This is a genomic window from Fontimonas thermophila, assembly GCF_900113085.1.
In the GTDB taxonomy this organism is placed as follows: Bacteria; Pseudomonadota; Gammaproteobacteria; order Nevskiales; family Nevskiaceae; genus Solimonas; species Solimonas thermophila.
In genome coordinates this window covers 286,588-328,344 of the sequence record NZ_FOOC01000003.1, presented here as the reverse complement: position 1 = coordinate 328,344, position 41,757 = coordinate 286,588, and the positions used below count along the sequence as shown (strand labels likewise).

The 41,757-nt window shown below is 64.5% G+C and carries 35 protein-coding genes (1 of these 35 only partly in view); 15 read left to right on the top strand and 20 right to left on the bottom strand.

From position 1 onward, the window contains the following. Positions 1-151: 151 nt before the first annotated feature. The 3 genes from BMZ48_RS04785 to BMZ48_RS04775 are packed head-to-tail and all read right to left on the bottom strand — an operon-like array spanning position 152 to position 2,640. Positions 152-895 (bottom strand): amino acid ABC transporter ATP-binding protein, encoded by a 744-nt coding sequence (locus BMZ48_RS04785; protein ID WP_091532435.1) that lies wholly within the window; start codon positions 893-895, stop codon positions 152-154. Further along, positions 888-1,844 carry an amino acid ABC transporter permease gene (locus BMZ48_RS04780; RefSeq protein ID WP_091532433.1) on the bottom strand — a complete coding sequence of 319 codons (957 nt, stop codon included), beginning with the start codon at positions 1,842-1,844 and terminating at the stop codon, positions 888-890. Before BMZ48_RS04780 ends, BMZ48_RS04785 begins: the two co-directional genes overlap by 8 nt. After that, positions 1,831-2,640: a transporter substrate-binding domain-containing protein gene (locus tag BMZ48_RS04775; RefSeq protein WP_091532432.1), complete on the bottom strand. Its 810-nt coding sequence runs from the start codon at positions 2,638-2,640 to the stop codon at positions 1,831-1,833. Before BMZ48_RS04775 ends, BMZ48_RS04780 begins: the two co-directional genes overlap by 14 nt. A gap of 64 nt (positions 2,641-2,704) precedes the next feature. Between BMZ48_RS04775 and BMZ48_RS04770 the strand changes: the two genes are divergently transcribed. From BMZ48_RS04770 to BMZ48_RS04740, 7 genes are all read left to right on the top strand, one after another. Further along, the gene (locus BMZ48_RS04770; RefSeq protein WP_091532430.1) at positions 2,705-3,919 is read left to right on the top strand and encodes a hydrolase; all 1,215 of its coding nucleotides are present in this window, start codon (positions 2,705-2,707) and stop codon (positions 3,917-3,919) included. 1 nt (position 3,920) lies between these two features. After that, positions 3,921-4,937, top strand: coding sequence for an arginine N-succinyltransferase (astA, locus tag BMZ48_RS04765; protein ID WP_091532428.1), 1,017 nt, complete (start codon positions 3,921-3,923; stop codon positions 4,935-4,937). Positions 4,938-4,948: 11 nt separating this feature from the next. Then, positions 4,949-6,418 carry a succinylglutamate-semialdehyde dehydrogenase gene (gene astD / locus BMZ48_RS04760; RefSeq protein ID WP_091532426.1) on the top strand — a complete coding sequence of 490 codons (1,470 nt, stop codon included), beginning with the start codon at positions 4,949-4,951 and terminating at the stop codon, positions 6,416-6,418. Continuing rightward, positions 6,415-7,776 (top strand): N-succinylarginine dihydrolase, encoded by a 1,362-nt coding sequence (gene astB / locus BMZ48_RS04755; protein ID WP_234981519.1) that lies wholly within the window; start codon positions 6,415-6,417, stop codon positions 7,774-7,776. Before astD ends, astB begins: the two co-directional genes overlap by 4 nt. Then, positions 7,773-8,231 carry a GNAT family N-acetyltransferase gene (locus BMZ48_RS04750; RefSeq protein ID WP_091532424.1) on the top strand — a complete coding sequence of 153 codons (459 nt, stop codon included), beginning with the start codon at positions 7,773-7,775 and terminating at the stop codon, positions 8,229-8,231. Before astB ends, BMZ48_RS04750 begins: the two co-directional genes overlap by 4 nt. A gap of 104 nt (positions 8,232-8,335) precedes the next feature. Continuing rightward, entirely contained in the window at positions 8,336-9,925 is a 1,590-nt protein-coding gene (locus BMZ48_RS04745; protein WP_234981518.1) for an ExeA family protein, read from the top strand. Beyond that, entirely contained in the window at positions 9,922-10,689 is a 768-nt protein-coding gene (locus BMZ48_RS04740; RefSeq protein ID WP_091532419.1) for a general secretion pathway protein GspB, read from the top strand. The genes BMZ48_RS04745 and BMZ48_RS04740 overlap by 4 nt, the downstream gene beginning before the upstream one ends. Positions 10,690-10,705: 16 nt before the next feature. On the opposite strand, the gene BMZ48_RS04735 is transcribed toward BMZ48_RS04740, so the two are convergent. The 8 genes from BMZ48_RS04735 to BMZ48_RS04700 form a co-directional block, all read right to left on the bottom strand. Then, positions 10,706-11,932 carry an acetylornithine/succinyldiaminopimelate transaminase gene (locus tag BMZ48_RS04735; RefSeq protein ID WP_091532484.1) on the bottom strand — a complete coding sequence of 409 codons (1,227 nt, stop codon included), beginning with the start codon at positions 11,930-11,932 and terminating at the stop codon, positions 10,706-10,708. A 325-nt stretch (positions 11,933-12,257) separates the two neighbouring features. Then, a complete protein-coding gene (locus BMZ48_RS04730) occupies positions 12,258-13,058 on the bottom strand; it encodes an enoyl-CoA hydratase-related protein (protein ID WP_091532417.1) in 801 nt (266 codons plus the stop codon). A gap of 9 nt (positions 13,059-13,067) precedes the next feature. Next, positions 13,068-14,207 carry an acyl-CoA dehydrogenase family protein gene (locus tag BMZ48_RS04725; protein ID WP_091532415.1) on the bottom strand — a complete coding sequence of 380 codons (1,140 nt, stop codon included), beginning with the start codon at positions 14,205-14,207 and terminating at the stop codon, positions 13,068-13,070. 45 nt (positions 14,208-14,252) lie between these two features. After that, positions 14,253-15,755 carry a flavin-containing monooxygenase gene (locus tag BMZ48_RS04720; RefSeq protein WP_091532413.1) on the bottom strand — a complete coding sequence of 501 codons (1,503 nt, stop codon included), beginning with the start codon at positions 15,753-15,755 and terminating at the stop codon, positions 14,253-14,255. 268 nt (positions 15,756-16,023) lie between these two features. After that, positions 16,024-16,524, bottom strand: a complete 501-nt coding sequence (gene greB / locus BMZ48_RS04715) for a transcription elongation factor GreB (protein ID WP_091532411.1) — start codon at positions 16,522-16,524, stop codon at positions 16,024-16,026. A 62-nt stretch (positions 16,525-16,586) separates the two neighbouring features. Beyond that, entirely contained in the window at positions 16,587-17,435 is an 849-nt protein-coding gene (locus BMZ48_RS04710) for an SDR family oxidoreductase (protein ID WP_091532409.1), read from the bottom strand. A gap of 84 nt (positions 17,436-17,519) precedes the next feature. After that, positions 17,520-20,237 (bottom strand): MMPL family transporter, encoded by a 2,718-nt coding sequence (locus BMZ48_RS04705; protein WP_091532407.1) that lies wholly within the window; start codon positions 20,235-20,237, stop codon positions 17,520-17,522. 18 nt (positions 20,238-20,255) lie between these two features. After that, positions 20,256-21,035 carry an outer membrane lipoprotein-sorting protein gene (locus BMZ48_RS04700; protein ID WP_091532482.1) on the bottom strand — a complete coding sequence of 260 codons (780 nt, stop codon included), beginning with the start codon at positions 21,033-21,035 and terminating at the stop codon, positions 20,256-20,258. A 149-nt stretch (positions 21,036-21,184) separates the two neighbouring features. On the opposite strand from BMZ48_RS04700, the gene BMZ48_RS04695 reads away from it, so the two are divergent. Both BMZ48_RS04695 and BMZ48_RS04690 read left to right on the top strand, forming a co-directional pair. Then, positions 21,185-22,177 carry a ketopantoate reductase family protein gene (locus BMZ48_RS04695; RefSeq protein ID WP_159431086.1) on the top strand — a complete coding sequence of 331 codons (993 nt, stop codon included), beginning with the start codon at positions 21,185-21,187 and terminating at the stop codon, positions 22,175-22,177. A 163-nt stretch (positions 22,178-22,340) separates the two neighbouring features. Then, the gene (locus tag BMZ48_RS04690; RefSeq protein ID WP_143383629.1) at positions 22,341-23,231 is read left to right on the top strand and encodes a kinase; all 891 of its coding nucleotides are present in this window, start codon (positions 22,341-22,343) and stop codon (positions 23,229-23,231) included. A 94-nt stretch (positions 23,232-23,325) separates the two neighbouring features. On the opposite strand, the gene BMZ48_RS04685 is transcribed toward BMZ48_RS04690, so the two are convergent. From BMZ48_RS04685 to parE, 5 genes are all read right to left on the bottom strand, one after another. Further along, positions 23,326-24,483 carry a DUF1501 domain-containing protein gene (locus BMZ48_RS04685; protein WP_091532404.1) on the bottom strand — a complete coding sequence of 386 codons (1,158 nt, stop codon included), beginning with the start codon at positions 24,481-24,483 and terminating at the stop codon, positions 23,326-23,328. Positions 24,484-24,486: 3 nt separating this feature from the next. After that, positions 24,487-25,713 (bottom strand): DUF1800 domain-containing protein, encoded by a 1,227-nt coding sequence (locus BMZ48_RS04680; RefSeq protein ID WP_091532402.1) that lies wholly within the window; start codon positions 25,711-25,713, stop codon positions 24,487-24,489. 167 nt (positions 25,714-25,880) lie between these two features. After that, on the bottom strand, positions 25,881-26,747 hold the full coding sequence (gene htpX, locus BMZ48_RS04675; protein WP_091532400.1) for a protease HtpX: 867 nt from the start codon (positions 26,745-26,747) through the stop codon (positions 25,881-25,883). A gap of 93 nt (positions 26,748-26,840) precedes the next feature. After that, entirely contained in the window at positions 26,841-29,075 is a 2,235-nt protein-coding gene (gene parC, locus BMZ48_RS04670) for a DNA topoisomerase IV subunit A (RefSeq protein ID WP_091532398.1), read from the bottom strand. A gap of 115 nt (positions 29,076-29,190) precedes the next feature. Beyond that, positions 29,191-31,089, bottom strand: a complete 1,899-nt coding sequence (gene parE / locus BMZ48_RS04665; protein WP_091532396.1) for a DNA topoisomerase IV subunit B — start codon at positions 31,087-31,089, stop codon at positions 29,191-29,193. A 149-nt stretch (positions 31,090-31,238) separates the two neighbouring features. On the opposite strand from parE, the gene BMZ48_RS04660 reads away from it, so the two are divergent. The 3 genes from BMZ48_RS04660 (at position 31,239) to dxs (ending at position 34,366) form a co-directional block, all read left to right on the top strand. Next, complete coding sequence (locus tag BMZ48_RS04660) at positions 31,239-31,484, top strand: exodeoxyribonuclease VII small subunit (RefSeq protein ID WP_091532395.1); 246 nt, start codon at positions 31,239-31,241, stop codon at positions 31,482-31,484. Further along, on the top strand, positions 31,481-32,374 hold the full coding sequence (locus BMZ48_RS04655) for a polyprenyl synthetase family protein (RefSeq protein ID WP_091532393.1): 894 nt from the start codon (positions 31,481-31,483) through the stop codon (positions 32,372-32,374). Before BMZ48_RS04660 ends, BMZ48_RS04655 begins: the two co-directional genes overlap by 4 nt. Positions 32,375-32,491: 117 nt before the next feature. Beyond that, entirely contained in the window at positions 32,492-34,366 is a 1,875-nt protein-coding gene (gene dxs, locus BMZ48_RS04650; protein ID WP_091532391.1) for a 1-deoxy-D-xylulose-5-phosphate synthase, read from the top strand. Between the two features lie 6 nt (positions 34,367-34,372). On the opposite strand, the gene cysG is transcribed toward dxs, so the two are convergent. Beyond that, on the bottom strand, positions 34,373-35,800 hold the full coding sequence (cysG, locus tag BMZ48_RS04645; protein WP_200769520.1) for a siroheme synthase CysG: 1,428 nt from the start codon (positions 35,798-35,800) through the stop codon (positions 34,373-34,375). Positions 35,801-35,900: 100 nt separating this feature from the next. Here cysG and cysB point away from each other — a divergent pair, with 100 nt between their 5' ends. From cysB to BMZ48_RS04630, 3 genes are all read left to right on the top strand, one after another. Beyond that, positions 35,901-36,887 (top strand): HTH-type transcriptional regulator CysB, encoded by a 987-nt coding sequence (gene cysB / locus BMZ48_RS04640; RefSeq protein ID WP_091532388.1) that lies wholly within the window; start codon positions 35,901-35,903, stop codon positions 36,885-36,887. Between the two features lie 144 nt (positions 36,888-37,031). Then, the gene (locus tag BMZ48_RS04635) at positions 37,032-38,699 is read left to right on the top strand and encodes a nitrite/sulfite reductase (RefSeq protein ID WP_091532386.1); all 1,668 of its coding nucleotides are present in this window, start codon (positions 37,032-37,034) and stop codon (positions 38,697-38,699) included. Continuing rightward, a complete protein-coding gene (locus BMZ48_RS04630) occupies positions 38,696-39,199 on the top strand; it encodes a DUF934 domain-containing protein (protein ID WP_091532384.1) in 504 nt (167 codons plus the stop codon). The genes BMZ48_RS04635 and BMZ48_RS04630 overlap by 4 nt, the downstream gene beginning before the upstream one ends. A gap of 195 nt (positions 39,200-39,394) precedes the next feature. Here the strand turns inward: BMZ48_RS04630 and BMZ48_RS04625 are convergent, their stop codons facing one another. The 3 genes from BMZ48_RS04625 to serS all read right to left on the bottom strand — a co-directional run. Further along, a complete protein-coding gene (locus BMZ48_RS04625; RefSeq protein ID WP_091532382.1) occupies positions 39,395-39,712 on the bottom strand; it encodes a hypothetical protein in 318 nt (105 codons plus the stop codon). Between the two features lie 36 nt (positions 39,713-39,748). Next, a complete protein-coding gene (locus BMZ48_RS04620; protein ID WP_091532380.1) occupies positions 39,749-40,528 on the bottom strand; it encodes a hypothetical protein in 780 nt (259 codons plus the stop codon). 121 nt (positions 40,529-40,649) lie between these two features. Further along, positions 40,650-41,757, bottom strand: the 3' portion of a protein-coding gene (gene serS, locus BMZ48_RS04615; RefSeq protein WP_091532378.1) for a serine--tRNA ligase. 179 nt of this gene lie beyond the right edge of the window; only the last 1,108 of its 1,287 coding nucleotides appear in the window; the start codon falls outside the window, past its right edge; its stop codon occupies positions 40,650-40,652.

The following is a 41,757-nucleotide window of genomic DNA, read 5'->3' as shown; positions in this document are numbered from 1 at the left end:
CCCCGGCTCACCCACTGAGCTACAAGGGCGTATCTCGACAACCGCTACCACCCGAGCCATCCCTGGCGCTCAATGGCGCCGGCAGGCTGCCAGGTGTGCCGGCGGCTGCTACTGGTGTTCGCAGACGCACCGGAATGGTAGTCGATGACCATCATCCATGCAGAACCTGCCCGAGGAAGGCCTGCAGGCGCGCATGGCCGGAGCCGGTGAAGAACCGCTCGGGCGCATCGACGTGAGTGATCCGCCCCGACTCCATGAACACGACACGGTCGGCAACCGCGCGTGCGAATCCCATCTCATGGGTGACCACGCACATGGTCATCCCCTCGGCGGCCAGAGCCTTCATCACGTCGAGTACCTCGCCGACCTTTTCCGGATCGAGGGCGCTGGTGGGCTCGTCGAACAACATGACTTCCGGATTCATCGCGAGCGCGCGCGCGATCGCGACGCGCTGCTGCTGGCCGCCGGAGAGCTGTCCCGGGTAGTGGTTGTGCTTGTCGGCGAGCCCGACTTTGTCCAGCAGATGCAGCGCGCGCTCGCGTGCCTGGACATCGCCAATGCGCTGGACGATGCGCGGTGCCAGCGTCAGGTTCTCCAGCACCGTCCGGTGTGGGAACAGGTTGAACGATTGGAATACCATGCCGACACGCGTGCGCAGACGGTTGAGGTCGGTCCGCGGGTCGTGCACCCGCTCGCCGAGCACCCGGACGTCTCCGCTGCTGATCGGCTCCAGCGCATTGAGCGTGCGCAGCAGCGTCGATTTGCCCGAGCCGCTGGGCCCGACGATGCAGACGACCTCGCCTTTCTCGACGGTGAGCGATACATCGTCGAGCGCGACCACGCCGTTGGCGTAGGTCTTGCAGACGCCACGGACTTCGATCAAGACATCAGCCATGGGCGAGCCTGCGTTCGAGGCGCCGGACCCACAGCGACAACGTGCCGGTCAGCAGCAGGTACATCGCCGCGACGGTGAACCAGACTTCGAAAGGACTGAACGTCGAGCTCACCACTTCGCGGCCGGCCTTGGTGAGATCGGTCAGCGCCATCACCGACACCAGCGAGGAATCCTTGATCAGATTGATGAATTGTCCGGCCAGCGGCGGCAGGGATTTTTTCAGCGCCTGCGGCAGGATCACGTGGCGCATCGCCTGTGCATACGACAGTCCCAGGCTGCGCGCCGCCTCCATCTGCCCACGCGGCACGGCCTCGATGCCGGCACGCACGATCTCGGCGACGTAAGCGCCGGTAAACACGGCCAGAGCGGCGACGCCGGCGGTGAAGGCCGACAGATCCAGCACGGTGCCGACGAAGAAATAGAAGATGAAGATCTGCACGAGCAGTGGGGTACCGCGGATGATTTCGACGTAAGTCGCGGACAACGCACGCGCTGCCGGATTACTGGCCACACGTGCAAGCCCGGCGAGGACACCGATGATGAGTGCAAACACCAGCGAGATCGCCGACAGCTTGAGCGTCAGCCACAAGCCCCAGGCGAGTGGACCCGGCGTGATTCCGCTGCGGATCGCGATGACGTCGTTTTCGAGGACGAGATCGCCGTCGCCAACGGTGATACGGTCGAATCCGTGGATTTCGGCCGTTTCGGCCGTACGCAGGGCGCTGAGCCGGATCGTGCGGCCATCGTCGGCGAGTGCAACGAAACCGTCGAACGGCGCAAGGATTTCCTCGCCGTCGAAGCTGACGATGTACTGCGGCACCCGGCTCCAGTTCCAGTCGTAATCGACACGCTGGGCGGCGGCGTAGATACCCCAGGCCAGGGCCGCGAGCAGTGCCACATAAAGCGCATACCAGATCACGGCACGCAGCAGGCGGTCAGTTCGCGACATGCTGCAGCCACGCGGTGTTTTCGAACCATTTCTTGTACAGCGCGTCATAGACGCCGTCGTCCTTGATCTGGCGCAGGAAATGGTTCAGCCAGTTGAGGAAGTCCGGATCGCCCTTGCGCACGGCCCAGCCCAGGGCCTCGCGCGTGAACGGCTCTTTGAGATGGACCAGCGCATCCGGAAACTGCGCCGCATAGACGACGTTGTAGGGCATGTCGTAAACGAAAGCGTCGGCGCGCCCATTGCGGACTTCCATCGCCGCGTCGGCCTCGCTCTCGAAGCTCTTGATGCGGGCCTTGGGCATGTACCGCCGCGCCGCGATCTCGCCGGTGGTGCCGAGCTTGGTGGCGATCGTGTAGCGCGGATCGTCGAGCTGGCTGTAAACGGTGATCGTGTGCTCATGCTTGCGCGCGAGCAGCACGGTCTGGCCGATGTAAATGTACGGATCGGTGAAATTGACCTGCAGATTGCGCTCGGGCGTGATCGTCATCCCGCCCATCAGTACATCGAACTTGTCGGTCAACAGCGCCGGGATGATGCCATCCCACTGCGTGTTGACCAGCGTCAGTTTCACGCCCATGGCCTTGGCCATCAGCCGCGCGATGTCAACGTCGAAGCCGATGATGTTGCCCTTCTTGTCACGCATCTCGAAGGGCATATAGCCGGCTTCGAGGCCGACCCGCAGCTCGCCGCGCGCAAGGATCCGGTTGAGCGTGCTTTTCTCCCATAGCGCCTGGTCGGCGCTCCATGCAGGCAGTGCAACCCACAACCCCAGCAGGGCACCCAGGATTTTCCTCATGCGCAAGATTCGGGTCACAGGACAGGATTAGACTCGTTCCATTACAGCAGAACCGGTCCTGGGCATGCGAGAGGATTTTCGCCCGCACCTGACGTGGATCGACGCACAGCTCCCCATGCTGCGCGACGCGGTGCTGCGCCTTGCGAACCGCAATTCGGGCAGCCTGAACGCGGCAGGAGTCCGCGCGGTGGCTGAGGAGATGCTCGCATACTTCGCACCGCTGGGTTGCACGCATGAGTGGATCGACGTTGCGCCGCTGCGCACGACGGCGGACGACGGCAGGTTGTGCGAAACCCCGCTCGGCCCCGCGTTGCGGCTGCGCCAGCGTCCGGAGGCGCCGCTGCAGATCTTTCTGGGCGGGCATCTCGATACGGTGTTCGCACCCGAGCACCCGTTCCAGCACGCACGACAGGAGGACGAGGACACCCTGCATGGACCCGGAGTTGCAGACCTCAAGGGCGGGTTGATGGTCATGTGGGCGGCCCTGGCCGCGCTCGAACGCAGCCCGTGGCGCGCGCACATCGGCTGGGAGGTGCTGCTCAACCCGGACGAGGAAGTGGGCTCGCAGGGTTCGGATCCGCTGCTCAGGGAAGCCGCAGCCCGCCATCATTTCGGGCTGATCTTCGAACCCGCCCTGCCGGATGGCAGTCTCGCCTCGGCGCGCAAGGGCAGCGGCAATTTCGATGTGATCGTGCATGGCCGCGCCGCGCACGCCGGGCGCAATCCGGAAGCGGGGCGCAATGCGCTGTGCGCCGCCGCGGGCATCATCCAAGCGATCGACCGCCTCAACGGTCAGCGCGAGGGCGTCACCTTCAATCCCGGTTATGCCCACGGCGGCGGTGCACTCAACGTCGTCCCGGACTTGTGCGTATTCAAGTTCAACGTGCGTACGGCGCACCCCGATGACGCCGCCTGGGTCCAGACCCGGCTCGAGACCCTCCTCGCGCAAAGCCAGCGCGACGGCATCCGCATCACGCTGCGCGGCGGCTTCACACGCCCGCCCAAAATCGTCGATGCGCATCATCGCAGACTCATGGACCTGCTCGCGGACTGCGGCCAGCGCCTCGGCACCCCGCTGACCTTCAAACCGACCGGTGGTTGCTGCGACGGCAACAACCTCGCCGCCTACGGACTGCCCAACGTGGACAACCTCGGCGTCGTCGGGCGCGACATCCACTCCGACCAGGAACGCATGCGCATCTCCTCGCTGACCGAGCGCGCGAAGATCTGCGCGCTGCTGCTGTTGCGCCTGGCCAGCGGCGAACTGTGCTGGAACTGACATGCGCCTGATCCGACCGATCCGCCTCGACGATCTCGACGCACTGCTGGGCATGGCCCAAACCGCCGGCGCCGGGTTCACCTCGCTGCCGCCGCAGCGCGACACGCTGCGCGCCAAGATCGAGCGCTCGCTCGAATCGTTTGCCGATCCCGTCGAGCGCCCCGGCCACCAACGCTACATGTTCGTGCTCGAGGAAACCACGAGCGGGGAGATTGGCGGCTGCTGCGCGGTGGAAGCGGCCTGCGGACTCGACGAACCCTTTTACAACTACCACGTCGGCCTGACCGTGCACGCCAGCCGCACCCTCGGCGTCTATGCACGGGTGCCCACCCTGTATCTGTCGAACGATCTCACCGGCGCCAGCGTGCTGTGCTCGCTGTATCTGTCGCCACGCTTCCGCAGCGAAGGCATCGGCCACCTGCTGTCGAAGTCGCGTTTCCTGTTCATCGCCGGATTCCGCGAGCGCTTTGCCGACAAGATCATTGCCGAGATGCGTGGCGTGTCGGACGAATCCGGGCGCTCGCCGTTCTGGGAAGGGCTCGGCCGGCATTTCTTCAGCATCGAATATGGCGATGCCGAACACATCGTCGGCCAGGGCAACAAGGCCTGCATCGCCGAGCTGATGCCCAAGCATCCGATCTATACGGTGCTGCTGCCACAGGAGGCGCAGCAGGTCCTCGGCCAGGTCCACCCGCAGACGAAACCCGCGCTGCGGCTGCTCGAGCAAGAGGGATTCCGCTACCAGCACTACGTCGATATCTTCGACGGCGGACCCGTGGTCGAAGCCCCGACCGGTGCGGTGCGTTCGATCCGTCGCTCGCGCGTGGTACGCGTGCAGATCGGCACGCCGGACCGAGACGGCGGCAGCGCACATTTGATTTCAAACCTATCCCTGGGTGAATTCCGCTGCGCACTCGCCACGCTCGCGCCGCAGCGCGACCGTGTCACGCTCGATGCTGCGCTCGCCCAGGCGCTGCGGCTCGAAGCCGGCGATGGTGCGCGCATCGTCGCGCTGTGACGGAGATGCCCATGCGCACCGGACGGCTTTTCATCGATGGGATCTGGCGTGAGGGCCGAGGTTCGCCGCTCGCGAGTTTCGCGCCACACGATCTGCACGTGATCTGGCGGGGCCATGCCGCCGACGCCGGCGACGTCGATGCCGCTTTCCGCGCGGCGCGCGCCGCCTTTGCCCGCTGGGCCGATCTCGACGTCGCCGAGCGCGAGGCGATCATCAAGCGCTTCGCCGATGCGCTCAAGACCGAGCGCGAAACGCTCGCACGCTGCATCGCCGAGGAAGTCGGCAAACCGCTGTGGGAAGCGCGCACCGAAGTCGAGGCGATGATCGGCAAGATCGATTTGTCGATCCGCGCCTATCATGCCCGCACCGGAATGCATGAGCAGCCGACCGAGTTCGGCCGGCACGTCTTGCGCCACCGGCCGCACGGTGTCGTCGCCGTGTTCGGCCCCTACAACTTCCCCGGCCATCTGCCCAATGGCCATATCGTGCCGGCTCTGCTCGCCGGCAACACCGTGCTGTTCAAACCCAGCGAGCAGACACCGGCCACTGCCGAGTTGACCGTGCGCCTGTGGCAACGCGCGGGCATTCCGCCCGGCGTACTCAACCTGTTGCAGGGGGAACGCGAAACCGGCGCAGCCATTGCTGCGCATCCCCAGCTCGACGGCCTCTATTTCACTGGCAGCGAACGCACCGGCACCCTGCTGCATCGCCAGTTCGCCGGCCATACCGGGCGCATCCTCGCGCTGGAAATGGGCGGTAACAACCCGCTGATCGTGCGTGAGGTGTCCGACTGCGATGCCGCGGTGCTGACCGTCGTGCAATCCGCCTTCATCACCACGGGTCAGCGCTGCACCTGCGCGCGGCGCCTGTTCGTGCCGGGCGGAGCCTGGGGCGATGCCTTCCTGCGCCGTCTGTGTGGTGTCACCGAAACCCTCGCCATCGACCGCTGGGATGCCGAACCCCAGCCATACATGGGGCCCGTGATCAGCCCGCAGGCGGTGGATCAGCTATGCGCTGCGCAGGACCGTCTGCTGGCTCTCGGAGCCCGTGCATTGCTGCCGATGCGCGCACGCAGCGCCGGCAGCGCTTTCGTCTCACCAGCGGTGCTCGATGTCAGCGCCGTCAGCGATCCGCCCGATGAGGAATACTTCGGCCCGCTCTTGCAGGTGATCCGTTACACGGACCTCGACGAGGCGATCGACGGCGCCAACCGCACCCGCTTTGGCCTGGCTGCCGGGCTCATCAGCGACGATGAGCGCGAGTACGAACGCTTCTGGCGGCGGATCCGCGCCGGTATCGTCAACTGGAACCGGCCGACAACCGGCGCCTCCAGCGCCTATCCGTTCGGCGGCATCGGCGCCAGCGGTAACCATCGGCCCAGTGCCTATTACGCGGCCGACTATTGCGCCTATCCGATGGCGAGCAGCGAAGCTCCCCATGCCCGCATCACCGGCACCTTGCCACCGGGGGTGAAGCTGTGAGCGCGCAGGTGCATCGCACGGCGATCGAAGCCAATTTCGACGGCCTGGTCGGACCGACCCACAACTACGCGGGCCTGTCCTTCGGCAACGTCGCATCCGCACGCAATGCACAGAAAACCTCGAATCCGCGACAGGCCGCACGCCAGGGCCTGATGAAAATGCGCGCGCTGCTCGATCTCGGCCTGGCCCAGGGCGTGCTGCCTCCGCAGGAACGCCCCCATCTGCCCACCCTGCGCCGGCTCGGCTTTACCGGAACAGACGCCCAGATCCTGTCCAAGGCGCGCCGCGCCGCACCGGAGCTGCTCGCTGCCGCAGCTTCCGCCTCGGCGATGTGGGCGGCAAATGCCGCCACCGTCTCACCGAGCGCCGACACTGCCGACGGGCGTGTGCATTTCACGCCAGCGAACCTGTGCAGCCACCTGCACCGTGCCATCGAGACGGAAACGACCGCGCGCGTGCTCAAGGCGATCTTCCCGGACCCGAGTCTGTTCGCGCACCATGCCCCGTTGCCGGCCACGCCCGCCCTGGGCGACGAGGGCGCCGCCAACCACACCCGTTTGTGCAGCGAATACGGCGCGCCGGGACTCGAGCTGTTCGTCTATGGCCGTGGCGTCTTCCAGCAGCCGGTGCCGCAGCGCTTTCCGGCCCGGCAGACACGGCAGGCCTGTGAATCGATTGCGCGACTGCACGAGCTGTCGATGCCAAGCACTTACTTCGCGCAACAGCATCCGGACGCCATCGATCACGGTGTCTTCCACAACGACGTCATCGCCGTCGGCAACCGCGAGGTGCTGCTCTACCACGAACAAGCCTTCGTCGATGCGCAAAGCCTGCGCAGCTGGATCTGCACGCACTTGCAGGGCGAACGCCGACCGGTGTTCATCGAAGTGGCTGCCGATGAGGTGAGTCTCGACGAAGCGGTTGCGTCCTACCTGTTCAACTCGCAGCTCGTCTGCCCGCCGGCAGGCGGCATGCACCTGATCGTTGCACGTGAATGCGAAGAACATCCGCGCGTCTGGGCCGCGATCCAGCGCATCGTCGCCGACCCTGCCAATCCGATCGACCGTGTGCACGTCTTCGATCTGCGGCAATCGATGAACAACGGCGGCGGGCCCGCCTGCCTGCGGCTGCGCGTGGTGCTGACCGACGCCGAGCGCGCAGCGGTGAACCCCTGCGCCTGGCTGACGCCGGAACGCGCCGATGCGCTGCTGGCCTGGATCGACCGCCATTATCGCGACCGCCTCGACCCCGACGATCTCGCCGATCCCCAGCTCCTCGAGGAAAGCCGCACCGCGCTCGACGAGCTGACCCGTCTGCTCAAACTCGGCAGTCTCTACGACTTCCAACGCACCGGATGACCGACGTCGTCTTTCGCTGGTACGACTGGCATGCGCTCGATGCCGATACGCTGTATGGCCTACTCAGGCTGCGCGCGGATGTGTTCATCGTCGAGCAGCAGTGCGCCTACGCCGACATCGATGGACTGGATCCACGGTGCCTGCACCTGTGCGGTCACGATACGGACGGGAACCTGCTCGCCTATCTGCGCCTGCTGCCGCCGGGCGTGAAAGTGCCGCAAGTCGCCATCGGCCGCCTGGTCGTGCACCCATCGGCGCGCGGCGGCGGCTTGGGGCGCCGCGCGATGCGCGAAGCACTCATGCAGTGCGCCGAACGCTATCCGGGGCAGAGCGTGTTTCTCTCCGGCCAGGCGCACTTGCAACGGTTTTACGCCTCGCTTGGTTTTGCGCCGATCTCGGCTCCTTATCTGGAAGACGGCATTCCCCACATCGACATGCTGCGCAAGACCCCCTGAAGGCTATACTCCAGACGTCATCCACCATCCGACCCGTGTACACCGAGTTTTTCCAGCTCCGGGAGATGCCTTTTTCCATCACCCCGGACCCAGCTTTTCTGTACATGTCCCCGCGCCATCAAGAGGCGCTGGGGCATCTGCTGTACGGCACCGGTCAATATGGTGGTTTCGTGCAGCTCACCGGGGAGGTCGGCACCGGCAAAACCACGATCGTGCGCACGCTGCTCGAGCAGAAGCTGTCGGACGTGGATGTCGCGATGATCCACAATCCGCGGCAGAGCGAACAGGAATTCGTACAGTCCATTTGCGATGAGCTGAACGTCCCCTACCAGCGCGAGGGCGCAACGCTCAAAACGCTGGTGGATGCGCTCAACGAGCATCTCTTGCGTGCACATGCCGCCGGCCGCCGCACCGTGCTGATCATCGACGAAGCCCAGAATCTGACCCCGGGGGTACTCGAGCAGGTGCGGCTGCTGACCAACCTGGAGACGAGCAAGGAGAAACTGCTGCGGATCATGCTGATCGGTCAGCCCGAGCTGTCCGCACTGCTGGCACGGCCGGACCTGCGCCAGCTCGCCAGCCGTATCACGGCGCGCTATCACCTGACACCGCTCTCGGCGCAGGAGACGCGCGAGTACGTCGAACATCGCCTGCGGGTGGCCGGCTGCCGCGCGCCGATCTTCTCGCCGCGCGCGCTGGATCTCGTTCACCGGTACTCGCGCGGCGTGCCGCGGCTGATCAACATCATCTGCGACCGCGCGCTGCTCGGCGCGTATGCGCAACACCTGCGCACCGTCGATGCCAAAACCGTCCGCAAGGCCGCCCGCGAAGCCATGGGCGCGTTACCGCAGGTTTTCGACCCGGGCGCGCCGCTGCGCTGGCGCTGGATCGAAGCGGCCTGGCTCGTCGCGCTGCTGGTGTGCACGGCACTGTTCATTTACAGCTACACCCGCGACGAACCGCTGCTCGCGACAGTCCATCCGGCGGCGCCCCAACCCTCACCGCCGCCACCGCCGACCGACGCGACGACCGACACGGCGACCGACACACCGCCGCCCGTGCTGATGCCCAAGCTGCCGCTTGCCACGATCGAGGATCTGGAGCGGACCGCACAGCCACTGAGCATCGTGGTCGGGCGGCTGATCCGGCTGTGGGAGCCGCGTTTGGTAATCCCGAGTGGTGAAAACGTCTGCGCCGCGCTGCGCGTGCGCGCACTGGAATGCTATCGCACGCAAGGCGAGTGGACCGATCTCGAACAGATGGACCGGCCAGCGATCCTGACGCTCAAGCTGCCGGGCTCCGGCGAACAGCATTTCCTGCTGCTCGAACTGGGCAAGGAACATGCACTGCTCGATACCGTGCTCGGTCCGCTGCGCCTGCGCCGGGCCGATCTCGACAGCGTATGGTCCGGCGAATTCCTGCTGCTGTGGCGACGCCCGACGCAATGGACGTATGTCGGCCCCGGCAGCAGCGGACCGGACATCCCCACCCTGTGGCGCCGGCTCGCCGAATCCAGCGGAGTTCCCGTGCCCACGCCGGTGCCGACACAGTTCGACGAGAGGCTGGCTGCGGCCCTCAAATCCTTTCAGGCCGAGCGCGGTCTCGTCGCGGATGGCGTCGCCGGCATCCGCACGCTGATCGCACTCAGCGATGGCCTTCCGGACACGCCCACCTTGAGCGGAGGGCGGCCGTGAGCTACATCCTCGACGCCCTGCGCCGGGCCGAGCGCGAACGCACGCTCGGGCAGGCTCCGAGCGCCGAAACACTGGTCACCGTCGCGCCGCCCGTGCAGCGGCGTAATCCGCGCCTGCTCGCGCTCGCGGCGGCGACGCTGATCCTGCTTCTTGCAATGCTCGCGGCGTGGTGGCTACGACGCCCCCCCGCACCGGCGCAATCGATGCCGGCACCGGCTGCACAACCCCAGCCTGGCGACCTGCCGCAACCGATACTCCAGGCCGCCGCAGCCGACGCCGAATCCCCGCCGCTGGGCGGATTACCGGTGTTCGAGGACGACAGCGCGATCGCGACCCTGGACGACGTCACCCCGCCTTTCCAGGCCCGTGCACCCGATCGCGCCGCCACGCCACCGCCGGCGGTCGAACAGAGCGCACGGCCGGCCGAAACCAGCGCGCCACCATCGATGCCGGAGCCGACGGCGCCGACCGAACCCCCGGCGCAGATACCGGATACCGCGAAACCCGAACCACCGCTGCCGCCCAGCGGCGCGCCGCCGCTGCTACGCGACATGCCGCCGGCGTTTCGCGCGCAATTCCCGGCTTTGAACCTGCAAGTGCACGTCTATGACCCGCTTGCGGAGAAACGCTGGGTCATGATCGACGGCCGCCGCTACCGCGAAGGCCAGGCCCTGGACAGCGGCCCCGTCATCGTGGACATCACGCCGGATGGCGTGGTCTTCGAGCTGCAAGGCGAACGCGTGTTCTGGCCACTGGTACGCTGAAACCGCGCGGAGCTTTTCAGGCGTTTGCCGCCTCGCGGGGAGCCGCAAGGGCTGCACAGACCCGCTCCAGACGGGCAAGCCCCTCGCTCACATCGGCCTCGGTGATGTTGAGCGCGGGCGCAAAGCGCAGTACATCGGGCCCGGCCACCAGCAGCCATAGGCCCTCGGCGAGCGCGGCATTGACGATGTCCTTGGCGCGCCCCTTCCAGGCCTCGGCCACCGGCGCGCCGAGCAGCAAGCCCATACCCCGCGCAGGGCCGAACAGGCCATAGCGGGCCGAGAGCACGTCAAGGCCTGCCCGCAACTGCGCCGAGCGCTCGGCGACGTTGCGCAACAGTGCCGGATTCGAGACTTCATCGAGCACCGCAGCGGCCACGGCACAGGCGAGTGGATTGCCTCCGTAGGTCGAACCATGGGTGCCAAAGGCGAGCACCTCGGCAAGCGATCGGGTGGTCAGCATCGCCCCGATCGGGAAACCGCCGCCGAGCCCCTTGGCCGTCGTCAGCACGTCGGGCACGATGCCGAACTGCTCATAGGCGAATAGCGTACCGGTGCGGCCATTGCCGGTTTGTACCTCGTCGTAAATCAGCAGGGCCTGATGCTTGTCGCAGAGGGCGCGCACCGCGCGTGCGAATTCTGCTGTCGCCGGCATCACCCCGCCCTCGCCCTGCACCGGCTCCATGACCACCGCGCAGACGGTATCGTTCATCGCCGCTGCGAGCGCATCCGCATCATTGAATGGCAGATGCCGGATACCGCCGGGCAAGGGCTCGAAGCCCTGCGTGTACTTGGGCTGGCCACCGACGCTGACGGTGAACAGCGTGCGCCCGTGAAACGCGTTGTGAAATGACAGGATGGTGTTCTTGTGTGGTCCGAAGCGGGTATTCCCCCAGCGCCGCGCGAGCTTGAACGCCGCCTCGTTGGCCTCGGCGCCGGAGTTGCAGAAAAACACCCGCTCGGCAAACGTCAGCGCAACCAGCCGCTGCGCGAGCCGCAGCGCCGGCTCGTTGGTCATCACATTGGACACATGCCAGAGTCTGCCGGCCTGCTCGGTGAGTGCGGCAACCATCTTCGGGTGCGCATGACCGAGCACGGTCACGGCGATGCCGCCAGCGAAATCCACGTATTCGCGCCCCTGCTGATCCCACAGCCGCGAACCCTGGCCGCGTACCGGGATGATCGGCGCCGGCTGGTAATTGGGCACCATCACTTCATCGAAGGTGGCGCGCGTGACTTCGGACATGAAAACCTCCGGATACTGGAGCAAGGACAATGACGTGCCGTCACCTGCACGCCATTGTGAGACCCTCACTCGAACGGCTTTGTATTTCCAAGCAGATGCTGCGGTAGATGCTGCGGATGCCCGATACGGCATAGGCGGCTACACCGCCCGGGTCTGGCTTACCGACTGCGTGCGTCAAGCCTCATCCCGCACACCTTCCGCGCCGGGCGACGGGCAAGGGTTGCACGGGCTCATCCAGCCGCACTGCCGGCGGCGAGTATACGCGCAATCGACACCGTACCGGCAGCGGACGAGCACCGATGAGATCGCCCAGCGAGGCGCGCCTTCAACGATTGCGGAACCGGGGCGGCCGCTTCTGGACGAAGGCCGCCGCGCCTTCGATGAAATCCTGCGTGCGCCCGCATTCACGCTGCAACTCGGCCTCGAGCTGCAACTGCACAGTCAGATCATTACCGAGCGCCGCCTGCAGCGCGCGCTTGATGCGCGCAATGGCCAGCCCCGGGCCGGATGCCAGCCGCCGCGCCAGTGCCAGCGCCGTCGGCAGAAGCTGTTCGTCATCGACGACATCCCAGATCAGCCCCCAGTCCTTCGCATCCTGTGCCGAAAGGCGCTCGCCGAGCAGGGCCAGTCCCATGGCGCGCTGCGCCCCAACCAGACGCGGCAGAATCCAGGTTGCCCCGGCATCCGGGATCAGCCCGATGTGGACGAAGGCCTGCAGGAAATACGCCGAACGCGCCGCCAGGGTCAGATCCGCCATCAGCGCGAGGCTGGCACCGGCACCGGCGGCCATGCCATTGACCGCGGCGATGATCGGCTTCGGACAAGTGCGCATCTGCAACACGAGCGGGTTATAGCAGGCCTCGAGCGCATGGCCCAGGTCGAGCCTGCCCTCGGCATCGCGCGGCGGCTGCGCCGCGTTGGCGATGAGATCCGCGCCCGATGAGAAACCGCGCCCCTCCCCGGTGAGCAGGATCGCGCCCACGGCATCGTCCGCCGCGTAGCCTTCGATCGCACGGCGTAGCCCGTCGAGCAGATCCGGCGTCAGTGCGTTGAGTGTCTTGGGTCGGTTCAAGCGGATCACCGCGACACGGTCCTCGACCGCACACAGCAGGCTTCGTTCGTCCATACGCAACTCTCAGTCGAGGATCGAGCGGGCGATGATTTCCTTCATGATTTCCGAGGTGCCCGCGAGGATGCGGTGGATGCGTTCATCCTCGTACAACCGGCAGATCCGATATTCCTCCATGTAACCGGCTCCGCCGTGTAGTTGCACACCCTCATCGACCATGCGGCCATTGAGCTCGCTGGTGTACAGCTTGGCGCGCGCGGCGTCCTCGGCGCTGAGCCGGCCTTCGTTGTGCTCCTCGACGCAGCGGTCGACGAAAGTCTGCGCGATCTCGATTTCGGCATCCAGCGCCGCGAGCTTGAAGCGCGTGTTCTGCATCTTGGACAGCGGCTTGCCGAACACCTTGCGCTGGCGCACGAACGCCTTGGTCAACTCCATCGCGACACGCGCGGCGGCGATGTTGCCGCAGGCGGCGATCAGGCGTTCCTCGACCAGCCCTTTCATCAGGTGATAAAAGCCGCCGTGGACCGCGCCCAGCACGTTCTCCTTGGGAATCTTGACGTCGCGGAAGAACAGTTCGGCGGTATCCTGGGATTTCATGCCCATCTTCTTGAGCATGCGTCCGCGCTCGAAACCCTCCATGCCGCGCTCGACGATGAACAGCGTCAGGCCATGCGGATTGTCCGGATGCGTGCGGGCGGCGACGATGACCACGTCGGCGAGGATGCCGTTGGAGATATAGGTCTTGGCGCCGTTGAGCAGCCAGTAGTCGCCTTTGTCCTCGGCCCTCGTCTTGATGCCGGCGAGATCCGACCCGGCGTCGGGTTCCGTCATCGCAATCGCGAGAATCTTCTCGCCGCTGACGAAGTGCGGGATGAACCGCCGCTGCTGTTCCGCCGTGCCGAAATGACGGAAATACGGCGCCACCAGGCGGCTGTGCAAAGACATCAGAAAACCGCTGTCGCCGTGGGCGGCGTTTTCCTCGATGAGGATTTGTTCGTAGCGAAAATCATCAAGGCCGAGCCCACCATAAGATTCGTCCGCCCAGATGCACAAAAAGCCTGCGGCCCCTGCCTTGCGGTAAGCCTCGCGATCGACGATGCCGGCGGCGCGCCAGCGCTCGGAGTGCGGTCCGATCTCGGTCTGGAAGAACCTGCGCGCGGCATCGCGGAACAGGTCCATCTCGGGGGGCAAAGGTTTGCGCTGCATGCCTGGGTTCTCGGGAGGACAAAAGATGGATCGGAACAATGACCTTCACGCACCGGTTGCGACGGGCCGTACCGGCAACGGCCATATCCGGTAGTGGTCCATCACCGGCTCGGCCGTGCGGCGACGGTATTCGTACATCAATCCCACCCAGTTGTTGGTATTGCGGCCATCCGCGGTGATGTACCAGCTGCGGCATCCGCCGACATACGTCGTTTTCTGGCTACGTGCCTGCATCTCCTCGACGTAAGCTTTCTGAGCCTCGGGTGTGACCTCGACCGGCCCCAGGTTTTCCGCGGCGCGGCGCTGCAGCATCCGGACGACGTAACGCTGCTGGCATTCGAGCATGTAGATGATCGAACCCGAACCGAGATTCGTGTTCGGCCCGTAGAGCATGAAGAAGTTGGGAAAACCGGCGACGGTCATGCCCAGATAGGCCTCCGCGCCGCGCGTCCAGGTCTTGTGCAGCTCCAGTCCATCGCGCCCGACGACGCGCATCGGCGCAAGAAACTGCGTCGCGGTAAACCCGGTCCCCCAGATGATCGCATCGACCTCGCGCAAACGCCCGTCCGCACTGCGCACGCCAGAGGCCGTGATTTCGGTGACCGCATCGGTGATGAGCTCGGCATTCGGCCGCGTCAGGGTCGGCAGCCAGTTGCGCGTCAGCAGAATGCGCTTGCAGCCGATCGGATAATCCGGGATGAGCTTGCGGCGCAGCTGCGGATCGCGCACCTGGATGTAGTACTGCAGCTTGGAAAATACCGTGACCAGCTTCTCCAGCCACTTGTGCCCTTCGTAGGCGTAGGCCAGCGCCTCGGTGATGCAGTAGATGCGCAGACGATCGAGGTCGTGCAGGATCGGAAAGGTGTCGAACAGCCAACGTTCGAAGCGCGAGAACGTATGGTCGAACTTGGGGATGATCCAGCCCGGCGAGCGTTGATAGACGTACAGTTGCCGCAGGCGCGGCGCGATCGCCGGTACGAACTGGATCGCACTGGCGCCGGTGCCGATGACGGCCACACGCTTGCCATCCAGCTCGTAGTCGTGATCCCAGCGTGCGGAATGGAACATGCGTCCCTGGAAGCGATCACGCCCGGGGATGTCCGGAATCGATGGACGGTGCAGCTGGCCGACCGCGCTGACGACGGTCTCGGCCTCGACGGTGCTCCCATCGGCGAGCATAAGCCGCCACAGACCCCGCGCGGCATCGAAGACCGCATCGGTCACCTCGGCCTTGAAGCGGACGTGGCGCAGGATGTCGTACTTGCGCGCGCAATGACGCAGGTAAGCCAGGATCTCCGGCTGCGGCGCATAGCGGTTCGACCAGGGGTAATGCGGCTCGAAAGAAAACGAATAAAAATGCGATGGAATGTCGCAGGCCGCGCCCGGATAGGTGTTCTCGCGCCAGGTCCCGCCGATGTCCGTGGCTTTTTCGAGAATCACGAAATCTTCGATCCCGGCGCGGCGCAGGTAATAGGCCATGCCCAGTCCACCGAAACCAGCACCGATGATGGCGACGCGCAGGGGACGAACTGGTGCGGGAATATTCATGGCTGCTCTCCACGACAGGACGCGTTCATCCATGCCCCGCGCAACCGCAATGGACCGGCCGCACTCCGCTGCGTCCGGCGAGGCAGATTCCAATATTCGACATTTGTCATGTTTTCACAGTAAGCCGACGCGTCTGCGCCGTCAAGGCCGGCGATTCTCGGCCCCTCGCCGTACAGGCCGATGCGCTCACGGCCGCATACGCCGGTGGCGCATGGACCGCGCTTTGCCCGCGCCTGCGCTTTCGCGCTTGATGCTTTATCGCTCCGATTTACACGTCGTAGTAAACGGCGACGATTTCCAGTTCCTGGACTCCGCCGGGTAGCACCACGCGCACCAGCTCGCCTTCGGATCTGCCGAGAAGCGCGCGGGCCACCGGCGAATCGACACTGATCAAACCGGACTGGGCATCGGCCTCATCGGCGCCGACGATGCGATACCGGCGCGTCTGGCCGGATGCGTCGGCGATCTCGACCCAGGCCCCGAAATAGACCTTGCCGTCGTCGCGTGGCCGCACGTCGACGATCGTCACCTCCTGCAAGCGCGTGGTCAGGTATTTGAGGCGGGCGTCGATTTCGCGCAGCTCTTTCTTGCGGTACTGGTACTCGGCATTCTCGCTGCGGTCGCCTTCCGCGGCGGCGGCAGCCAGCGCCTTGACCACTTCCGGCCGGCGTTCGCGCCACAGATATTCGAACTCAGCCTTCAGGCGCGCATGGCCTTGCGCAGTGATGTACGGCGAGGATTTCTCTGGAGGAGGACGCCAACGGGACATGACGGAGATGATAAAGGCACGACAAGACGGCCGCGGCGATGATGGCCGCGGCATCGCCATGATCAGCCCATGCGGAGCAAATCTTCGGGCAGGAAAAAGTCCGGGGAGAGTTCGCGATCCGGCGTGCCCGGCACCGCAGCATAACCCGAGAAATCCCGCACACCGGCCTCACGCAGCACGATCTCGTCGACACAGAAATGCCCGGTGAACTCGCGGGCAGGCTTGCACAGGATCACATACGCTGCATCGGCCATGATCTCGGGCGTCCGCGACCGCTTCAGAAGCGGATCACCGCCGATCATTTTCACGGCAGCGGTGGCAATCGTCGTGCGCGGCCACAGAGAGTTGGCGGCGATGCCGTCTTTACGGAACTCCTCGGCCCAGGCCAGCGTGCACAGGCTCATCCCATACTTGGCCATCGAATACGCCACGTGTGGAGCGAACCATTTGGCACGCATATCGAGCGGCGGAGACAGCGTCAGGATGTGCGGGTTGGCGGCTTTCTTCAGATGCGGAATGCAATACTTGCCGGTCATGAAGGTGCCACGGGCATTGATGCCGTTCATCAGGTCATAGCGCTTCATGTCGGTTTCCAGCGTGCCGGTGAGGCTGATCGCGCTGGCATTGTTGACCAAAATGTCGATGCCGCCGAAGGTGGCCACCGTTTTTTCGATCGCGGCCTTGACCTGCGCCTCGTCGCGGATGTCACAAATGATGGGCAGGGCCTTGCCACCCGCCTTCTCGATGTCTTCGGCAGCCGTGTAAATCGTGCCTGGCAGCTTGGGGTGGGGTTCGGCGGTCTTGGCCGCGATCGCGACATTGGCCCCATCGCGCGCTGCGCGCAGGGCGATGGCGTGACCGATACCGCGTGAGCCGCCGGTGATGAACAGGGTCTTGCCTTTGAGGGACATCGCAAAGCTCCATTGGTAGAGAACCGGAATCAGTCTCACGCAAAGATGCGCACTCGCCAAGCCGGGGGGCGCCGATACAGGCGCTCATTGCAGCATCGCCGTGGCGCGGGCTAGGCGCTCGGCCTGAATACGGTTGAGATTGCGATAAACGATGGCCGCGATGCGCGGATAACGCCGACGCAGACGTTCGAGATCCTCCGAGTCGAAGCGCAGCACACGCACCGGCGTCACGGCATCGACGTTGGCGGTGCGCCGCTGCCCGAAATAACCGGCTTCGCCCATGACCGCGCCGCGATGCAGCGTGGTCAGGATCTTGCGCTCACCGCCGCGTTCGATCGACACCTCCAGCGTGCCGTCGATCACGACATAGATGTCGCGCGCATAATCGCCCTGGCGGATGACGCGTGTGCCGCTGAGATGCGTTTCGAGCCGCGACATCAATGCGAAAACGCGCGCCTGCCGCAGGGACAGGCCGGAGAATAGCGGGATCGTGTGCTGGGGCGACTGGCCGAGATCGAGCCGCAGGATGTCCCACAGAGTCACGATGCGCAGCTTGGACCCCAGGGCTGGTGTCAAGGTGATGTCGGCGATCCAGGCCATCAGAATCGTGAACGCGGCGAGCACACCGAACTGCACCTGGTTCTGCAGCTCGCTGCCGGTGAACACCAAAAAGCCGAGCCCCAGCGCCACCATCGTGAACGTGACGGGGCGCAGAACCGCTGCCAGCGCACTCTTGACCGCCGCCTTTTCGCTGGCGCGTGCGCGTGCATCGGCATTGAAGCGCGCCAGGAAATGGATGGTGTCGTCAACCGCGATGCCGAGCACGACACACGCGATCAGGCTCGTCGTCGGATTGAGCGTGATGTCGAGCAGCCCCAGCGTACCGTAATAGAGTGCGACCGGCAGGACATTGGGCAACATCGCCACCAGCGCCGAGCGCGCCGACGTGAACATCAGCGCAAGCATCGCCCAGATCGCAACCGACGCCACGAGCAGCGAAGTGAGCTGGCCGGACGCAATCGCGTTGACGGTGCGCGTCGCCAGCACCGGGCTGCCGGTCACCCGTCCATTAAGCGGCGGCGGCATCTGGCGCAGCCGGGCCTCGGTTCTGTTTACGAATTCGGTGATGCCGATGGAATCGTCGGCCTTGATACGCACGGCGATCAGCGCCGTGCGGAAGCGTGAATCGATGACCCGTCGGATCTCGTCACTGCCGCCGAACACGAGCAGCTGTTTGATCGCGGTTGCGTCATCTGGGATTCGGTAATACGCCGGATCGCCATCGTTGAGATTGCGGTTGATTAGCTTGAGATGATCGACATACGACACCGCCGCGCCTACTTCGGGCTGTCGCCGCAACCAGTCCTGCAATGCCTCGATCTCGCGCACCCGCGCCGGATCGGTGAGTGCATCATCGACGTGGGTATCGATGACGATCGAAACCAGATTGGCACCGCCGAAGGCGGCATTGATGGCCTCGAAATCGCGCCGCACGGTGGCCTCGGCATCGAAGTTCTTGATGTACTCGGTCCCGACCCGGATGCGGGAGGCGTAATAAAGATCGATCGGCAAGGACAACAAGGCAATGGCGATGATCCAGTTGCGCCAGCGCAGGTCGAACATGGCCAGGCGCCGGGCCTTGCGCGCAAACATGGCCTCGCCCAGCGGGCGCAGCGGCCGTTGCGGTCCGGCATAGATCAGCACCGCCGGCAGGAACACCAGCGTGAGCAGCACCGAGAATCCCACCCCGAGCGACGACAGTCCAGCGAACTGCGCGATCGCCGGCAGCGAGCCTGGAATCAGGGCGAGAAAACCCGCCACGGTCGTCGCCCCCGACAGCAGCAGACTCACACCCATGCGACGCAACACCCGCTCGAAACGGGCACGATCCTGCTCACCGCGCTCCGATGCAAAAAATTCGGCGAGCATGTGCACCGTATAGGAGAGGCACAGGGTCGCCACCAGGGGAGGCACCAGCGCCGTCACCAGATTCACCGGTATTTCGAGCACGGCTGCCGCAGCCAGTGTCCACAGCATGGACAGCGCAATCGTCAGCCCCGCAAGCAAAACTGCGCGCACACTGCGATAGGCGAAGAACAGCAGTACGGCAACAAGCACGAAAATGGCCGGGATCGTGAACTTGAGCGTATGCAGGATCGCATCGGTCGTCGCGGCCTTGATAACCGGGCTGCCGGTGATCCAGACCGTCTGCGCGCCGGTGATCTCACGCGCAAGAGTGCGGATCCGCTCGGTGTAGTTCTCGCTGCGGAAGCGGTTTTCATCGATCCCCTGCAGCGTCAACGCAAAGGCCGCTACCGTGCCATCGGCTGACACCAGGGCATCGCGGTAAATGGGGTTTTCCGCGATCTGTGCGGCAAAGCGCGATACCGCATCCGGATTGGCGCGCACCTGTGCCGCAAACGTGGAAATGTCGATGCCGGCATCATCGGCCACGGGGTTTTGCACGTTGGCGATCGAAATCACCTGACGCACGCCGTCGAGCTCGCCGAGGCGACGTGTGAGCCGGTCGATACGCTCGATATTCTCGGCGGTATAAACGTTGTCGAAACGCACCGCGAGCAGTACCGGATCGGTCTCCCCGAACTGTGCACGCACGCGGTCGAACAGCGCGCGATCATCGTCCTGCGGCGGCAACAGACGCTCGATCGAAGGATCGATCTGCACGCGCAGGGACGGCCCCGGCAAATCGATCAGGGCGATCCCTGCAGCAACCGACAGCAGCGCCGTCAAAACGATGATGCCGAGCGGATGTGATGCCAGCCAGGAGACGAGTCGCTGCATCGGATACGGCCCTGCCGGTCAGCCGCCGAGATAAAAGGTGCTGGGATTGAAATACCGGCCGGATAAATCGACATCACTGCTCACGCCCAGTACGCGCAGCCGCGTTTGCGTCCCTTCCTTGAGATCAAGCATCTGCATTTCACCGGCATACCAGTGCGGCCCCGACTGACGCAGCGAGGCAGGGTCGGCATCGAGCCGCTTGCGCACCGACGCCCCCTCGAAAAACTCCGCCCGCAGGTTCACGCAGGTTTTTTGATCAACCCAGACTTTGATGCGCGTGAAGCGAGACTGCTCACTGCCTGCGGGCTGCAGCGACAGTATGTGGATCGTGCGACCGGCAAGCTCACCCTGTCCGTCCAGCGCTGTCTGTCCGGCCGAGAACGCATTGTGGATCTGGCGCAGATCACCGTAGGAGAAATCGGTACCCCACAGCGCGCCATCCACCCCCGTGCCGGTGATGCGGCGGACTTTCTGCAGCGCCGGCACATAGACGTACATCTCGTCGCCCCCTTCTTTCTCGCGCAGCAGATAGGCCGCACCAGAAAGATCCGCCGGTGCGGCAATCTTGATCATCGCACGCAGGCGCTCCTCCTCGCGCACGGCGTAGAGCCGCCCGCGCAACTGGCGCATACCACCAGTGCGGTCTTTTGCCGTCAGCTCGACTTCCTTGATCTGGACCGACTTGGGAATGTTCGCGCGCATGCAGGCCAGAACACCATCGACGGTCATGTCGGCGATTGCGGATGCAGGCGCGAGCAACGCACACAGCAGCAACCATCCGCGATGCAGTCTTTTCATCCGGCGACTCCCCGTTGCATTTGCCGATCCGGCGCCGATTCTCGCACTGTTTCGGCGCGCTGCGTTTTACAACTGTAGAACAATCGCAGACGGACGACGCCGCCTGCGATACTCTTGCCCGGCAAAAGCCCGGTCAGGAGACATACCGCATGATACTCGTGGTTGGCGCAGGTGCCGTCGGCACCATTCTCACCGCCTATCTCGGCGTTGCCCAACGCGAGCCGGTCAAACTCTATGTACGGGACAAAGATCTCGCGAAGCTGCAGACCGTGCAAGACGTCCGCGTGGAACATGCCGGCGCGCAATCCCCGCCCATCATTGCCCCCAAACCCGTACTGACGCGTTCGCTCTCGCTCGATGGCGTGGACTATCTGTTGCTCTGCGTCAAATTTCCGCATCTGGATGGATTGCTGAACGAGCTGGCCTGCATACCTCCCGGCTGCACGATCGTCTCGACACTCAACGGCGTCAGCGCACTCCGCCGCATCCGCGAGCGCTTCCCGCATGCCCGCGTCGTACCGATGACGGTCATGTTCAACGCCCAGCTACTGGAGCCGTTGCACGCGCGCATTACGACGCGCCCGCATGTGCTCATCGGCAGCGACGATGCCCGCCTGCTCGGTGCGTTCGCAGGCAGCGGCATGGACGTGCGGCGTGCCGCCGGCGAATCGGCGGCCTGGGGCAAGCTGTTGATCAACCTCGCCAACGCCATTTGCGCGCTGACTCACACGACGTTCAAGGACCTGTTGACGCATCCCGATCTGCGCGCGATCTATGTCGCCGCCCTCGATGAAGCCGTGCACCTGCTCGATGCGGCCCGCATCGAGTACAAGCTGCCGATGCCGATTCCTTACCGCATTTACCGCGCGCTGCTCGCCGGGCGCTCACCGCTACCCTGGTGGTTTGCCAAGCTGCGCAACGGCTTGCAGGAAGGCTCGTATCCGTCGATGGTTGCCGACATCGAAAGCGGCCGCCCCACCGAAATCGATCAACTCAATGGCGAGATCGTCAGTCTCGGGCGCGAACATGGGATCGCAACGCCGGTGAATGCGCGCATCGTCGCGTCGATCCGGGCGATCGAAGGGGTCGTTCCCGCGCCATACCTGACTCCGTCCGACCTACGCGCAAGTCTGGGTGTATAGCCCGCGCATCCGCCCAACCCAGACCCCAAGGCGATGCCCACTGCCGAAGCTCTGAGAAACCCTGCACACGCAGCGTACAGTCTTCCGAAAGAGTCGGAGTGCGGCTGCTGGATACCTCAAAACTGTGCTGACCTACGCACAGCCAGAAAACCCAAGGCCTTAGATGACTGAGGAACGACCGGATTGCGCAATCACTGCGTTCTGCCGGGCACGCGGCCTGCCAGCCCACTATGCCGATGCGGCGCGCACCCATCTGCGGAAGCTGGCGCAATGGATCAGCGTCCGGCACCGGCAAACCGGCCACCGCCTCGTCATCGGTGTCAACGGCGCGCAGGGCAGCGGCAAAACCACGCTGTGCGCACTGCTTGAGCTGCTGCTGCGGCAAAACGGCCTGCGCAGCGCCGTATTGTCGATCGACGATCTTTATCTGCCACGTGCGCAGCGCCTGGCGCTGGCGCACACGGTGCATCCGCTGCTGGCCACACGCGGCGTACCCGGGACCCATGACGTCGATCTCGGGCAGCGTCTGCTCGATGGGCTGCGTCGCGGCATCGCGGTCACGCTGCCACGCTTCGACAAGCTGTCGGACGACCGCTTGCCGACACAGGACTGGATCCCCATCGACGAGGCGGTCGATATCATCCTGTTCGAAGGCTGGTGCGTGGGCACACCCGCACAAACCGATTCCCAGCTCGATTCGCCGATCAACGCGCTGGAGGCCGAGGAAGACACCGACGGCCGCTGGCGGCGCTGGGTCAATACGCGGCTGCGCGAGGATTATCCACGGCTATTCGCGGCGATCGACCATCTCGTATTCCTGCGCATACCCGGCTTCGAGCAGGTGTTCGAATGGCGCTGGCAGCAGGAAGCCGAGCTTGCGGCCGCAGGCCACCGCCCGGGCATGGATGCAGACACCCTGCGCCGCTTCATCCAGCACTACGAACGCTTGACACGGCATGCACTCGCCGTGTTACCGGACCGCGCCGACATCTGCATCGAACTCGCCCGCGACCACAGCATCGCCGCCGTCCACTATCGGCAGCCCGGCCCATGAGCCGGCACCGGGCAGCCGATTGCGCGTGCTTTCGCCGGGCCTGAGAAATCCGGCGCAAGAGCGTTGTGATCACCTCATGCGCGACAGGACGGGCTCAGCTTCGGCTGAGCACTGTCACGGCAGGGATCCTGGAGGAACCGGGGAAGATCTCGCGATCCAAGGCTGCGTTCGTCAGCCCCAGATGATCACGCAGAATACCCTTTTGCACGGCACGCAGATCGATGGTCGGACGCAAGTCCCGCCCCTGCCAGAGCTGGCTATCGCCAAGACCGGGCCAGTCAGTCAGCACGCGCCCACCGGATACGGCACCACCGAGAACAAAGGCAACGGTCGCAGTGCCGTGGTCGGTTCCGTGGCTGCCATTGAACCGCACAGTGCGTCCAAATTCCGTCGCCACCAGCACAACGGTCTGTCGCCAGGCTTCACCGAGCGCATCACGCAACCCGGCCAGACCACGATCGAGCAGTTCCAGTTGCTTCGCTAGTCGGGCCACCTGCTGAGTGTGGGTGTCCCAGCCCGATAGCTCCATCACCGCGATACGCGGCCCCGCGGGTGCCGTCAGGAAAGCACCGGCCGCCTTGGCGAGTTCGAGAAAATACTGCTGCGGCGCAACCGTTTCGCGATCGGCCATACCGGCACCGTTGTGCAGGGCGCGCGCACGCACCAGTGCCGGCCCTAGCTGCGGATCCTCCTGATACATCCGACCGATGCGTTCGAGCAGATCTGGATCGGGATCCGTCAGTGTTGAAGGCGCCCACGAATCGACGGGCACATCGCCCCGCAACGTCAACGGCACCGCAGTAGACAAGGCCATTGCACGCACACCATCGAGCTGCAGGGCACGATTGAGCCATCCCGTGCGGAGCTCGAAGGCCCGCTCGCCGCCACTCTCGAGCACTTGCTGCGCGTCGAAATGTGAGCGGTCACGGTAACCCGTGGCGACTGCATGCACGATCGTCAGCTCACGCGCCTGCCAGACGCCATGGACGAATTCAAGCTTCGGATGCAGGGCGAAGAAGTCGTCGAGCGGCCGCAGTTCGGCCTCATCGTGCTTACCACGCAATGCCGCATAGGCTGGATCACCAATCGGAGCGACCGCTGCAAGTCCGTCGAGCGCACCACGCAGAATCACGAACACGAAGCGTCGCTCCGGTGCAGTGCGCATCCCGGCGGCGAGAGCAAACCGTGGCCCCGACACCGCACCGGCGGCGAGCAACGCCAAACCGTGCCTCAAGAATGTACGGCGGTCCATGTCCTACCTGCGCTGAAATTCCGGTGAAACGAACAACAGGGCCAATGCTTGCGCCTGACTCTCGGCACCATGGATCTGTTGCTCAGTGTGCTCACTCAACCGGGCACCGAAGAGCGTCTTTGCCAGCGCTCGCACATCGATCTCGCCATGTACCCGCATCGACCATTGGTTGGCCCACTCGACGCGCTTCCACATCGCATCCGGACCGAGCCATTCCGCCGCAGTGTCGGGCCAGCCCGCAGGTGATGGTGGCTTCCATACGATCTGCCCCATCTGCCGGATGGCACGGTACGCTGCCCGGGCATCCATCCTCAGTTGTGGTACGGCACGCAATGCCGCGATCACCAACTCCTCGGGCGTACGCAGCTTGACTGGGATACGCTCGGGATCTTCGAGCAAGTGCCTGAGCACGGCATTGACAGCAGCCAGATCGCCTGCATCACCCCAGGCCGCAACTAGGCGGTCGACCGCCGGCTGTGGTGGATCGTCGGCGAGAAAATGCCGCGCCAGCTTCGAACAGATGAATCGCCGCGCTGCCGGATGCCGAGCCAGATCGGCGAGCACCGCTTCCAGCTCCTGCGCACCGGACTCCGCGTACGTCTTGCCCAGGATCGTCTTCGGGCCGGGCTCATGGGCGGTAGCGTCGAAACCGGCGTACCACCGACCCTCACGCTCGAACAACCGCCAGCCGGTCAGAACCTTGGCGAGTTCCACGACGTCCGCCTGCGTATAGCCGCTACGCACACCCAGCGTATGTAATTCCAACAGCTCACGCGCGAGGTTCTCGTTGAGTCCACTACGAGGATGTGCCTGTGCCGCCTTGGACCTGGGACCGACCGACTGCGCATTGTCGAGATAGAGCAACATCGCAGGATGCGTGACTGCGGCCCACGCTAGCGACTCGAAGCGACCCGCGAGATGGGGGCGCAATGCCTCACGCTCGTAGGGACCGGCAAGCCAGCCGATCAACGCCTTGTCCGTCGAAACGGCGAAGTGATTGGACCAGAAACGCAGCAGCGCTTCGTCGAACGGATCCGCCGCGGCCAATGCACGTTCGAGTCGGTATTGCAGTTCCAGCGCAATGACATTGCGGTACGCTTCGCGCCGCTGCGCCTGCGCCGCGAGTCCGGCCGCCGTCTTCACACGGCTGCCCGCGATCATCTCCGCACGGCGCTGCACGGCTTCCGCCGTGGTCATCAACTGCTTGGCTATGGAAGGTGAATCCTGCATGCGGCCATCCTAGCTGCGTGATCCTGAACCGCCGCCGAAGCGGCTACTCAGCACACCCTCAATCGCCAATAACAGGCCTGCCCTCCACCGCGAATCCGCCGTGATCCACCATGCCGCGACACAGTACCTGGGAATCGATACAACCGCGGCGAGGCATAGCAGCCGATTCAGGCCGCCTGCAAGGCGGCGATGCGCGCTTCCAGCGGCGGGTGGGAGGCGAACAGCTGCGCGAACCGGCCGCCGGTGATGCCGAAGGCGGTCATGTTTTCAGGCAGCGTGGACTGGCCGTGGGCGCTCTTGAGCCGCTCCAGTGCCGCGATCATCTTGCGCTTGCCGGCCAGATGCGCACCGCCGGCGTCGGCACGGAACTCCCGCTGGCGCGAGAACCAGGCGACGATCATCGAGGCCAGGATGCCGAACACGATTTGCAGGACGATCACCGTCAAGTGGTAGCCGGCGCCGACGCCGCGGTCGTTCTTGAACACGGCACGGTCGATGACATAGCCGACAACGCGAGACAGGAACATCACAAAGGTATTGAGCACGCCCTGGATCAACGCCAGCGTAACCATGTCGCCATTGGCGATGTGGCTGACCTCGTGTCCGAGTACCGCCTCGACCTCGTCCTGACTCATGCTGCGCAGCAATCCGGTGGACACGGCGACCAGCGCATGATCCTTGTTCATGCCGGTCGCAAAGGCATTGGGCTCCGGTGCGTCATAAATCGCCACCTCGGGCATGCCGATGCCGGCGGCACGCGCCTGCCGTTCGACCGTCTGCAGCAGCCACATCTCCGCCGAGTTCCGTGGCTGGGTGATGACCACGGCACCGGTGGCGCGCTTGGCCATCCATTTGGACATGGCCAGCGAGATGAACGAGCCGCCCATACCGAAAATGGCGCTGAAGATCAGCAAGGCCTCGAGGTTCAACCCCTGCTGGGTCAGGTAACGATCGACGCCGAGCAGGCTGGCGACCACGGAGAGCACGACCAGAACCGCGACATTGGTCAGCAGAAACAGGGCGATACGTTTCATGGCGAACGAACTATCGATGGATCGATGGTAGGGACGGATAGCGCCGATGTGCGGGCTTGGACCACAAATTCAAGAGCCGGTTTCACGACCGTTTCATGACGCCGTGCCGGCGAGCACGGCGTGCATGCGATCCACGCGCTGGAAACCGCGCGGCAGATGACTGCCCCGGCTCGCCCGCGAGCCGGTGTAATGCTGCAGGTCGGAGGGTTTGAGGGTGAGCGTGCGCTTGCCGCAGACCAGCTCCAGGCTCGCGGCCGGCGGCAGCACGGTCACCGCGAGGATGCGGTCCTCGCCCTTGAGTGCGACGAGTTTGTTGCCCTTGCCCTTGGCGAGCTCGGGCAGCTCGGCAAGGGGGAACACCAGCAGACGGCCTTCCGCGGTGGCGAGCGCATAGCGATCCTGGGCTGGATCGGTGACGCGCGCCGGCGGCAGTACACCGGCACGTTCGCCGACATTGACGACGGCCTTGCCGGTGCGCTTGTTCGATTCCAGCTCGCCCAGACGCGCGATGAAGCCATACCCCTCGTCGCTGCCGAGCACGTAGCGGTCGTTGGGTTCGCCCATCATCATGCCGACGATACGGCCGCCATCCTGCAGATCCAGGCGCGTGGTCACCGGCTCACCCTGGGAACGGGCCGATGGCAGCTCGCGCGGATTGAGTGTGTAACAGCGGCCCTTGTGGTCGATCAGCACGAGCAACTGGTTGGTCTTGCCCTGCACGTGGCAGAGATATTCATCGCCGGCCTTGTACGAAAGACCCAGCGGATCCAGATCGTGCCCCTTGCCGGCACGAATCCAGCCTGCCTTGGACAGCACCACGGTCACCGGCTCGGCCGGCAGGATGTCGGCAGCTTCCAGGGCCTGGGCCGGCGGCCGGGCATGGATCGGGCAGCGCCGCTCGTCGCCGTATTTCTTCGCATCCTCCTTGAGCTCTTCGCCGATCAGTTTCCTGAGCTTGTCGTCGTCACCGAGCAACTCTTCCAGGCGTGCACGCTCGGATGCGAGTGCCTCTTGCTCGCCCTTGATTTTCATCTCCTCGATTTTCTGCAAATGGCGCAGCTTCAGATCGAGGATGTAGTCGGCCTGGATCTCGGTCAACGCGAAGGTGCGCATCAAGCTCGCTTTGGGGTCATCCTCGTAGCGGATGATGCGGATCACCTCGTCGATGTTGAGATAAGCGATCAGCAGGCCCTCGAGCAGGTGCAGACGCTCATTGACTTTGCCCAGGCGATGATTGAGCCGCCGGGTCACCGTCGCAAAGCGGTAGTCCAGCCACTCGGAGAGTATCTCCTTGAGGTTCTTCACCTTGGGCCGGCCATCCAGGCCGATCACATTGAGATTGACGCGGTAGCTCTTTTCGAGATCGGTGGTCGCAAACAGATGCGCCATCAACTGATCGCAGTCGACACGGTTCGAGCGCGGAACGATGACCAGGCGTGTTGGATTCTCGTGGTCCGACTCGTCACGCAGATCCTCGACCAGTGGCAACTTCTTGGCACGCATCTGCTCGGCGATCTGCTCCAGCACCCTGGCCGGGGATACTTGGTAAGGCAGATGCGTGACGATGATGTTGCCCTCCTCGTCGCGTTCCCAGCGCGCGCGTGCGCGGACCTGGCCGCTGCCCGTCTGATACAGCTTCAGCAATTCGTGCGGTTCGGACACGATCTCACAGGCAGTCGGGAAATCCGGCGCGGGAACGAATTCGCAGAGCGTCTCGACGTGCGCGTTCGGATGCTTGAGCAGATGCAGACAGGCTGCGACCAGCTCGCGGATGTTGTGTGGCGGAATGTCGGTGGCCATGCCGACGGCAATGCCGGTGGTGCCATTGACCAGAATGTTCGGCAGACGCGCCGGCAGCAGCCGCGGCTCCTGCAGTGTGCCATCGAAGTTCGGTACCCAATCCACCGTGCCCTGATCGAGCTCGGAGAGCAGCGTTGCCGCATAAGGTGTCAGCCGCGATTCGGTGTAGCGCATCGCCGCGAACGACTTGGGATCGTCCGGCGAACCCCAGTTGCCCTGCCCGTCGATCAGCGGATGCCGGTAATTGAATGGCTGCGCCATCGTCACCATGGCCTCGTAGCACGCCGCATCCCCGTGCGGGTGGAACTTGCCGATGACATCACCGACGGTACGCGCCGACTTCTTCGGCTTGGCCTGCGCCGACAGACCCAGCTCGCTCATCGCGTAAATGATGCGGCGCTGTACCGGCTTCAATCCGTCCGCGATATGCGGCAGGGCGCGGTCCAGCACTACATACATGGAGTAATCGAGATACGCTTTCTCTGCGAAGACCCGCAAAGGCAGTTTTTCAGTATCCGGTGCTTGCATCGCTGGGTTTCTCCGTCAAAGGCCGGGGCAATGCCGGTTCAGGGCATGCCGGCACCGGCCATCGCCTGCGACCAGGCGCGCATGGTCCGCGCACGGCCTGCGTCGCATCGTGTCCTCACACATCGGCCTTGTCGCCCATCCGCTCCAGCCATTCCCGGCGGTCGGCGGCGTTCTTTTTGCCGAGCAAAAGGTTCATCAGCTCATCGGTGGTCCTGGCGTCGTCCAGTGTCAGCTGTACCAGGCGGCGCGTATCCGGCGCCATCGTCGTCTCGCGCAACTGCAGCGGGTTCATCTCGCCCAGGCCCTTGAAGCGGGTGACGCTGATCTTGGCGCAATGACCTTCGGCGGCAAGCCGGTCGAGCACGCCTTGTTTCTCGGCTTCGTCGAGCGCGTAGAACACCTGCTTGCCTGCGTCGATGCGAAACAGTGGCGGCATGGCGATGTAGATGTGCCCGCCCTCGACCAGCGGGCGGTAGTGCCGCAAGAACAAGGCACATAGCAGCGTGGCGATGTGCAATCCGTCGGAATCGGCATCGGCCAGGATGCAGATCTTGCCGTAGCGCAAACCGCTGATGTCGCTGCCGCCCGGATCGACGCCGATCGCCACCGAGATGTCGTGGATTTCCTGAGAAGCCAGTGCCTCGCCCGGATCGACCTCCCAGGTATTGAGAATCTTGCCGCGCAAGGGCATCACGGCCTGGAACTCGCGGTCGCGCGCCTGCTTGGCGCTACCGCCGGCGGAGTCGCCTTCCACCAAGAACAGCTCGGTCTGGGCCGGATCACTGGACACACAGTCGGCGAGCTTGCCCGGTAGCGCCGGACCGCTGGTGACCTTTTTGCGCACGACGGCCTTGGCCTGCTTGAGGCGCGCGCTGGCGTTGGCGATCACCCGCTGCGCGATCTGCTCGCCCTGTTCGGGATGCTGATTGAGCCAGAGGCTGAACGCATCGTGGACGACACCGGAAACGAAAGCCGCGGTCTCGCGCGAGGACAGTCGCTCCTTGGTTTGCCCGGCGAACTGCGGATCGTGCATCTTCACCGACAGCACATAGGCGCAGCCGGCCCAGACATCCTCGGGCGTGAGCTTGAGCCCACGCGGCAGCAGGTTGCGGAACTCGCAGAACTCGCGGATCGCTTCGGTCAGACCGGTACGCAGACCGTTGACATGGGTGCCGCCCTGCGGGGTTGGAATCAGGTTGACATAGCTTTCGGCGGTCGGCTCGACCTGGTTTTCTCCGTCGATCCACGCCAGCGCCCACTCGGCCTCCTCGCGGCTGCCCTTGAAATGACCGACGAAAGGTTCAGCCGGCAACATCTCGGCATCACCGAGCGTATCGCGCAGGTAATCCGGCAAACCATTCTCGTACTGCCAGACCCACTGCTCACCGTTGAGGCGGTCGTCGAGGGTCACTTTGAGGTTGGGGCATAGCACGGCCTTGGCACGCAATACCTGCTTGAGCCGCACGACCGAGAACTTCGGCGAATCGAAGTACTGGGGATCGGGCCAGAACCGCACCGTCGTCCCCGTACGGTTCTTGGCGACGGTGCCGACGACCTTGAGCGGGGAGCTGCGCTCGCCGTTGCGAAACTCGATGTGATGCTCCTGGCCGCCACGGAAGACACGCACCTCAAGCCGGCTCGACAGGGCGTTGACGACCGACACTCCGACCCCGTGCAAGCCGCCGGAATACTGGTACATCTTGTTCGAGAACTTGGCGCCGGAATGAAGCTTGGTGAGGATCAGCTCCACGCCAGTGAGCTTATGTTGCGGATGCACGTCCACGGGCATGCCGCGCCCGTCGTCAGCGACTTCCAGCGAACCGTCTTCGTGGAGGATCACCGCGATGCTGCGACAATAGCCGGCGAGCGCCTCGTCAACCGCATTGTCGATGACCTCCTGGGCGAGATGGTTGGGGCGCGTGGTGTCGGTGTACATACCCGGGCGCTTGCGCACCGGGTCCAGGCCCTGCAGGACCTCGATCGCTTCGGCGCTGTACTGAGTCGTGGTAGCCATGTGATCGGGAGGGAAAAAGCCGGCGGACACTAGCCGATGCACGCAAACGGAGCAACCGGGCTACACTGGAAAAATGCATTGCGGATATCTGTTTGCAATCCGCAATATCGGCTTTACAAATATCGACATTATCACATCCGAGACCGGACATGACGCGCCCCCCCGATCCTGCCGCCGACGGCGATGATGCGGTGAGCCGTTTCGAAGAGGCCATCAAGGAACTCGAGGGCATCGTCCAACGCCTCGAACGCGGCGAGCTGCGTCTCGACGAAGCACTCGCACTGTTCGAGCGCGGCGTCGAACTCGCGCGTCAATGCCGCAGCGCGCTCGCCACCGCCGAGCTGCGCGTGCACAACCTGCTCGATGAATCCACCGCCCAGGACGATGAACCGTGAGCACGGAGTTTGCCGCGCGACTCGATGCCTACCGGGAGCGGCTGGCCGCGGCACTGGACCGCTTTCTGCCACCGCAAGAGCAATACCCGGCTCGGCTGCACCAGGCGATGCGCTACGCCTGCGACGGCGGCAAGCGCCTGCGCCCACTGCTGGTGTATTTGTGTGGCGAAGTGCTGGAACTCGATCCGGCCGTGCTCGATGCGCCGGCGTGCGCCGTCGAATTGATCCATGCCTACTCTCTGGTGCACGACGACCTGCCGGCCATGGACAACGACGATCTGCGCCGCGGCCGCCCGACCACCCACAAGGCCTATGACGAGGCGACGGCGATTCTGGTCGGCGACGGGCTACAGGCGCTCGCCTTTGCGGTGCTGTCCCAGGATCACGGCGATGGCCTGCATGCGGCCCAGCGCCTGCGCATGGTACAGATTCTGGCCGAGGCAGCAGGCTCACGCGGCATGGTCGGCGGCCAGGCTGTCGATCTGCAGTCGCACAACCGCCATCTGACCGTGGCCGAGCTGGAGGCGCTACACATTCACAAAACCGGTGCGCTGATCCGCGCCTGCCTGCGCCTGGCCTGCACGGCCGCCCCGCTCATCGGCCTCGCGCACCACGATGCGCTCGACCGCTACGGCAAATGCATCGGTCTGGCCTTCCAGATCCAGGACGACATCCTCGACATCGAAGGCTCTTCGGCAACCCTGGGCAAAACCGCGGGCAAGGACAAGGCGCATGGCAAATCGACCTACCCCGCTCTGCTGGGGCTGTCGGCCGCGCGCGCGCGCGCAGAGGAATTGTTCGACCAGGCGCGTGCCGCCTTGACGCCCCTGGGCGCACAGGCGCGCCCGCTGCTCGATTTCATCGAGATGATCCAGGTCCGCAATCGATGAGCGGCGCTTTTGCGCATTGCAGCACTTGTCCGATAATGGGCGGCTGGTTTCGGATCACTGGCACCCGGCCTTGACCCCATTCCCATTGCCTCGGCGCAGCACGCACAGCTCACGCACATGACCGACATTCCCGGATATGCCCTGCTCGGCCGCGTCAACACACCGGGCGATCTGCGCGCGCTCGCTCCAGAGGAGCTGCCGCAGTTGGCGGTCGAAATGCGGCGCTACCTGATCGAGACACTGGGCCGCATCGGCGGGCACTTTGCCGCCAACCTCGGCACCGTGGAGCTGTCGATCGCCCTGCATCGCTGCTTCGACACCCCGCATGATCGCCTGGTCTGGGACGTCGGCCACCAGGCTTATCCGCACAAGATGCTCACCGGGCGCCGCGCGCGCCTGGAAACGATCCGCCGCCTCGGCGGGCTGGCGCCGTTCTGCCACCGCAGCGAGAGCGAATACGACGCCTTCGGCGTAGGTCACTCCTCCACGTCGATCTCCGCCGCCGCGGGTATGGCCGCTGCGGCACGCATCAAGAACGAGAAACGCCGCATCGTCGCCATCATCGGCGACGGCGGCATGACCGGCGGCATGGCTTTCGAGGCACTCAACCATGTCGGCCATCTCAAGCTCGACCTGCTCGTGATCTATAACGACAACGACATGTCGATCTCGGAGAACGTCGGCGCACTGCGCGATCACTCCGCCCGGCTGCTCAAGAAGCTCGGCATGGCGGCACCGCACCACGCCCGTCCACCCGAAGAACACAATGCGATGCACCTCGACACACCCGGTGCGCTGTTCGAGACCCTGGGATTCCGTTACCACGGGCCGATCGACGGTCATGACCTGTACGCGCTGACGGCGACACTCGAGCAGCTCAAGGATCGACCGGGCCCGCATCTGCTGCACGTGATCACGGTCAAGGGCAAGGGTTTCGATCCCGCCGAGGCCGATCCGATCAAATATCACGGCGTCACACAGTTCGACCCGGTCACCGGCGCATTCCCGGAGAAAAAAGCGGCAGCACGCCCGAGCTACACGCAGATCTTCGGCGAGTGGCTGTGCGAAGCCGCAGCCGCAGACCCCACGGTGGTCGCGATCACGCCTGCAATGCGCGAAGGCTCCGGTCTCGTCGAATTCGCCGCACGTTTTCCGCAGCGTTATTTCGACGTCGGCATCGCCGAACAGCACGCGGTCACCCTCGCCGCCGGATTGGCCTGCGAAGGCCTCAAGCCGGTCTGCGCGATTTACTCGACGTTCCTCCAGCGCGGCTACGACCAGCTGATCCACGATGTGGCGATCCAGAACCTGCCGGTGCTGTTCGCCATCGACCGCGGCGGCCTGGTGGGCGCCGATGGCGCGACCCATCACGGCGCATTCGACCTGTCGTACTTGCGCTGCATCCCGAACATGGTGGTCATGGCGCCCTCGGACGAGAACGAATGCCGCCGCATGCTCACCACCGGTCTTGCGCTACGCCAGCCCAGTGCGGTGCGCTACCCGCGCGGCAGCGGCACGGGCGTCGCGTGCGATCCGGATGCACGTCCGTTGCCGGTCGGCAAAGGGCGCATCCTGCGCGAAGCCCACGGCCGCCGGCGTCCGCGCGTCGCCCTGCTCGCTTTTGGTGCGATGGTGCAGCCGGCTCTGGAAGCGGCGGAAATCCTCGACGCCGTCGTCGCGGACATGCGCTTCGTCAAACCACTGGATACCGAGCTGATCCTCGAACTGGCCAACGAAAACGATCTGCTGGTGACGATCGAGGACAACGTGCGCATGGGCGGCGCAGGCTCCGGCGTCAATGAAGTCCTGCTGGCGCAGCATCATGCCGTGCCGGTGCTCAACCTCGGTCTGCCCGATCATTTCGTCGAACACGGTACGCGCGAGGAACTGCTGGCCCAATGCGGACTCGACACCGCCGGAATCCAGCGTGCGATCCACAAGCGCCTGCGCAGCCGCGATCTCGACGAGCGCAGCACCGCACGCCGCGGCTGAAAGACCTCAGCTAGGGCTTACCGCCCGCGCGATGGACTCGCCGCCGGCGCCGCCGTACCAGGCGAGCCGCTCGCGCAAGCGCACCACCTCGCCGACGATCAACAAACTCGCCGCGGAGAAACCGGTCGCAGCCACCGCCTGCGGTAACGTCCCCAGCGTGCCGACGACGACCCGCTGCTCAGGCGAGGTGCCTTGCTCGATCATCGCCGCGGGCCAGTCCGACGGCAGACCATGCTCGATCAACCGCGCCGCAATCTGCGGCAGTGTGCTCAACCCCATGTAAACGACCACGGTCTGGCCACGCCGCGCCAGTTGATCCCAGGGCAGATTGAGCTGCCCATCCTTGCGCGCATGCCCGGTGATGAAAATGCAGGTCTGCGCATAGTCACGATGGGTGAGCGGAATGCCGGCATAAGCAGCACAACCACTCGCCGCCGTAATCCCCGGCACCACCTGGAACGGGATGCCATGCGCCATCAGCGTATCGATCTCCTCACCGCCGCGGCCGAAGATGAACGGGTCACCGCCTTTGAGGCGCAGCACGCGCAAACCGGCCTTGGCCAGGCGCACCAGCTCGGCGTTGATCTCCTCTTGTGGCAGGCTGTGCCGGCTACGCGCCTTGCCGACGAAAATCCGCTGCGCGTCCCGACGTACGAGATCCAGCACCTGCGGTGAAATCAGGCGATCGTAGAGCACCACGTCGCACTGCTGCATCAGCCGCAACGCCTTGAACGTCAGCAGATCCGGATCGCCGGGACCGGCACCGACGAGATACACCTCGCCACCGGGATGCCGGCCCTCGATCATCTGCTGCAAATCCCGCTCGGCAGTCGCCTCATCTCCGGACAGGACGCGCTCGACGGCGCGGCTGTCGAGGAAACGCTCCCAGAGGGCGCGTCGGGCCGCCCCATCAAGACGCGTGTACACCGTCTCGCGCCAGCGATGCATGAACGCGGCCAGGCGGCCGTATCCCGTCGGCAGCCACGCCTCGATCCGCTCGCGCAGACGCCGCGCCAGCACCGGCGCCGCGCCGCCGGTGGAGATCGCGACGAGCAGCGGCGCACGATCCACGACCGACGGTGTGACGAAACTGCTCAGCGCCGCGTCATCGACCACGTTGACCGGCACACCCGCCTGCTGGGCCGCGGCGGCGACACGCTGGTTGAGCTCGGCATCGGACGTCGCCGCGATGACCAGCCGCGCACCGGCGAGCTGCAACGGCGTGAAATGCTCACCAATATGGTGCACGGCGCCCTCCGCACACAGCTGCCGCACCTCGTCGTGAAGCTGCGCGGCGACGAGAGCCGGGCGCGCGCCGGCGCGCAACAGTAGCCGCAGCTTGCGCACCGCCACCTCGCCGCCCCCGACGAGCAGCACACGTTCACCACGCAGGCGCATGAACACGGGGTAGTAAGGCCAGGGTGTCGGGCTCATAGGATCATTAAGACCACACATCTCGGCAATGCACAATGGGATGGAATAGCCGCCTATACTGTTATTCTCTCATTGCATATGTCGTGCCAGCTCGACGACCATGAAACTGCGCCAGCTCCGATACATCCACGAAGTCGCCCAGCGTGGCCTCAACGTCACGGCGGCGGCCGAAGCGCTGTTCACGTCCCAACCCGGTGTCAGCAAGCAGATCCGCCTGCTCGAAGAAGAGCTTGGCGTCGATATCTTCGTCCGCAGCGGCAAGCATTTGTCGGAAATCACACCGGCAGGTCTGCGTATCCTTGAATACACGCGCCGGCTGCTCGCCGAAGTCGAAAACATCGAGCGCGTCGCCGCCGAGTTCCGTGATACCGATCGCGGCGATCTGGCGATCGCCACGACGCACACCCAGGCACGCTATGCGCTGCCACCGGTGATCCAGGCGTTCCGCAAGAAATATCCGAAGGTGACGCTGCATCTGCATCAAGGCTCACCGCCGCAGATCGCGAAAATGGCGGCGGATGGGCAGGCCGACTTTGCGATCGCAACCGAGGCGATGCACCATTTCGATAGCCTAGTGATGCTGCCCTGCTACCGCTGGAACCGCAGCATCCTGGTCAGACCCGAGCATCCGCTCACCAAGCTCAAGCGGATCACGCTCAGGGACGTCGCGCAATATCCGATCGTCACCTATACCTTCGGCTTCACCGGGCGCTCGAAGCTCGATCAAGCCTTTGCCGCGCACGGACTCAAACCCGACGTCGTGCTGACCGCGGTGGATGCCGATGTCATCAAGACCTATGTGCGCCTGGGTCTTGGCATCGGCATCATTGCATCGATGGCTTACGACGAACGCGCCGACCGCGATCTGGTGCGACTAGCCGCCGATCATCTGTTCGAGGCCAGCACCACGCACATCGGCTTTCGCCGCGGATTGTTCCTGCGCGGCTACATGTACGACTTTCTGCAGCTGTTCGCGCATCATCTGACCCGCGAGCTGATCGACGAGATCAGCGCCATTGCCGACCCGGAAGAACGCCGCAAGCGTGTACAGGAACGCGTGCCGCAGGTCCCGGCAGCCACATCGTAAGAACAGGCCGTAACGATCGGCCACTGCTCATAACACTTGGTTCTGAACTTAGGCCGCGTATCGCCTTCGGTCCGGCGCGCGCGGCTGCTACCCTGCGCGCGCCGTTGACCCATCCATCCTTTCCGGATCCTGACACCAGCGCCCATGTATCAGTACGACGCCTACGACCAGCGTCTCGTCGACCAACGCGTCGAGCAATTCCGCGATCAGACGCGGCGCTTTCTCGCCGGCGAACTGTCGGAGGATGAATTCCGCTCGCTGCGCCTGCGCAATGGCCTTTACATCCAGCGCTTCGCGCCGATGCTACGCGTCTCGATCCCCTATGGCCTTCTCTCGGCCCGGCAGATGCGCATGCTCGCGCACATCGCGCGCACCTACGACAAGGGCTACGGACATTTCACAACCCGCCAGAACATCCAGTTCAACTGGCCCCGTCTCGAACAGGTGCCGGACATCCTCGCCGATCTCGCCTCGGTGCAGATGCACGCCATCCAGACCTCTGGCAACTGCATCCGCAACATCACCACCGATCATCTTGCCGGCGTGGCCCACGACGAACTGGTCGATCCGCGCCCCTACTGCGAAATCACGCGGCAATGGGCGACATTCCACCCCGAGTTCAACTGGCTGCCGCGCAAATTCAAGATCGCCTTTTCCTCCTCGACGACCGACCGTGCCGCAACGCGCGTCCACGACATCGGCGTGCATATCGTACGCAGCACAACCGGTGAGCTCGGCTACGAAATCTATGTCGGCGGCGGTCTTGGACGCATGCCGATGCTCGCGCACAAGATCCGCGACTTCCTGCCGGAAGCGCAACTGCTGTCTTACCTGGAGGCGATCCTGCGCGTCTACAACCGCCTGGGCCGGCGCGACAACATCCACCGCGCGCGCATCAAGATTCTGGTCAAAGACTTGGGGCCCGCGAAATTCACGCAGATGGTCGAGCACGAATGGTCGCAAATCGACCGCACCGCGCTCGATCTACAGCCGCAGGATCTCGAACGCATGAAGGCGCATTTCACAGCGCCTGCGTATCGCCACGATGCAGCCTCCGACCGCAGTTTCGATGCTGCCGTCGCGGCCGACCGCGCCTTTGCCGCATTCGTCAAGCGCAACGTGCGACCGCACCGTATGCCCGGCTACAAGATCGTTTTCGTGTCACTCAAGGCACCGGGCGTTGCACCCGGCGATATCACCGCCGAACAGATGGACCTGGTCGCGGACTTAGCCGAGCGCTACAGCTTTGGTGAAATCCGCTCGACACACGATCAAAACCTCGTGCTTGCCGATGTCGAACAAAAAGACGTCTTCACCGTCTGGCAGGCGCTGCGCAACGCCGGCCTGGCCACGCCGAACATCGGGCTGCTGACCGACCTCATCTGCTGCCCGGGCCTTGATTTCTGCTCGCTGGCCAATGCGGGTTCGATCGGGGTGGCGGCCGAAATCAACGACCGCTTCGACTCGCTCGACCACCTGTACGACATAGGCGAGATCAAGCTCAAGATGTCAGGCTGCATGAATGGCTGCGGGCACCACAGCGTCGGCCACATCGGTATCCTCGGCGTCGATAAGAAAGGCGAAGAGTGGTACCAGGTGACGCTCGGCGGCAGCGCCGAGAACGACGCCAGCCTCGGAGACCGCACCGGCCCGTCTTTCAGCCGGGCCGAGATCGCGGATGCGATCGAACGCATCATCGAGGTCTATCTCGAACATCGCCGCGACGAGGAGGAGACCTTCCTGCAGTGCTACCGGCGCATCGGCATGGCGCCGTTCAAGGCCCGCCTCTACAGCGAGGAGGTCGCCGCATGATCCTGATCCGCGATGGAGCCATCGCCCACGACGACTATTGCGCACTCGCCGACGACGCGCCGCTGCCGACCTCCGGGAACTTCATCGTCTCGCTCGAGCGCTGGTTATCCGAGCACGAACCGCTGCGGGCGAGCGCTGCCGCGAACATCGGCATCCGTCTGCCCAATACCGCAGACCTTGCGGACGTCTGGCCGCTCATCGCAGACCGGCCGCTGATCGAACTGCAATTCCCCGCTTTCGGCGATGGCCGTGCCTACAGCCAGGCACGTCTGCTGCGCGAACGCTATCGCTATCCCGGCGAGATCCGCGCCAGCGGCGTTGCCGTCACCATCGACCAGGTTCGCGAAATGTACCGGTGCGGCATCAACGCCTTCGTACTGCGCCAGGATCAAGACCCGCAGCGCTTCATCACCGAATGGGTCCGCGCGCGCGAGATTCTGTGGTACCAAACCTCGCCGGGCGCTGCTGAATCGGTCATGATGCGGCGTCGCAGCCGGTAAACCTCGCTTTTTGAGGACCGGCAAGCATACGCTCGCCATCGGGTAGTCTTGCGCGGTGCGTCTTGCTGCTGCCCAGGGTCCCAATCACGGTGTGCCGGCCCATCCCCGCTACAACCGTCGACGGTCGACTCGGCAGCGGACACGAAAAACCCGCCTGGCAACTGCCAGGCGGGTGTGCCATCGATCAGTGCACGATCAGCCGAATAAACCGGCGGCTTTGGCCGCTGCCCGCAGCGCCTGCGCCTGCAGGCCAGCGAACGCGCCTCCGGAGGCCTCGAGTCTAGCGATCAAGGCGCGGATCGCCTCCGCAGGACTCTGCCCCGGCTGGAGCTGAACCGTGCCAGCGACAACGCCATCCGCGGTGATGACCACCTGGTTACCACTGACGCTGAACGCGATGTTATCGACGTTCGTGCCGCCCGGGCCTGAGCCGGAATTACCAGACTGGGCCCAAGCCACACCCGATGCACACAGACCCATCAAGGCGGCGGCTGCAAGAGTCTTCAAGTTCATAGTCAAGCTCCGTGGTGAAAACGCCCGGCGGGGTCTTCAGAAACTGAAACCGACGCCGACGCTGGCGGCAAACTGGGTGCCGAGGTCGAAACGGTCGCCGAGATTGACGGCGCCCGCGGTCAGGGTCACCGGCCAACGCTGGATCGGCGCCACCGATACCGCAAGATTCGCAAAGCGGCCCGTGTACTCACCGATCACCGAAAACCAGGTGACGGGATAGTAAGCCAACGCGCCGAAGACGCCGACGCCATTGGCCTCGTCGTGGAAAGCGCCATCCCCCATACCGAGGGTCGCCACCAGGCCTTGGCCGCCCAGTGCAAAGTATTTCGACGCCACGGCATAGACACTTGATTCGTTGCCGCCGTCGGCAACCGCGCCCCACCGTCCAATCGTCTGCACACCGATGGCTACTGAAGCGTACCCCGGCAGGTTGGTGTGGAGTTTGAGACCGACTGAGCCAGCCTCGCCAAGCCCATCGTCGCTGCCGTCTGCGTCGGACAAAGATGCGAAGCTGGCCGACACGTCGAGACCGACATACTTGGACGGATCGCCCAGCCCGATGTTGAGACCAACCGAGCCGTCGTAGTCGTCTGCGAAGATGTCGTCATCAAGGGTCTGTCCATAGAGACCGACACCGATGCCCCCCCAGCCGGCGCCGGAACCGATCGGCACCTGGAAGGCGGATGCGGCGTAACCCTGTGGAATGGCGAGTACCTGCGACGCCGTGGACCCAGCCACGTCCTGGGCAAATGCAGCTGGAGTTGCGGCGGCGAGCGCAACGGCCCCCACGGCAAAAGAGAAGTTCACACTTTTCATCGCGCTTGGTCCTTTGGTTTTGTGAGGCCTAGGGCATGCCGACAGGGCAGCTCCCCAGCCACAGTTTGGAATGTCTTGCGCAGAAACTCAATCCCCGGCATGTGATGCGGTGCGCAATACTTCAGCGCGTGGGATACGGCCGCAGGGTCCTAATCCCGCCCATGTAGGGTGCCAGCGCATCGGGAACCGCAATCGAACCATCGCCCTGCTGGTAGTTTTCCAGAATCGCGACGAGCGTCCGCCCAACCGCCAGCCCGCTGCCATTGAGCGTGTGCAGCAGCTCCGGTTTCTTCGTCGTCTCATCGCGGTAGCGCGCCAGCATGCGCCGGGCCTGGAAGTCCTCGAAGTTCGAGCACGAGGAGATTTCGCGATAGCGGTTCTGACTCGGCAGCCAAACCTCGATGTCATAGGTCTTGGCCGCGGCAAAGCCCAGATCACCGGCACATAGTGCGACGACACGGTAGGGCAGCTCGAGCCGGCGCAGAATCGCCTCGGCGTGCGCCGTCAGTTCCTCCAAAGCCGCGTAGGATTTTTCTGGCAGCACGGCTTGTACCAGTTCGACCTTCTCGAATTGATGCTGACGGATCATGCCGCGCGTATCGCGTCCGGCGGCCCCCGCTTCCGACCGAAAGCACGGCGTATGGGCGACCCAGCGCCGGGGTAGCTGATCGGCCGACAGAATCTCGTCGCGCAGCAGGTTGGTCACCGGCACCTCGGCGGTGGGGATGAGATACCAGTCCTGCCCACCCTGTAGCGCAAACAAATCGGCGCCGAACTTCGGTAGCTGGCCGGTCCCGAACAGGCTCGTGGCATTGACGATGTAGGGGACGTAAAGCTCCTCGTAGCCGTGCTCGCGCGTATGCACGTCCAGCATGAACTGGATCAACGCGCGATGCAGACGTGCGAGCTCGCCGCGCAGCACGGTGAAACGTGCACCGGCGAGCTTGGCCGCAGCCGCAAAATCCATCGCTCCGAGCGCCTCCCCCAGATCGGCGTGATCGCGCACACCTTGCGGGCTGCGCGGGGTACCCCAGCGGCGCTGCTCGACGTTGTCATGCTCGTCCTTGCCATCCGGCACCGAGGCATGGGGCAGATTGGGCAGGCCGTGTATGAGCGCTTCGAGTGCAGCCTGTACCGTTTCCAACTGTGCCTTGCAGGCTTCGAGCTCCGCGGCGATGCGCTCGACATCGGCCATCAGCGGCGCTATGTCCTCTCCTCTGCCTTTGGCG

What these genes read in the sequence shown, in the direction of transcription:
- dxs (WP_091532391.1), top strand. Translation starts at nt 32,492, where the DNA reads ATGACCGACATTCCCGGATATGCCCTGCTCGGCCGCGTCAACACACCG.
- BMZ48_RS04705 (WP_091532407.1), bottom strand. Translation starts at nt 20,237, where the DNA reads ATGCAGCGACTCGTCTCCTGGCTGGCATCACATCCGCTCGGCATCATC.
- BMZ48_RS04620 (WP_091532380.1), bottom strand. Translation starts at nt 40,528, where the DNA reads ATGAAAAGTGTGAACTTCTCTTTTGCCGTGGGGGCCGTTGCGCTCGCC.
- BMZ48_RS04690 (WP_143383629.1), top strand. Translation starts at nt 22,341, where the DNA reads ATGACTGAGGAACGACCGGATTGCGCAATCACTGCGTTCTGCCGGGCA.
- BMZ48_RS04685 (WP_091532404.1), bottom strand. Translation starts at nt 24,483, where the DNA reads ATGGACCGCCGTACATTCTTGAGGCACGGTTTGGCGTTGCTCGCCGCC.
- BMZ48_RS04730 (WP_091532417.1), bottom strand. Translation starts at nt 13,058, where the DNA reads ATGGACGAACGAAGCCTGCTGTGTGCGGTCGAGGACCGTGTCGCGGTG.
- BMZ48_RS04720 (WP_091532413.1), bottom strand. Translation starts at nt 15,755, where the DNA reads ATGAATATTCCCGCACCAGTTCGTCCCCTGCGCGTCGCCATCATCGGT.
- BMZ48_RS04680 (WP_091532402.1), bottom strand. Translation starts at nt 25,713, where the DNA reads ATGCAGGATTCACCTTCCATAGCCAAGCAGTTGATGACCACGGCGGAA.
- BMZ48_RS04775 (WP_091532432.1), bottom strand. Translation starts at nt 2,640, where the DNA reads ATGAGGAAAATCCTGGGTGCCCTGCTGGGGTTGTGGGTTGCACTGCCT.
- BMZ48_RS04745 (WP_234981518.1), top strand. Translation starts at nt 8,336, where the DNA reads ATGTCCCCGCGCCATCAAGAGGCGCTGGGGCATCTGCTGTACGGCACC.
- BMZ48_RS04780 (WP_091532433.1), bottom strand. Translation starts at nt 1,844, where the DNA reads ATGTCGCGAACTGACCGCCTGCTGCGTGCCGTGATCTGGTATGCGCTT.
- BMZ48_RS04660 (WP_091532395.1), top strand. Translation starts at nt 31,239, where the DNA reads ATGACGCGCCCCCCCGATCCTGCCGCCGACGGCGATGATGCGGTGAGC.
- cysG (WP_200769520.1), bottom strand. Translation starts at nt 35,800, where the DNA reads ATGAGCCCGACACCCTGGCCTTACTACCCCGTGTTCATGCGCCTGCGT.
- BMZ48_RS04735 (WP_091532484.1), bottom strand. Translation starts at nt 11,932, where the DNA reads ATGTCCGAAGTCACGCGCGCCACCTTCGATGAAGTGATGGTGCCCAAT.
- BMZ48_RS04625 (WP_091532382.1), bottom strand. Translation starts at nt 39,712, where the DNA reads ATGAACTTGAAGACTCTTGCAGCCGCCGCCTTGATGGGTCTGTGTGCA.
- cysB (WP_091532388.1), top strand. Translation starts at nt 35,901, where the DNA reads ATGAAACTGCGCCAGCTCCGATACATCCACGAAGTCGCCCAGCGTGGC.
- BMZ48_RS04630 (WP_091532384.1), top strand. Translation starts at nt 38,696, where the DNA reads ATGATCCTGATCCGCGATGGAGCCATCGCCCACGACGACTATTGCGCA.
- BMZ48_RS04635 (WP_091532386.1), top strand. Translation starts at nt 37,032, where the DNA reads ATGTATCAGTACGACGCCTACGACCAGCGTCTCGTCGACCAACGCGTC.
- astD (WP_091532426.1), top strand. Translation starts at nt 4,949, where the DNA reads ATGCGCACCGGACGGCTTTTCATCGATGGGATCTGGCGTGAGGGCCGA.
- BMZ48_RS04785 (WP_091532435.1), bottom strand. Translation starts at nt 895, where the DNA reads ATGGCTGATGTCTTGATCGAAGTCCGTGGCGTCTGCAAGACCTACGCC.
- greB (WP_091532411.1), bottom strand. Translation starts at nt 16,524, where the DNA reads ATGTCCCGTTGGCGTCCTCCTCCAGAGAAATCCTCGCCGTACATCACT.
- astA (WP_091532428.1), top strand. Translation starts at nt 3,921, where the DNA reads ATGCGCCTGATCCGACCGATCCGCCTCGACGATCTCGACGCACTGCTG.
- BMZ48_RS04750 (WP_091532424.1), top strand. Translation starts at nt 7,773, where the DNA reads ATGACCGACGTCGTCTTTCGCTGGTACGACTGGCATGCGCTCGATGCC.
- parE (WP_091532396.1), bottom strand. Translation starts at nt 31,089, where the DNA reads ATGGCTACCACGACTCAGTACAGCGCCGAAGCGATCGAGGTCCTGCAG.
- BMZ48_RS04770 (WP_091532430.1), top strand. Translation starts at nt 2,705, where the DNA reads ATGCGAGAGGATTTTCGCCCGCACCTGACGTGGATCGACGCACAGCTC.
- BMZ48_RS04710 (WP_091532409.1), bottom strand. Translation starts at nt 17,435, where the DNA reads ATGTCCCTCAAAGGCAAGACCCTGTTCATCACCGGCGGCTCACGCGGT.
- BMZ48_RS04725 (WP_091532415.1), bottom strand. Translation starts at nt 14,207, where the DNA reads ATGCAGCGCAAACCTTTGCCCCCCGAGATGGACCTGTTCCGCGATGCC.
- BMZ48_RS04695 (WP_159431086.1), top strand. Translation starts at nt 21,185, where the DNA reads ATGATACTCGTGGTTGGCGCAGGTGCCGTCGGCACCATTCTCACCGCC.
- htpX (WP_091532400.1), bottom strand. Translation starts at nt 26,747, where the DNA reads ATGAAACGTATCGCCCTGTTTCTGCTGACCAATGTCGCGGTTCTGGTC.
- parC (WP_091532398.1), bottom strand. Translation starts at nt 29,075, where the DNA reads ATGCAAGCACCGGATACTGAAAAACTGCCTTTGCGGGTCTTCGCAGAG.
- BMZ48_RS04700 (WP_091532482.1), bottom strand. Translation starts at nt 21,035, where the DNA reads ATGAAAAGACTGCATCGCGGATGGTTGCTGCTGTGTGCGTTGCTCGCG.